This is a genomic window from Nonomuraea sp. NPDC049784 (assembly GCF_040659615.1).
Classification (GTDB): domain Bacteria; phylum Actinomycetota; class Actinomycetes; order Streptosporangiales; family Streptosporangiaceae; genus Nonomuraea.
Genome location: NZ_JBFAMX010000030.1, coordinates 1 through 42623 on the forward strand (window position 1 = coordinate 1; position 42623 = coordinate 42623).

Annotated in this window: 40 protein-coding genes, 1 pseudogene and 1 riboswitch; of the genes and pseudogenes, 20 read left to right on the plus strand and 21 right to left on the minus strand. The window is 68.2% G+C overall.

Annotated features, from left to right (window positions below; translation table 11 throughout):
* Nucleotides 1–221: 221 nt before the first annotated feature.
* From AB0J09_RS10335 to AB0J09_RS10350, 4 genes are all read right to left on the minus strand, one after another.
* Nucleotides 222–422, minus strand: coding sequence for a cold-shock protein (locus AB0J09_RS10335; protein WP_238503559.1), 201 nt, complete (start codon nucleotides 420–422; stop codon nucleotides 222–224).
* Between the two features lie 244 nt (nucleotides 423–666).
* Nucleotides 667–942: a MoaD/ThiS family protein gene (locus tag AB0J09_RS10340; RefSeq protein ID WP_360688258.1), complete on the minus strand. Its 276-nt coding sequence runs from the start codon at nucleotides 940–942 to the stop codon at nucleotides 667–669.
* Between the two features lie 24 nt (nucleotides 943–966).
* Complete coding sequence (gene thrC, locus AB0J09_RS10345) at nucleotides 967–2199, minus strand: threonine synthase (RefSeq protein WP_360688261.1); 1233 nt, start codon at nucleotides 2197–2199, stop codon at nucleotides 967–969.
* A gap of 13 nt (nucleotides 2200–2212) precedes the next feature.
* A riboswitch (SAM riboswitch) is annotated at nucleotides 2213–2354 on the minus strand.
* Nucleotides 2355–2433: 79 nt separating this feature from the next.
* Nucleotides 2434–2988 carry an RNA polymerase sigma factor gene (locus tag AB0J09_RS10350; RefSeq protein WP_360688264.1) on the minus strand — a complete coding sequence of 185 codons (555 nt, stop codon included), beginning with the start codon at nucleotides 2986–2988 and terminating at the stop codon, nucleotides 2434–2436.
* 31 nt (nucleotides 2989–3019) lie between these two features.
* Between AB0J09_RS10350 and AB0J09_RS10355 the strand changes: the two genes are divergently transcribed.
* Complete coding sequence (locus tag AB0J09_RS10355) at nucleotides 3020–4450, plus strand: trehalose-6-phosphate synthase (RefSeq protein WP_360688267.1); 1431 nt, start codon at nucleotides 3020–3022, stop codon at nucleotides 4448–4450.
* 8 nt (nucleotides 4451–4458) lie between these two features.
* Here the strand turns inward: AB0J09_RS10355 and AB0J09_RS10360 are convergent, their stop codons facing one another.
* Genes AB0J09_RS10360 through AB0J09_RS10370 form a run of 3 tightly spaced genes read right to left on the minus strand, consistent with a single transcriptional unit; the run spans nucleotide 4459 to nucleotide 6176 of the window.
* On the minus strand, nucleotides 4459–5031 hold the full coding sequence (locus AB0J09_RS10360; RefSeq protein WP_360688270.1) for a hypothetical protein: 573 nt from the start codon (nucleotides 5029–5031) through the stop codon (nucleotides 4459–4461).
* Nucleotides 5032–5066: 35 nt separating this feature from the next.
* Entirely contained in the window at nucleotides 5067–5837 is a 771-nt protein-coding gene (otsB, locus tag AB0J09_RS10365; protein ID WP_360688273.1) for a trehalose-phosphatase, read from the minus strand.
* Nucleotides 5838–5876: 39 nt separating this feature from the next.
* Nucleotides 5877–6176, minus strand: coding sequence for a DUF3263 domain-containing protein (locus AB0J09_RS10370; RefSeq protein ID WP_360688276.1), 300 nt, complete (start codon nucleotides 6174–6176; stop codon nucleotides 5877–5879).
* Between the two features lie 110 nt (nucleotides 6177–6286).
* On the opposite strand from AB0J09_RS10370, the gene AB0J09_RS10375 reads away from it, so the two are divergent.
* The 5 genes from AB0J09_RS10375 to AB0J09_RS10395 all read left to right on the plus strand — a co-directional run bounded on the left by AB0J09_RS10375 (nucleotide 6287) and on the right by AB0J09_RS10395 (nucleotide 10558).
* Complete coding sequence (locus tag AB0J09_RS10375; protein WP_360688279.1) at nucleotides 6287–7093, plus strand: SAM-dependent chlorinase/fluorinase; 807 nt, start codon at nucleotides 6287–6289, stop codon at nucleotides 7091–7093.
* Nucleotides 7094–7285: 192 nt separating this feature from the next.
* Nucleotides 7286–7783: a hypothetical protein gene (locus AB0J09_RS10380; protein ID WP_360688282.1), complete on the plus strand. Its 498-nt coding sequence runs from the start codon at nucleotides 7286–7288 to the stop codon at nucleotides 7781–7783.
* Nucleotides 7780–8919 (plus strand): S8 family serine peptidase, encoded by a 1140-nt coding sequence (locus AB0J09_RS10385; RefSeq protein ID WP_360688285.1) that lies wholly within the window; start codon nucleotides 7780–7782, stop codon nucleotides 8917–8919. Before AB0J09_RS10380 ends, AB0J09_RS10385 begins: the two co-directional genes overlap by 4 nt.
* 53 nt (nucleotides 8920–8972) lie before the next feature.
* Nucleotides 8973–9377 carry an OB-fold domain-containing protein gene (locus tag AB0J09_RS10390; RefSeq protein ID WP_360688288.1) on the plus strand — a complete coding sequence of 135 codons (405 nt, stop codon included), beginning with the start codon at nucleotides 8973–8975 and terminating at the stop codon, nucleotides 9375–9377.
* Nucleotides 9374–10558: a lipid-transfer protein gene (locus AB0J09_RS10395; RefSeq protein WP_360688291.1), complete on the plus strand. Its 1185-nt coding sequence runs from the start codon at nucleotides 9374–9376 to the stop codon at nucleotides 10556–10558. Before AB0J09_RS10390 ends, AB0J09_RS10395 begins: the two co-directional genes overlap by 4 nt.
* 51 nt (nucleotides 10559–10609) lie before the next feature.
* Here the strand turns inward: AB0J09_RS10395 and AB0J09_RS10400 are convergent, their stop codons facing one another.
* The 5 genes from AB0J09_RS10400 to AB0J09_RS10420 form a co-directional block, all read right to left on the minus strand.
* Nucleotides 10610–11623: a dipeptide ABC transporter ATP-binding protein gene (locus AB0J09_RS10400; RefSeq protein WP_360688294.1), complete on the minus strand. Its 1014-nt coding sequence runs from the start codon at nucleotides 11621–11623 to the stop codon at nucleotides 10610–10612.
* Nucleotides 11610–12644, minus strand: a complete 1035-nt coding sequence (locus AB0J09_RS10405; protein ID WP_360688297.1) for an ABC transporter ATP-binding protein — start codon at nucleotides 12642–12644, stop codon at nucleotides 11610–11612. Before AB0J09_RS10405 ends, AB0J09_RS10400 begins: the two co-directional genes overlap by 14 nt.
* A gap of 13 nt (nucleotides 12645–12657) precedes the next feature.
* A complete protein-coding gene (locus AB0J09_RS10410) occupies nucleotides 12658–13632 on the minus strand; it encodes an ABC transporter permease (RefSeq protein ID WP_360688300.1) in 975 nt (324 codons plus the stop codon).
* Nucleotides 13625–14569, minus strand: a complete 945-nt coding sequence (locus tag AB0J09_RS10415) for an ABC transporter permease (protein WP_360688303.1) — start codon at nucleotides 14567–14569, stop codon at nucleotides 13625–13627. The genes AB0J09_RS10410 and AB0J09_RS10415 overlap by 8 nt, the downstream gene beginning before the upstream one ends.
* Nucleotides 14570–14696: 127 nt before the next feature.
* On the minus strand, nucleotides 14697–16334 hold the full coding sequence (locus AB0J09_RS10420) for an ABC transporter substrate-binding protein (protein WP_360688306.1): 1638 nt from the start codon (nucleotides 16332–16334) through the stop codon (nucleotides 14697–14699).
* 472 nt (nucleotides 16335–16806) lie between these two features.
* Here AB0J09_RS10420 and AB0J09_RS10425 point away from each other — a divergent pair, with 472 nt between their 5' ends.
* The 3 genes from AB0J09_RS10425 to AB0J09_RS10435 all read left to right on the plus strand — a co-directional run bounded on the left by AB0J09_RS10425 (nucleotide 16807) and on the right by AB0J09_RS10435 (nucleotide 19237).
* Nucleotides 16807–17742, plus strand: coding sequence for an ABC transporter permease (locus AB0J09_RS10425; protein WP_360688309.1), 936 nt, complete (start codon nucleotides 16807–16809; stop codon nucleotides 17740–17742).
* Nucleotides 17735–18601, plus strand: a complete 867-nt coding sequence (locus AB0J09_RS10430) for an ABC transporter ATP-binding protein (RefSeq protein WP_360688311.1) — start codon at nucleotides 17735–17737, stop codon at nucleotides 18599–18601. The genes AB0J09_RS10425 and AB0J09_RS10430 overlap by 8 nt, the downstream gene beginning before the upstream one ends.
* 480 nt (nucleotides 18602–19081) lie before the next feature.
* Nucleotides 19082–19237 (plus strand): hypothetical protein, encoded by a 156-nt coding sequence (locus AB0J09_RS10435; RefSeq protein ID WP_360688314.1) that lies wholly within the window; start codon nucleotides 19082–19084, stop codon nucleotides 19235–19237.
* 983 nt (nucleotides 19238–20220) lie between these two features.
* On the opposite strand, the gene AB0J09_RS10440 is transcribed toward AB0J09_RS10435, so the two are convergent.
* Complete coding sequence (locus AB0J09_RS10440; protein ID WP_360688317.1) at nucleotides 20221–21249, minus strand: hypothetical protein; 1029 nt, start codon at nucleotides 21247–21249, stop codon at nucleotides 20221–20223.
* 438 nt (nucleotides 21250–21687) lie between these two features.
* Nucleotides 21688–23004 carry a lysine 2,3-aminomutase gene (locus AB0J09_RS10445; RefSeq protein WP_360688320.1) on the minus strand — a complete coding sequence of 439 codons (1317 nt, stop codon included), beginning with the start codon at nucleotides 23002–23004 and terminating at the stop codon, nucleotides 21688–21690.
* Between the two features lie 178 nt (nucleotides 23005–23182).
* Between AB0J09_RS10445 and AB0J09_RS10450 the strand changes: the two genes are divergently transcribed.
* The 5 genes from AB0J09_RS10450 to AB0J09_RS10470 all read left to right on the plus strand — a co-directional run bounded on the left by AB0J09_RS10450 (nucleotide 23183) and on the right by AB0J09_RS10470 (nucleotide 30453).
* The gene (locus AB0J09_RS10450) at nucleotides 23183–23740 is read left to right on the plus strand and encodes a DUF1707 domain-containing protein (RefSeq protein ID WP_360688323.1); all 558 of its coding nucleotides are present in this window, start codon (nucleotides 23183–23185) and stop codon (nucleotides 23738–23740) included.
* Between the two features lie 189 nt (nucleotides 23741–23929).
* Complete coding sequence (gene plsX / locus AB0J09_RS10455) at nucleotides 23930–24949, plus strand: phosphate acyltransferase PlsX (RefSeq protein WP_360688326.1); 1020 nt, start codon at nucleotides 23930–23932, stop codon at nucleotides 24947–24949.
* A 49-nt stretch (nucleotides 24950–24998) separates the two neighbouring features.
* Entirely contained in the window at nucleotides 24999–27284 is a 2286-nt protein-coding gene (locus AB0J09_RS10460; protein ID WP_360688366.1) for an HAD-IC family P-type ATPase, read from the plus strand.
* Nucleotides 27281–29008, plus strand: a complete 1728-nt coding sequence (gene argS / locus AB0J09_RS10465) for an arginine--tRNA ligase (RefSeq protein ID WP_360688329.1) — start codon at nucleotides 27281–27283, stop codon at nucleotides 29006–29008. Before AB0J09_RS10460 ends, argS begins: the two co-directional genes overlap by 4 nt.
* Nucleotides 29009–29121: 113 nt before the next feature.
* Nucleotides 29122–30453, plus strand: a complete 1332-nt coding sequence (locus AB0J09_RS10470) for a hypothetical protein (RefSeq protein WP_360688332.1) — start codon at nucleotides 29122–29124, stop codon at nucleotides 30451–30453.
* A gap of 27 nt (nucleotides 30454–30480) precedes the next feature.
* On the opposite strand, the gene AB0J09_RS10475 is transcribed toward AB0J09_RS10470, so the two are convergent.
* Nucleotides 30481–30864 (minus strand): cell division protein SepF, encoded by a 384-nt coding sequence (locus tag AB0J09_RS10475; protein ID WP_360688335.1) that lies wholly within the window; start codon nucleotides 30862–30864, stop codon nucleotides 30481–30483.
* A 183-nt stretch (nucleotides 30865–31047) separates the two neighbouring features.
* Between AB0J09_RS10475 and AB0J09_RS10480 the strand changes: the two are divergent.
* The 5 genes and pseudogenes from AB0J09_RS10480 to AB0J09_RS10500 form a co-directional block, all read left to right on the plus strand.
* Nucleotides 31048–31179 (plus strand): annotated as a pseudogene (locus AB0J09_RS10480) (PhzF family phenazine biosynthesis protein); the annotation flags it as partial.
* Between the two features lie 43 nt (nucleotides 31180–31222).
* A complete protein-coding gene (locus AB0J09_RS10485; RefSeq protein WP_360688369.1) occupies nucleotides 31223–31429 on the plus strand; it encodes a hypothetical protein in 207 nt (68 codons plus the stop codon).
* A 535-nt stretch (nucleotides 31430–31964) separates the two neighbouring features.
* Entirely contained in the window at nucleotides 31965–32450 is a 486-nt protein-coding gene (locus AB0J09_RS10490) for a hypothetical protein (RefSeq protein WP_360688337.1), read from the plus strand.
* Nucleotides 32440–34212 carry a DUF4012 domain-containing protein gene (locus AB0J09_RS10495; protein ID WP_360688340.1) on the plus strand — a complete coding sequence of 591 codons (1773 nt, stop codon included), beginning with the start codon at nucleotides 32440–32442 and terminating at the stop codon, nucleotides 34210–34212. Before AB0J09_RS10490 ends, AB0J09_RS10495 begins: the two co-directional genes overlap by 11 nt.
* 62 nt (nucleotides 34213–34274) lie before the next feature.
* Entirely contained in the window at nucleotides 34275–34847 is a 573-nt protein-coding gene (locus AB0J09_RS10500) for a hypothetical protein (RefSeq protein WP_360688342.1), read from the plus strand.
* On the opposite strand, the gene AB0J09_RS10505 is transcribed toward AB0J09_RS10500, so the two are convergent.
* From AB0J09_RS10505 to AB0J09_RS10525, 5 genes are read right to left on the minus strand one after another with little or no spacing between them, the layout of a single operon-like run.
* Entirely contained in the window at nucleotides 34828–36204 is a 1377-nt protein-coding gene (locus tag AB0J09_RS10505; protein ID WP_360688345.1) for a polysaccharide biosynthesis tyrosine autokinase, read from the minus strand. The two genes, AB0J09_RS10500 and AB0J09_RS10505, sit on opposite strands and share 20 nt — an antisense overlap.
* A 4-nt stretch (nucleotides 36205–36208) precedes the next feature.
* Nucleotides 36209–37237 carry an MraY family glycosyltransferase gene (locus AB0J09_RS10510; RefSeq protein WP_360688348.1) on the minus strand — a complete coding sequence of 343 codons (1029 nt, stop codon included), beginning with the start codon at nucleotides 37235–37237 and terminating at the stop codon, nucleotides 36209–36211.
* 8 nt (nucleotides 37238–37245) lie between these two features.
* Nucleotides 37246–38235, minus strand: coding sequence for a GDP-mannose 4,6-dehydratase (locus AB0J09_RS10515; protein WP_360688351.1), 990 nt, complete (start codon nucleotides 38233–38235; stop codon nucleotides 37246–37248).
* Nucleotides 38236–38281: 46 nt separating this feature from the next.
* The gene (locus AB0J09_RS10520; protein WP_360688354.1) at nucleotides 38282–39235 is read right to left on the minus strand and encodes an NAD-dependent epimerase/dehydratase family protein; all 954 of its coding nucleotides are present in this window, start codon (nucleotides 39233–39235) and stop codon (nucleotides 38282–38284) included.
* Nucleotides 39232–40389 (minus strand): glycosyltransferase, encoded by a 1158-nt coding sequence (locus tag AB0J09_RS10525; protein ID WP_360688357.1) that lies wholly within the window; start codon nucleotides 40387–40389, stop codon nucleotides 39232–39234. The genes AB0J09_RS10520 and AB0J09_RS10525 overlap by 4 nt, the downstream gene beginning before the upstream one ends.
* A gap of 347 nt (nucleotides 40390–40736) precedes the next feature.
* Here AB0J09_RS10525 and AB0J09_RS10530 point away from each other — a divergent pair, with 347 nt between their 5' ends.
* Nucleotides 40737–41987 (plus strand): hypothetical protein, encoded by a 1251-nt coding sequence (locus AB0J09_RS10530; protein WP_360688360.1) that lies wholly within the window; start codon nucleotides 40737–40739, stop codon nucleotides 41985–41987.
* A gap of 43 nt (nucleotides 41988–42030) precedes the next feature.
* On the opposite strand, the gene AB0J09_RS10535 is transcribed toward AB0J09_RS10530, so the two are convergent.
* A complete protein-coding gene (locus AB0J09_RS10535) occupies nucleotides 42031–42189 on the minus strand; it encodes a hypothetical protein (protein ID WP_360688363.1) in 159 nt (52 codons plus the stop codon).
* Nucleotides 42190–42623: the final 434 nt, after the last annotated feature.

Here is a 42623-nt window from a genome sequence, read left to right on the forward strand (position 1 = left end):
GCCATGGACACGTGAGGGAGCGCCGACGCCTGGACTGAGGAGCGGCGGGAGCGAAGCGACCAGAGCGACGAGGGAAGGCGGCGGCGAACATGCAGTCCACATGACGGTGCGGCGAGCCACCCCATGCGGCTCGCCGCACCCGAGTCGACGAAAGAAAGGTGGCAGGTTCGCACGGACTGCGCTGCCGCGCGATCCTGCCGGTGCATACCAGCGGGGGCGTATCAGACCGCGCGAACGGCCTCTGCTTGGGGACCCTTCTGGCCCTGCGTGATCTCGAACTCGACTCTCTGCCCCTGTTCGAGAGCTCTGTACCCGTCCATCAGGATCGCTGAGTAATGGACGAATACATCCTTACCACCGTCTACCGCGATGAAGCCGTAGCCCTTGTCCGCGTTGAACCACTTGACGGTGCCCTGCGCCACTTCCGACTCCTCTTACTGGGCCCACAGATCTCGCCCATTCCTCCGCGAGACCCGTAATCACCTGACTTAACGGAAAATCAGCCAGACGATCGCCCTCGACCATACCTGTGGCACGGGGTTTGGCAACAGAGTCAATCCACAAACCTCGCATTTCTTCGCATCGAAGGTCGTTGAAAGGTTCATTTGGCCTGGAAAAGCAGAAGGCGCCCACTAGGGGCGCCTTCAACACTGTGATCTATGGCACTCAGCCGCCGGCGACTGCCGGGATGATAGAGATCTGAGTGCCCTCAGGTGCTGGAGTGTCGAGCCCGTCGACGAAACGGACATCCTCTTCCCCAACGTAAACGTTGACGAAACGCCGAATCTTGCCCGATTCATCCAGAATTCTCGCGCCGATCCCCGGGTAGTCGGAGTCGAGCTTGGCGAGGACGTCACGAAGAGTCGCGCCCTCGCCACTGACTTCCGCGTTGCCCCCGGTGTACGTGCGCAGAATGGTGGGAATCCGCACAGTAACGCTCATGGTTAAACTCGCCTTTCCTGGTTGTCAGACAGCCGCGCGGAACGCGTCGAGGGAGGGCCGGATCACGGCCGTGGGCTTGGCGTCGTCGCTGATCGCGTCGAGCGTCTTGAGTCCGTCGCCCGTGTTGAGCACCACGGTCTCGGCCTCGGGATCGAGCCGCCCACTCTCGGCCAGCTTCTTCAGCACACCCACGGTAACCCCGCCCGCGGTCTCGGCGAAGACGCCCTCGGTCGAGGCCAGGAGCTTGATCGCGGCCACGATCTCGGCGTCGGTGACGTCCTCGACGGCACCTCCGGTGCGCCGGGCGATGTCCAGCACGTAAGGCCCGTCAGCCGGGTTGCCGATGGCCAGCGACTTGGCGATGGTGTCGGGCTTGACCGGCTGCACGACGTCATGCCCGGCCTTGTACGCGGTGGAGACCGGCGAGCATCCGGCCGCCTGGGCTCCGAAGATCTTGTACGGCGTGTCCTCGACCAGGCCCAGCTGGACCAGCTCCCGGAAGCCCTTGTCAATCTTGGTGAGCTGCGAGCCCGAGGCGATGGGGATGACGATCTGCTCCGGCAGCCGCCACCCGAGCTGCTCGGCGATCTCGTACGCGAGCGTCTTGGAGCCCTCGGCGTAGTAGGGCCGCAGGTTGACGTTGACGAATCCCCACTTGTCGCCCAGCGGGTCGCCGATCAGTTCGGAGCAGAACCTGTTGACCTCGTCGTACGTGCCGTCAATGCCGATCAGCTTGCCGCCGAACACCCGGGCCATGGCGATCTTCGCCGTCTCGAGATTGGCCGGGATGAACACGCACGCCTCGAGCCCGGCCCGCGCCGCCGCGGCGGTGACCGCACCCGCGAGATTGCCGGTGGAGGAGCAGGAAAGCGTGTGGAAGCCGAAGTTACGCGCCGCCTCGACGGCGATCGCCACCACGCGGTCCTTGAATGAATGAGTGGGGTTGCCCGAGTCGTCCTTGACGTACAGGGACTTGAGGCCGAGTGCGCGCCCAAGGTTTCCGGCCTTGACCAGTTTGGTCCATCCCGGGTTCATGTTGGGTTTACTGGCGACGTCGACAGGAACGGGGAGCAACGACCGGTAACGCCAGATGTTGGCGGGACCCGACTCGATGTCCGCCCGGGTCACGGTGCCGAAGGAATAGGCCGCTTCGAGCGGCCCGAAACACTCCAGACACGCGAAGCTGGGACCGAGGGGGTAACGCGTACCGCATTCGCGGCAGGACAGACCGACAGCAGGACCAAAGTCAAGCGACATGAAGCGAGGCCTTCCCTCATCTTCGCCTGCGGCCACCTTGACCGCAGACCGGAATTGGCACCTTGTCCCGGTCGGCCTCGCCAGGTCGCGAGCCTCAAGCCGGGAGGGTTGCCGGGGCTTCGTAGGGCCGGTCCCTCCACCCCTCTGGATGAGCAATATTCAGTTGTTGAAATGGACTCTACCTGCCCAGGGGGCCGAAATGGCCACTCGTCTCAGAACGTGAGACGTGCCGTCTCAACGGTAGTCCTCACCCAGCACTCCCTGCACGTATTTGCGCGCCTGGTGAATGCGCGACTTGGCGGTGCCGAGCGGGATGCCGAGCTGCTCGGCCACCTCGCTGTAGTCGAGCTGGACGATGTCGCGCAGCACCAACGCCTGTGCCAGGTCGGGCTTGTCGGCCTCCAGCGCCTCCATGGCGTCGAGCAGGTCGAGCCGCGAGCCGGCGATCACGCTCACCCGCCGCACGTCGGGCTTCTGCATGGGCAGCTCGTCGGAGCTCTGCTCGGCCGCCCTGCGCTTGAGCGACCTGTACGTGGTGCGCGCGCAGTTGGCCGTCACGATGTGGAGCCAGGTGCTGAATCTCGCCCGGCCCTCGAACCGCCCGATGTTGCGCGCCACGGCCAGCAACGTGTCCTGCGAGGCCTCCTCGGCGTCCTGGTGGTAGGGCAGGATCCGGGCGCAGTGACGCATCACATCGGGCTCGATTCGCGCCAGAAGCTCGCCAAGTGCGCGATGATCTCCTGCAGCGGCGGAGCGGGCGAGTTCCTCGGTTAGCTCATCAAGCGCCATAGCTGGGATCCTATGGGCGAAGGGAGCGTAGATGAACAGCGTCCTGGTGGCCTCCAACAGAGGACCGGTCTCGTTCACCGTGTCCGACGACGGTGAGCTGACCATGAAGCGCGGTGGCGGCGGCCTGGTGTCAGGGCTGTCCGGGGTGGCCAAGAAAGAGGGCGTCCTGTGGGTGTGCGCGGCGCTGTCCGACGGCGACCGCAGTGCCGTTCGCCTGGCGCCCGGCGGCAGGATCGACCACGCCGGCTACGACACCGGCCCGCTGCGCATGCTCGACATCCCGCCCGCCGTCTTCCACCGGGCCTACAACGCCGTGGCCAACTCGACCCTGTGGTTCGTCAACCACCTGCTCTACGACATCCCCAACGCGCCCAACTTCGGCACGAGGTTCGAGCGCGAGTGGGAGTCCTACCGCGACTACAACGGAGCCTTCGCGCTGGCGCTGGCCGAGGAGGCCGGCCACGGCGCCCGCGTGATGGTGCAGGACTACCACCTGACGCTTACCCCGGCGATGCTCCGCGCCGAGCGGCCCGACCTGCGCATCGCCCACTTCAGCCACACCCCGTGGGCGCCGCCCGAATACTTCTCGCTGCTGCCCGACGAAGTGGTCGGAGAGGTCCTGGAGGGCATCCTGGGCGCCGATCACGCCGGGTTCCTCACCGACCGGTGGGCGCAGGCGTTCATGGACTGCTGTGAGGCGCTGCTGGGCGCGGAGGCCGACCGCGCCGGCCGCAGCGTCACCTACGAGGGCAGGACCACCCGCATCGGCGTCCACAGCCTGGGCGTGGACGGCGAGGCGCTGTGGGAGCGGGCCTGCGAGCCCGACGTCGAGTCGCACATGGCCGCGCTCAGGGAGCAGGTGGGCGACCGGCGGCTGATCGTCCGCATCGACCGCACCGAGCTGTCGAAGAACATCGTGCGCGGCCTGGTGGCCTACCGCGAGTTCCTCGACGCGCACCCCGAGTGGCACGGGAAGGTGGTGCATCTGGCCTTCGCGTACCCGAGCCGGCACGACCTGCCCGAATATCGCGAGTACACCGCGTCGGTGCAGCGCTGCGCCCAGGAGATCGAGGACGAGTACGCCACCGAGGACTGGGACCCACTGATCCTCAACGTCAACGACGACTACCCGCGCTCTCTGGCCGCGTACCGGATGGCCGACGTGCTGCTGGTCAACCCCATCCGCGACGGGATGAACCTGGTCGCCAAGGAGGGCCCGGTCCTGTCGCCGCGCTGCGCGCTGGTGCTCTCACGCGAGGCGGGTGCGGCGGCCGAGCTGGGCCCGCACGCCCTCGTGGTGAACCCGTACGACATCAGCGGCACGGCCGCCGCGCTGCACCAGGCGCTCGTCATGCCCGAGGACGAGCGCCGGATGCGCCGCGACAAGCTGCACGCGGCGGCCACCGCCCTGCCGCCGCAGAAGTGGCTCGCGGCCCAGCTCGACGCCCTCGCCGAGATCTAGGGCGGTTCTCAGCTCCAGTCGGCGTTCTCGAGCGTGTCCGCCAGCCCCGGCGTGTTCCACTGGTCGACGACCAGGATCTTGCTCTTCGGCAGGTACCACTCGCGCTGCGTGAAGCGGGCCAGCACCTTCGTGCTGGAGTAGCTGGCGCAGGTGGACTGCCACGCGTTGTAGGCGGCCTTGTGCCCCGCCCCGACCTGGCGCAGGCCCCTCGTGACCTTGGGGCCGATCCTTTCGCCCCACTTCTTGTTGACCGGGCAGGGCTGTACGTCGCTCGCCGTGTAGAACGGGTCCTTGCCGGTGTAGGGGCTGAACCACTCGCGGCCGTGCTTGATGTACTTGGGGCCGAAGACGTAGAAGGCGTCGCACTCGGGCGTGCCCCACCCCTGCGGCTTCGCGCACTTGCCGGTCACGATCTGGACCGCGTCGGTGCCCATGCCGTAGACCCGCCACTTGATGGGGATGTAGAGGGTCAGGCCGTTACGCAGCTTGAGAGCCTGACCGGGCGCGGCGTTCGCGGGCATGGAGACGGCGAGGAGGGTGGCAGCGGCCACGGCCGCGGCGGCGAGGTATCGCTTGGACATGCGCTCGACCCTAGGCAGCGAGACTTGCAAACCAATCACGAACGGCTGAAAGCCGACGCAAGTTCTTGCAGCAGCGCCACGACTCCGTCGGGCCCGTCCACCACGATGTCGGCCTGCTCCGCCAGGGCGGTGACCTCGGCGGAGCCGCTGCACACGGTCACGCCGGGCAGCCCGGAGGCGCGTACGGCCCCGAACGCGGCCAGGTCGCCCAGATCGTCGCCGACGAACATGACGGACCTGGCGGCCCGCTCGGCCAGGAACAGGCTGAGCGCCTGCCCCTTGTCCATGCCGGGCGGCCGCAGCTCCAGCACGAAACGCCCGGGCTCGACCACCAGGCCGTGCTTCTCGGCCAGCTTGGCCAGCGGCTCGCGCAGCCTGGCCAGCGCGCCCTCGGGGTCGGGACTGCGCCTGGTGTGCACGGCCACGGCCCGGCCCTTGTCCTCGACGACCACGCCCTCCAGGCCGAGCGCGTCGAGCAGCAGCGGCAGCTCCGCCTCGGCCCGGAGCACGCCCGGAGGGGGCGGGGGCCCGGAGATCCGGCCGTTCTCCCAGCGCTCGAAGCCGTAGTGCCCGAGCACGACCAGCCCGGGCACGTCGGCCAGGCCGGGCCCGAGCTCCAGAGCGGTGGCCGGCGGCCTGCCGGTCACAATGGCCACCGCCAGGACGTGGGCGCCCAGTTCGGCGAGCACCTCGGGGGCCTTCGGGTGGATCACGGCCTTGGCGGGGTCGGGCACGATCGGCGACAGGGTCCCGTCGAAATCGAGTCCGATCACGGCGCCGGCCGGATCCTTCAAGATCGCTTCCATTCCAGGGATGTTCCTCACGCGGCTGCCGTACCCAGCCGGTCAGGGACGCATGCCGAGCCTTCTGGCCGCACGGTCACGCTGGCGGGTGGATCGTAACCTGCGCAGCCTCTTGACCAGCATGGGATCGTGCTCGAGTGCCTCCGGCCTGTCGATCAACTCACCGAGCAACTGGTAATAGCGCGTGGCGGAGAACCCGAAGCTCTCCTTGATGGCGTGCTCCTTCGCACCCGCGTAGCGCCACCACTGGCGCTCGAAGGCGAGGAGTTCGATATCGCGTTCTGAGAGTGGTTGGCCGGACGGTTCCTGGGCAGCATTGTCACCGCTGAGCGGTGCTCCCATGGTGTCCTCCTCGAAAGGGCGTGGGCCGATGCGCGCAGGCGGCCCGTCCTCATCGTAATGTGCCGAGTGCGGCTGTTCACGGCGGATTGAGAGACGTACAGTCACGAAATGTGACCTCAGTCATCACACTCCTCACCGACTATGGGCTCGAAGACGGCTATGTGGCGGCGTGTCATGGAGTGATCGCCGGGATCGCCCCTGAGGCGCGGGTGATCGACGTGTGTCACCTGGTCCCCGCGGGAGACGTACGGCGTGGTGCGGCGATTCTCGCCCAGACCATCCCCTACCTCCCCCAGGGCATCCACATCGGCGCGGTCGATCCCAGCGCGGGCGGCGCCAGGCGCGCGGTGGCCGTCGAGGCGGGCGGCCGGGTGTTCATCGGCCCCGACAACGGGCTGCTGTCGTGGGCGGTGCGCGCCAGCGGCGGCGCCGAGGCCGCGTACGAGATCAGCAACGACGCGCACTTCCTGCGTCCGGTCTCCCCCACCTTCCACGGGCGCGACGTGTTCTCGCCGGTCGCGGGGCGGCTGTCCGCCGGGCTGCGAACTTCCGACCTGGGGCCCGAGGTGCCGGTCGGCCGGCTGGTCTCGTTGCCCGAGCCGACCTCGCTGCTGCGCGACGGCTCGGTGGAGGGCGAGGTGGTCTCGGTCGACCGCTACGGCAACACCCAGCTCTCGATCGCGGCCGGCGACCTGCAGGCGCTCGGCGTGCGGGTGGGCGACACGCTCGGGGTATGGCTGGGCCGGCGGCAGCTCGCGCTGCCGTACCGGGAGACGTTCGCGGCGGTGCCGCCCGGGGAGCTGGTGGCGTTCGCGGACTCGGCGGGACTGGTCGCGATCGCGGTCAATTCCGGTGACGCGGCGCAGCGGCTGGGGCTCCCACCTGGAGCGCATGTCCGACTTTCCCCTACCCCTTAGGTCGAACTTCGCAGATCGGAATTACTCCGCGTATCGGTCTGTTCACCAAATGACCTCCAGTCACGTGTCAGAATGCACGCGCGGGCATCCTCCCCTCCCGCTCGAGATCTCCCGCTCGAGGTCGACGTGTTCCAACTGTCCGTTGTGCTGCTCTCCATACTTTCCGTGATCTGGCCACTACCGGAGCCGCCCGTGTCAGAGCGCTGGCGCGCGTGGCCGGTGGCGCAGATCTTCCCCGAGACCGTGCCCGGCGTGAGCCCGTCGGGGGCACGGATCACGTACGTGCTTGCCGGGGTCGCGCCCGAAGCCCCCTGCCGGACGGCGTTCCAGCCCGCCGCCGTATTACGCGGCTGCCGCGTGGCCCTGCGCGCCACGTACGCCGACAGCACGCAGACGTTCGTCGCCACCGTGGGCATCGCCGTGCTCGACAGGGCCTGGTCAGGCTCTTCCCGCACGGGGCGGCCCGCGACCGTGCGGCCGGTGGCCTTTCCCGAGGGGCCCGCGGAGCGGTTCGGCGAGCGGCAGTACTTCACCGGGATGGTCGTCGGGTCCTACGAGCACTACATGGTGGCGACGGCCGCGGGATACGCCGACGGCAGACCGTACCAGCCGGGTGACCGCCTCGTGCCGCGGCTGCGCGACGCCGCGCGGCAGATCGCGACGGCGCTGCTCCGGGCGTTGACCCGATGAGCCGGCTCATCGTCCCCGCCCTGGTGGCCGCCCTGGTGGTCGGGGTGGCCCCGGCGAGCGCCTCCGACGACGTCGGCTTCGACCACGTGGGAGAGATGGCGCGGGCCGGGCAGTGGCAGCTCGCCGCGATGCGGCTGCCCGAGGCGTGGCGGTCGAGCAAGGGCGAGGGCGTGGTCGTGGCCGTGCTCGACACCGGCGTGAACGGCCGCCACCCCGACCTGCAGGGGGCCGTGATCCAGGGCCCCGACCTGACCGGCGCCGCCAAAGGGCTCTGGGGGCGGCACGGGACCGCCATGGCCAGCCTGATCGCCGGGCGCGGTCACGGCGACGAGCGCAGGGGCGGCGTCATCGGGGTGGCCCCCGCGGCCAAGGTGCTGTCCATCAGGGTCACGCTGGAGAACGGCGACCCGCTGCGTGTGCAGCAGCGCTCCGGCGGGCGCGACGCGCTGGCCAAGGGCATCCGGTACGCGGTCGACCACGGCGCCGACGTGATCAGCATGTCGCTGGGCGGCGGCAGCGGCGCCTGGGAGGGCTCAGCATCGGAGGAGGAGGCCGTCCAGTACGCGATCGCCAAGGGGGCGGTGCTGGTGGCCTCGTCGGGCAACGACGGCGAAACGGCCAACAGGATGAACTTCCCCGCCGCCTACCCCGGGGTGATCGCCGTGGGGGCGGTGGACCGATCGCTGCGCGTGGCGGGGTTCTCCAACCGCCAGGACTACCTCTCGGTGGTAGCCCCCGGTACGGAGATCGTCACGGCCGACGGGGACGACTCGTACGTGGTGAGCGACGGCACCAGCTCGGCGGCGGCCATGGTGGCGGGCATCGCGGCCCTGATCAAGGCGGCACATCCGGACATGTCGCCATACCACGTGCGGATGGCCATCGAGCTCGGCACCCGGAAACGGCCCGCGGACGGCCACAGCCCGGCCTACGGGCACGGGGTGGCCGACGCGCTGCTCGCCCTGCGGCAGGCCGACCGCCTGGACGTGCCCGCACCGCCCCCCGCCCGGCCGGGGCCGTACTTCGGCGATGGGCCACCGCCTGTTTCCAGGTGGCCGGTGGTGGCGGGCATGGTGATGCTGGTGGCGGCGATGTCGGCGCGCGTGATGGTGCGCCACCGCAAGCGCCGCAAGTGATCCACGAAGACGACCTTCCCAACCTAGCAAGCGCTTGTGCGATACTGCGGACTATGACGTTTGCGATCGAGGGCTGGTTCGCCATCGACGAAGACGGCGTCTTCCTCCTGGGCGCCAGGTGCGCCACCTGCGGGACGGTCTGCTTCCCACCCCGTAGCGGCCTCTGCCCCAATCCGCGCTGCGAGGAGACGTCGATGGAGGAGATCCGGCTTCCACGTCGCGGGAGGGTGTGGTCGTACACGAACGCCTGTTACCCGCCCCCGGCGCCCTACGTCGCGGCGGAGCCGTACGTGCCGGTGACGCTGGCCGCGGTGGAGCTCGACCAGGTGGGGATCGTGGTGCTCGGGCAGGTCAAGGGCCTCACGGCGGCGGAGCTCGAGGTGGGCATGGAGCTGGAGCTCACCTCGGGACCGCTGGCCGACGGGCCGCTGGTGTGGATGTGGGAGCGGGCCTCATGAGCGTGGTGGTGCTGGGCGTCGGGATGCATCCGTGGGGGAAGTGGGGCCGGCCCTTCCTGGAGTACGGGGTGGCGGCGGCCCGCGCGGCCCTGCGCGACGCGGGGGTGGCGTGGACCGATGTGGAGTTCGTGGTCGGGGCGGACACGATCAGGAACGGCTACCCGGGCTTCATCGCGGGAGCCTCGTACGCCCAGGCGCTGGGCTGGTCGGGTGCCAGGGTCGCGTCCTGCTACGCGGCCTGCGCCTCGGGCGCCCAGGCCGTGGACATCGCCCGCACGCGCATCCTGGCGGGCCTGTGCGACGTGGCGCTCGTGGTGGGAGCGGACTCGACTCCGAAGGGCTTCTTCAAGCCGGTCGGCGGGGACCGTCCGGACGACCCGGACTGGCAACGCTTCCGGCTGCTGGGCGCCACGAACCCCGCCTATTTCGCCCTTTACGCCCGCAGGCGCATGGCCCTGTACGGCTCGACCCCGGCCGACTTCGCCGCCGTCAAGGTCAAGAACTCGCTGGCCGGATCGCTCAACCCCATGGCCCGCTACCGCAAGCCCGTCACCGCCGAGGAGGTGCTGGCCTCCCCCATGGTCGCCGACCCGCTGCACCTCATGGACATCTGCGCCACCTCGGACGGAGGCGCGGCGGTGGTCCTGGCCTCCGAGTCCTACGCCCGGCGGCGGGGCCTGTCCGCCTCGGTACGCGTGGCCGCCGTGTCCACCGTCACCCCGACCTTCCCCAACACGATCCTGGAGCTGCCGAACTTCGCCAGCGACTCCAGCGCCGCCGTACCCGCCCCTGAGAGGCCCTTCAGAGCGGCGATCGCGCACGCGGCGTACGAAGAGGCGGGGGTCGGGCCGGAGGACGTCTCTCTGGCGGAGGTGTACGACCTTTCCACGGCACTGGAGCTGGACTGGATGGAGGACGTCGGTCTGTGCCCGCGCGGCGAGTCGGCCAAGCTCCTGCACGACGGGGAGACGGGCCTGGGCGGCCGGATCCCGGTCAACCCCTCGGGCGGATTGGCCTCCTTCGGCGAGGCGATCCCCGCCCAGGCGATCGCCCAGCTCTGCGAGCTCACCCTCCAGCTGCGGGGCGGGGCGGGGCCGCGCCAGATTGCGGACGCCCGCGTCGGCCTCGCCGTCAACCAGGGCCTCTTCGGCCACGGCTCCGCCCTGATCGCCACCGCGTGACGCGAAGGCCCTCCGAGGAGAGCTCCTCGGAGGGCCTTGGTACGCAGGGCGTCAGCCCACGTGCACCACGTCGTGCGTCTCCGCGAAGTGGCAGGCGCTCTCGTGCCCGGTGCCCGGCCGCACCTGCAGCAGCGGCTCCTCCTCGGCGCAGATCCCCTGCGCCTTCCAGCACCGAGTACGGAAGCGGCACCCCGACGGCGGGTTGGCCGGGGACGGCGGGTCGCCCTGGAGGATGATCCGCTCCCGCTGCTCCCGCCCCTCCGGGTCCGGCACCGGCACCGCCGACAGCAGTGCCTGCGTGTACGGATGCGCCGGCCGGTCGTAGATCTCCGTGTCCTTACCGAGCTCCACGAACTTGCCGAGGTACATCACGCCCACCCGGTCGGAGATGTGCCGCACCACCGACAGGTCATGGGCGATGAAGATGTACGCCAGGTTGAACTCGTTCTGCAGCCGCTCGAGCAGGTTGATCACCTGCGCCTGGATGGACACGTCCAGGGCGGACACCGGCTCGTCACAGACGATGATCTCCGGCTGGAGCGCCAGCCCTCGGGCGATGCCGATGCGCTGCCGCTGCCCTCCGGAGAACTGGTGCGGGTAGCGGTTGATGTGGTCGGGGTTGAGCCCCACCACCTCCAGCAGCTCCTGCACCTTCTTGCGACGGCCGCCCCGGGGCGCCACCTCGGTGTGGATCTCGTACGGCTCGCCGATGATGTCGCCGACGGTCATCCGGGGGTTCAGCGAGGTGTACGGGTCCTGCATCACCATCTGGATGTTGCGGCGCATCCGCTTGAGCTCGCCGCCCTTGGCCTTGCCGATGTCGCGGCCGTTGATCTTCACCGAGCCGGAGGTGGGCCGCTCCAGCGCCATCAGCACCTTGGCGAGCGTGGACTTGCCGCAGCCCGACTCGCCCACGATGCCCAGCGTCTCGCCCCTGTGCAGGTCGAACGACACGCCGTCGACGGCCTTGATCGCACCGATCTGCCGCTTGAAGACGATGCCCTGGGTCAGCGGGAAGTGCTTGACCAGGTCCCGAACCTCGAGGATGCGCTCACCGATCGCCATCGAGGACCTCCCTCCAGTAGTGGCACGCGCTGCCTCTGGTGCCGCTGATCTCGTGGAGCGGGGGGACGTCGGTCACGCAGTCGTCCTGCCGGTACGGGCACCGGGGATGAAACGCGCAACCGGTCGGCAGGTCGAGCAGGTTGGGCGGCAGGCCCTTGATCGCGTACAGGTCCTGGCCCTTGTGGTCGACCCGGGGGATCGACTCGAGAAGGCCCTTCGTGTACGGGTGGGCGGGCCCCTTGTAGATGTCGTGCACGGGGGCGTTCTCCACGATGCGCCCCGCGTACATGACGGCGATCTTGTCGGCCACGTCGGCCACGACGCCGAGGTCGTGCGTGATCAGGATCAGGCCCATCTGGCTCTCGCGCTGCAGCTCGGCCAGCAGCTCCATGATCTGCGCCTGGACGGTCACGTCGAGCGCCGTGGTCGGCTCGTCCGCGATCAGCACCTCGGGGTCCAGCGCGATCGACATCGCGATCATGATGCGCTGCCGCATGCCCCCGGAGAACTGGTGCGGATAGTCGTTCACGCGCTGCCTGGCCGCCGGGATGCGCACCCGGTCCATCAGCTCGACGGCCTTCTTCATGGCGTCGCCCTTGGACATGCCCCGGTGCACCCGGAACATCTCGCTGATCTGCCAGCCCACGGTGAACACCGGGTTGAGCGCGGAGAGCGCGTCCTGGAAGATCATCGCGATGCGCTGGCCGCGCACCTGCGTGCGCGCCTCCTCCGAGAGCTTGAGCAGGTCGGTGCCCCTGAAGCGGATCTCCCCCTTGGGGATGACCGCCGGCGGCATGTCCAGGATGCCCATGATCGCCTGCGCGGTCACGGACTTGCCCGAACCCGACTCGCCCAGCACGGCGAGCGTCTCGCCGGGGGCGACCGAGTAGCTCACGCCGTTGACCGCGCGCACGATCCCCGCACGCGTGTGGAACTCCACGTGCAGGTTGTCGACCGCGAGCAGCGGCTCGTCGCCCAGCCCTCCCTCGGCGGGCAACACATCCGTTGACGTCTTCTTCACTTGATCCCCCCTTCTACCTGAGCTTCGGGTCGAGGGCGTCGCGTACGGCGTCGCCCATCATGATGAACGCGAGCACCGTGACGCAGAGGAACACGGCCGGGAACACCAGCGGCAGTGGCGCCTCCAGGAACCTGCTTCGCGCGTCGGCGATCATGAGGCCCCAGGAGATTTGCGGCGACTGCACGCCGACGCCCAGGAACGACAATGCCGCCTCGGCCGCGATGAAGCCGCCGAGGTTGATCGTGGCCACGACGATGACCGGGGCCAGCGAGTTGGGCAGCAGGTGGCGGAACATGATCCGGCCCGAGCCCGCGCCCAGCGCCCTGGCCGCGACCACGAAGTCCTGGTTCTTCGCGGTGATCACGGCCGCTCTCATGATGCGGAACGTCATCGGCCAGCCGAGCACCGCCAGCGCGATGATGACCAGCAGGATGCTGTTGAACTTGCCGCGGAACGTGGCCGCGATGAGCAGCGCGCCGAGGATCGGGGGGATGGCGAAGAAGATCTCGGTGACCCGCGACGACACCGTGTCGACCACGCCGCTGCGGTAGCCCGCCACGATGCCGAGCAGGCCGCCGATGATCGTGGTGATGATCGTGGTGAACACGCCGATCAAGATCGAGTTGCGCGCACCGTAGATCGTCCTGGCGTAGACGTCGCAGCCCAGGTTGTCCTTGCCGAACAGGTGGCCGGCGCCGGGCACGTGCCTGGCCGTGGACAGATCACAGGTCCTGGCGCTGTACGGGTCGATCGAGGTGAACAGCGACGGCAAGAACGACATGACCAGCAGGATCAGGATGATGATCACCGAGATGATGAACATCGGCCGCCGCCTGAGGTCATACCAGGCGTCGCTCCACAGGCTGGCCGGCTTGCCCTCCTTGGCCTTCTTGGCATGTCGTGCCGGTGCCGGGGCGGTCACCGTGTCGGTGACCATGGTCTGCGTCTCCGGGAGTCCGGGCCCCACCGGCGGGGTTGGGTTACTCATAGCGGATCCTCGGGTCGAGCACGGCGTACAACAAGTCGACGACCAGGTTGGCCAGGATGTAAATCAGCACCAGGATCGTCACGATACCCACGACAACTGGTTGTTCTCGCAAGTAGACGCTGGTGTAGAGCTGATTCCCGATCCCCGGCAGGTTGAAGATCGTCTCGGTGATCACCGCGCCGCCCATCAGGTTGCCGAGGTCGGCGCCCAGATAGGTGACCAGCGGGATCAGTGCGTTACGCAACCCATGTCTGCCGATGACGCGGCGTCTCGGCAGGCCCTTGGCCGTGGCCGTGCGGATGTAGTCCGCTCTCAGCGTCTCCGCCAGGCTGGTTCTGGTGAGCCTGGTCAGGTAAGCGATCGACGTTCCCGCGAGCACGAAGCCGGGCAGCAGGTAGCTGCGCCAGCCCGCGAACGTGCCCGCGACGGGGAAGATGTCCGCCCCGGTCCACTGCTTGAGCTTCACGCCGAGAATGAGCTGCAGCACGAAGCCGGTCACCAGCGTGGGCACCGAGATGAGCAGCAGCGTGGAGGCGAGGATCATGGTGTCGGTGGCCTTGCCGCGGCGCAGCGCCGCCCACAGTCCGAGGCCGACGCCGATGATCGCCTCCATGACGAGGGCGGTCAGGGCGAGGTTCAGGGTGACCTGGAACTTGCCGGCCATGATCTGGGACACTGGCACGTCGGCGAAGTTCACACCGAAGTCGCCGCGGAAGAGCACGCCGCTGATGTAGTACCAGTACTGCAGCAGCAGCGGATCGTTGAGGTGATACTGCTCGCGCAGGACCTCGGCCACCGCGGGGTCCGGACGCTTGTCTCCGAAGAGCGCCGCGATGGGATCCCCAGGCAGCGCGAAGACGATCATGAAGATGAGTAGGGTGGCGCCGAGCAGGACGGGTATCGCCTGGATCAGACGCCTGATGACATAACGGCCCATTGAAGCCCTCCGGTACATAGCTTGGAGGCAGCCCCCCGGAGCCCGTGGTTCACCCGGCTCGGGTGGCTGCCTCCAAGCTCAGCCCTCCGGCGAGTGGGCGGCAAGAGCCGCCCACTCGCGAATGACGTCAGGCCTTCTCTATGTCCGCCCATTGAACCTGGTTGAGCAGGTTGAGCTTGACATTCTTGACCTTGGTGGAGTGCCCGAAGTTGCTCCGGTAGAAGTAAACCGGGATGTACGGAAGGTCCTTGACCAGGATGTCGTCCGCCTGCTGGTAGAACTTCAGTCCCTCGGCGGGGTCGGCGGCCTGGTCACCCTTGGCCACCAGGTCGTCGAACTCCTTGTTGGAGTAGCCACCGTAGTTGGAGCCGGTGCCGATGGAGCCGGTGCCGAAGATCGGGGTCAGGTAGTTCTCGGCCGACGGGTAGTCGATGGACCAGCCCATACGGAACAGGCCCTTGTACTCCTTGGCGTCCAAGGCGTCCAGGATGCCCTGGAACTTCTCGAACGGCTTCGGCGTGACCTCGATGCCCAGGTTGGCGCGGAGGTTGTTGGCGACCGCCTCGATCCACTCCTTGTGGCCACCGTCGGCGTTGTAGCCCAGCTCGATGGTCTTGGGGCCCTTGGCCGCGTCGTACAGCTTCTTGGCCTCGGCCGGGTTGTACGTGCACGCGGCGCAGGCACCCTGGCGGTAGCCGGGGATGGCCGGGTTGATGAAGTCGTCGGCGGGCGCGCGGGTACCGGAGAAGACCGTCTCGGTGATGGTCTTCCTGTCGATGGCCAGCGAGATGGCCTTGCGGACGTCCGGGTTCTTGAAGTCCGGGTTGTACTTCAGCGGCACGCCGATGTAGCCGACCGCGGCGTCGGGCTCGTCGAAGTAGCGGTCGCCCAGCGCGGCCTTGGCGCTGGCGATCGCCGAGGCCGGCAGCGAGTCGTCGACATCGAGGTTCTCGGCCTGAAGGTCGTTGTACGCGGTCTCGGCGCTGGTGTAGATCTTGAACTGGAGCTTCTTCCAGTTCTTCGGTTTCGGACCCGGGAACTTGTCGTAGACCGTCATGTCGATGGTCTGGTCGGTGCCCTTCTTGTAGGGCTTGTCCACCTTGAACGCGCCCTGGCCGACCGGCTGCTCGCCGTAGGCCTGGGTCACCTTGCCGTCGGGGCCGAAGGCCGACTTCGGCAGCGGGTAGAAGGCGGTGTAACCGAGCATCGTCTTGAACTGCGAGAACGGCGCCGTGAGCGTGACCTCGAGCGTGAGGTCGTCGACGACCTTGAGGCCCTTCATCTCCTTGGCCGTCGGCGTCTTGCCCTCACCCGGGTGCACGTCGGCGTAGCCGTCGACGCGGCCGAAGAAGTAGGACGAGGCCATGGCGTTGTCCTGGTAGGCGGCGTAGTTCCACGCGCGGGCGTAGTCCGCGGCGGTCACCGGCGTGCCGTCGTGCCACGTGTAGCCGGACTTGAGCTTGATCGTCCAGACCTTGCTGTCCGACGTGCTGATCGACTCGGCAGCCTCCTCGACTGGCTGCTTGTTCTCGTCGTAGCGCACAAGCGGCGAGAACACCGCGGCGAGGACCTCGGACCCCTCGGTCTCCGTCGTGTTCTGGGGGTTCAGGAGCTCCTGGGGCTCACCGATTTCCATGCGGACCGGCGTTTCGCCGCCGCCCGCGGCAGTGCCGCCACTGTCAGAGGCACCGCCGCCACACGCGGCAACCGCGAGGGCGAGCAGCGCGGTACCGGCGACGATCTGTGCGCCCTTAGTAACACGCATGGTGAAAGAATTCCTCCCTCTACAGGTGGGCGTAAGCGCTGAGCTGCGGTGATCGTGAGCAGCCTGACGGGGGGTCCTGGTATCCCCCCGGGTTTGGCTGACATGGTCAAACCAGCCGACGCCCTGCCAGTCGTTCGCGACTATCCCTTACTACTTGCCACCAGGGAGTCTCTGGCGCGTTGCAGTTCGGTCACACGTGCGCCAATCCAGCGTCACAGACATTCATCGCAAGAAGCATTAAACCGTACAAACACCCTGTAACTGGCCCGGCCTGGACGTGAACAGTCGATGAAAATTACCCCCTACAGGAGAGTGGTCGCGCCCTTCCCACCACACCCCGGCCCGCTGGGCTACGGTTGAGCAGGTCTTGACGGCACCTTGGGAACCCGGCGTCGTAAGACTCCGTCCAACTGACTGTCGCCAACCCGTGTGACAGGCACCCCACTGACCTGGATCCAATAGAGTCCTTGCCATGAGCCAGCCGGAATCCGCTGTCGCGGACGCCCAGGCGGGCGGCCGAAGCGGGCAGGAGCCGCTGGCCAAGCTCGCCCAGAGATACGGGCTTCGCCGTGCCATCGCGCGGCCGAGGTTCGGTGTCTACCTGCGCCTGCTGTGGGAGCGGCGACACTTCATCCTCACGTACGCGACGTCGCGCAACGTCTCGAAGTACTCCAGCTCGGCCCTCGGCCAGCTGTGGCAGGTGCTGACCCCCCTGCTGAACGCGGCGATCTACTACGTGATGTTCGGCGTCATCCTGGGCGGCAAGAACGGCATCCAGAACTACCCGGCCTTCCTGCTGACCGGGATGTTCGTCTTCACCTACACGCAGCGGACCGTCACCACCGGCGCCAAGTCGATCTCGGGCAACCTCTCGATGATCCGGGCCCTGCACTTCCCCAGGGCGTCCCTGCCGCTTGCCTACGCGATCCAGGAGCTGCAGCAGCTCGCCATCTCCATGGGCGTGCTCCTCGTCATCGTCACGATCACCGGTGAATGGCCCACCTGGTTCTGGCTCATGGTCCCGGTGGTGCTGCTGCTCCAGACGATGTTCAACGTGGGTGTCGGCCTGGTCGTCGCCCGGCTCGGCGCCCAGATGCGCGATCTCAACCAGTTGCTGCCGTTCATCACCCGCTTCTGGCTCTACGCCTCAGGCGTCTTCTTCTCCATCCAGGACAAGGTGGTGTCCTCCGCCAAGCTGCCCCAGTGGGTCGCCGACGTGATGTATCTCAACCCCACCGCTTCCTTCATCGAATGGATGCGGGAGATCCTCATCTCGAGCCACAATACGAAGCTCGGCCACCACCCCCCGACGATGGTGTTGGTGTCTTGCGTATTCTGGGCCGTGTTCGCGCTTGGCTTCGGCTTCTGGTACTTCTGGCGGTCCGAGGAGAGGTACGGGCGTGGCTGAACTGACCAAGGAGCTGTCACAGGTGAAGGGCGAGAAGCCCGCCGTCCCCGGCAAGGATGTGAGAGTGCATCCCAATCCGGAGCCCCAGGGCAAGTCGCCGCTCGACGTCCCCACGGGCACTCCGACCGTCATCGTCGACGACCTCCACATCGTCTACCGCGTCTACGGCGCGGCCTCGGACGCCGAGAAGGGCAACGCGGTCAACGCCCTCACGCGCCTCCTCAAGCGCCAGGGCCGGCCGCAGATGAAAGAGGTCCACGCGGTCAAGGGCGTCACGTTCGTGGCCTACCACGGCGACGCCATCGGCATCGTGGGCCGCAACGGCTCGGGCAAGTCCACGCTGCTGCGGGCCATCGCGGGCCTCCTCCCCCCGCACGAGGGCGCCGTCTACACCGACGGCCAGCCCTCGCTGCTCGGCGTCAACGCGGCTCTAATGCGCGAGCTGACCGGCGAGCGCAACATCATCCTCGGCTGTTACGCCATGGGCATGACGCCTGCCGAGGTTCGCGAGAAGTACCAGGAGATCGTCGACTTCTCCGGCATTGACGAGTTCGTCCAGCTGCCCATGTCCACCTACTCCTCCGGCATGGGCGCCCGCCTCCGCTTCGCCATCTCCTCGGCCAAGACCCACGACGTCCTCCTCATCGACGAGGCCCTGGCGACGGGCGACCGCGAGTTCCGCAAGAAGAGCGAGGAGCGCATCCGCCAGATCCGCGAGTCCGCCGGCACGGTCTTCCTCGTGGCCCACGACCTCAAGGTCATCGAGGAGACCTGCAACCGCGTCATCTGGCTGCACAAGGGCAAGATCAAGATGGACGGCGACCCGAAGGAAGTCATCGCCGCCTACAACAAGGGCTGACCCCGGCCCCTCCGGCGTCCTCCACCAGCGCCCTTCCCGGGGCGTCGTCACCTCGGCACGCACGAGCCAGAGCCCGGCAGCCACGCCCGACGCGCCGGGAAACCTGCACCCAGCCACCCACACACCGCTCCGACGCCCCCGGTACGTGTGCGCCACACCTCGCACCCGGTCCGACTCCGCCGGGTAGGTGACTGCCACGACCCCGCGCCCAGTCCGACGCCGCCCGGTACGCGAGAACCACCACCCCGCACCACGTCCCACGCCACCAAGGGGGCCGGACGCCTCTGCCTCACTCACCCGACGCCGCCGAGGACCTGAACTCCCAGGGGCCTCAGCCGAAGTACGATCTCCCGGCAGTTCGATCTCTTGTGCGAAACACAGGGCGACCACTGTGACAAATGACTGACAGGGAGCCTGGCGTTCCGATAGGATTCGAACGTCAATTCGATCCGAGGGTCGCTGATGGAGTGGGAGCGCGCGATGGTGGAGCTTTCGACCGCGATCGACCACCTGGCCACCGAGGACGTGTCCGAGATCCCCCGGACGCAGCTCGCCGAGCAACTACTGGAGCTGCACTGGCAGATGGCCAGACTGCAGGCCCAGATAGCCCGCCGCACCGGCGTCCGCCTGCCGTAGCCGGATTGAGGGAGCGGGTCGTCAAGAAGGCGGCGTGACGGCGACCGGCCATGTGCGGGTCAGCGAGCGTCACCCTGGAGGCCCTCAGCCACGTGCGGCGGGTGGCGCCCACCGTGCGCAGCCGTACAAGATGGGGGTTTTGAAAGCGGCGGCGAGCACGCACGGCGCTGCACCACACTCGACAAGCTCAGCAAAAAGGCCGCCGACCCCAACAAGACCGGGGCCGGCGGCGGGGCTCGTGCGGCGCCGCCGCCCTGCAGTAAGCGGCGCAGTGCACGAGCCAGGGCGCGGGCGCGTCCGCCCAGGCCCGTCATGGAGACCATCCGCTTTCGCGGGGTCTCGCAACCCACGCGCGTCAGTGCCTCGGGCGTCCGGCACCTGTGAGCGCCCGTCGGCCTGCCGCGTCAGTGCGACGACATCTCCCAATCGGCCCCGCCGACCTGCCGCACCGGAACGGCGGCACCGGGCTTCCAGCACCAGGACGAACGGCACACGGACCGCCGCGTCCCGGCAACGGCACAGACCTGCCGCACCGGACCTTCGGCACTCGGACCGCCACGCCCCACATCGGCACAGACCTGCCGCGTCAAGCCTGCCTCACCAGGATGGACGCGCGCAGACTGGCACCAACGGACACGCGCGGACCACCGTGCAGATGGCCCTGGACAGATCACCGTGCCGGCCACCGTGCAGATGACCCCGGACAGATCACCGTGCCGGCCACCGTGCAGATGACCCCGGACAGGCCGTTCCGACCGCCGTGCACGGACGCACATCGCCGTGCGGACCGCCATACAGCCGGACGCCGACGTCGGCGCTGGATCCCGGGAAAGGGAAAAGATGTCGTCAGGGAACAGCTGGGGCGCGTGAACGGGGCCGCGTCGTAGCCGGCCCGGCCGGTCCCCGGGTGTCGGCACCTAGGACACCCGCGAACCGTCACACCGGCTCTCAGCGAGCCGCCGCTCTGGCGCCTGCATCGCGTTCTAGTCGCGAATCCAGGAGTCCCGCACCGAGCTCGTCAGCGCGTCGGTGGTCCATCCAAGCGCCACCAGCACATCGCTGTACGTGCTGGTGGCCTTGGTTCCGTTGGTGGATACGAAGCCGGTGGCGTCCTCGACGAGCGGGTTGACCCCGTCCATGGAGGCGGCCTGTGTGGCGCCGGGCAGCGCCTCGACGACCGGCGCCACCTCGGCGGGCGCGACCTGCCCGAGCATCGGCGACAGGCGGCCGCTCCTGACGTGTGGCAGCGCGCGCTTGGCCGCGTCGCTGAGGCCGGTCACGACGCTCTCGGCCGACAGGGAGGCGACGCCCTTGGTGGCGCTGTTCATGGTCTTGGCGGCGGTACGGCTGAGGTCCGTGACGCTGGAGCCCGCGCCCGGCAGCAAAGCGGTGCTGCCGGGCTTGTTCATCACATCCCCGGTGAGAGCGGTGCTGCCGACCTTGTTCGTCACGTCCCCGGTGGACGTGCGGAGCAGGCCCGTCAGCGCGTCGTAGGCGCCGCGCCGGCTCGTGCCCCCGGTCACGGCCTGACCCTTGCCGCGCTTGCCGGCCTTGACTGAGGGCGCGGCGGGCTGCGCCAGCCGTGCCGCGCCCGGCAGGGCCGGTACGGGCAGGGACTCGGTCAGGCCCCCTCCGCCGAGCGGGAGCCCGCTCGTGATCGGCGACAGCTCGGGCAGCGGACCGCCGTGGAGTGTGATGTCCTCGGCCGCGTTCGGCGCGGTGACGCGCTGCTGCCGGTTCGCCTGTGCGGCGTCCAGCTCGGCCTCCGACATCCGGCCCGCGGGGCGAGCACCGGACCTGACCTGGGCGGCGTCGCCCAGCAGGCCGTTCAGCAGGCTCCCGCCGACGACGCCGCCCAGCAGGCCGTCGACCGGGATTCCCGCAGTGGTGCCCCCGCCCGAGCCCTCGTGCCTGGCGGTGTCGTATTGAACTTCCGCTTGAGCTGGCACGGCCAAAGCCGCCGCCAAGCCGAATGCTGTGACGGCGGCCGCCGTCTTGACTAGTCGATTCATGGTTGCCTTCCCGGCTCGTGATCGATCGCGCTCTAATGAGGTGGAAATGCGAATCGATAACCTCCGAATGCCGCGGCGGGCGCGCTATGGGCACCACATGATGCGTGCCGTCACGGCTGAGCTACGCGAGCAGTTCTATCACTGGCTGTGATCGGCCGCAGGCGCATGAATGCCCATGTAACTGGGGTTTGCAGGCCGGTTACCGAGTGGAGGGGGAGCGTTGAGCGGGAGACAAAACGGGAAATAGGAGGGTCTTGTTTCTGATATTGCACGCGCTCGGGTTCGGCACCGCGGGCGCGCGAGCTCGGACCCGTACATGCGACCTTGAGCCGGAAAATTCATGTGCCCCGCGGCCCGTGAACAAGGGATGACGAAAACAAATGTCACGGGCCGGGGGCACGGATTTCTCGGTCGCGGTCGCGGTGGACGCGGGAGCGGTCAGGCGGGCAGCAGGGCGCCCGCCGGCTCGAACGGAAAACGGTCGGCGAAGGCCGGGCGCAGGTCCGTCAGCCACACCGCCGACGGGTCGTAGCGCGCGAAGAACGGCCGCCCGACCAGCGACGGGTCGCGCGCCTGGATGAAGTGGAGCATGAACACCTGCTCCCCCGCGATCTCGGTCACACCGTCGACGCACACCTTGCCCGGCGTGGCCGACATCGACGGACCGCGGACCGTGCGGCAGAGCCCGGAGACACTCGAGTACGCGTCCCTGAAGATCTCGTACGCGCGCGCCAGCGGCACCGCGAAGTAGTCCTGAGGCCCGGTGTCACGCTCGACGAACATGTAATAAGGGATCAACCCCATCCGCAGCTGCCGCCGCCACATGTGGGACCACACGGCGGGGTCGTCGTTGATGGACCTGATCAGCGGCGCCTGGGTCCTGATCGTGGCCCCGCTGCCGAGGATGCGCTTGACCGCCGACTCGACCAGTGGCGACTCCAGCTCGCGCGGGTGCGTGAAGTGGGCCATGAACGCGAGGTTCTTGCCCGCGTTCACCACCTCCTCGAACAGCCCGAGCGTGGCGTCGGCGTCAGGGTCGGTGGTGAAGCGCTGCGGCCAGTAGGCCAGCGCCTTGGTGCCGATCCTGATCGACTCCAGTTGCTCCAGATCCAGCAATGGCTCGATATATCGTCTGATGACGGGCTCGCCCATGATCATCGCGTCACCGCCGGTGATCAGGACGCTCGTGACCTCAGGATGCCGGCGAATGTAGGCCACCATCTGGTCGATGTCGTCGGAGGCGAACTTCAGGTCCGCGTCACCGACGAACTGCGCCCACCGGAAGCAGTACGTGCAGTACGCGTGACAGGTCTGCCCCTGTTTGGGGAAGATCAGCACGGTCTCTGGATATTTGTGCTGCATGCCAGGCACCGGCTCGTCACCGATCTTCGGGACGTTGAGCTCCTTCTGGCCTGCGGGGTGCGGGTTGAGCTGCGCTCGTACTCGGTTCGCCTCGGCCTGGATCTCGGCGTTCGGCGCCTCGGCCTTGAGCAGGTCTGCCAACCTGGCGACGTCCGCAGCGGGCAGCATGTCCTCCTGCGGGAAGACAAGCCGGTAGATGGGGTCGTCGGGCGCGGCCGACCAATCTATGAGTTCATCGACGACGTAGGCGTTGGTCCGGAACGGCAGCACTGTGGCGACGGCGCGGACCTTCAGCCGGTCCTCGTCGCCGAGCCCCGCACGCTTCAGGAGCTCGTCAAGGTGCTTGGACGTGTACGCCTTGAAGCGTCGCGTGCCTGCTTGGTTCAAGATCACTAGGCCTTTCCCATCTTTTTTGTTCGATCGGGTGTAAACCTCACGACCCTGTCGTGCGTCTACGGTTCTTAATACCCGGACGCGGCCAGCGGCATCACCGGTTCCACTGGTCTCCAAGTTTTCCTTCAGGTTTGCGGGCACTCGCGACATATCGCGATTCGGCATACACTGATTTTTCGTGACCCACGATCCGGACTTGCGCGCCTCAGACGCCGACCGAGACCGCGTGGCCGCGGTCCTGGCCGAGGCGCTCGCGACAGGAAGACTCACCAGCGTCGAGCACGCCGACCGCCTGGACGTCGCCTACACGGCGAAGACCATGAGCGAGCTCGTCCCCCTCACCCGGGATCTGCCCGAGGTGTCCGCTTCTAACGTGCCCACCGCCATCGAACAGCAGGTCATCGACTCGAAGTTCAGCAAGATCGTCCGCAAGGGGCGGTGGGTGGCGTCCCGCAACACCCGGCTGTCCGCCCGGTTCGGTGCCCTCATCATCGACCTGTCGGACGCGGTGCTGCCCGGACGCGAGATCACCATCGAGACGAACGCGTGGTTCAGCAAGATGATCGTGCGCGTTCCCGGCAACGCCCATGTGATCGACGAGGGCAGCTCGATGTTCGGCAAGCGCAACGTGACGGGCGGGTCGGGAGCGGACGGGCCGTTGATCCGGGTCACAGGGTCGTCCAAGTTCTCCAAGGTGATCGTGTCGCGCGGGATGGACGACTGGAACCTCCACTGACCTCGAAGCCGCCGGCGCGACGAATCGGGCGGTGTGCCGCATAGTGGGAGTGGAAGGGGCGTGCGGGGAACCAACAGGGCCTACCCGCCGGTTAACCTGGCTACTGCCTTGCCTACGATGCGGACATACCCCCGAGCCCGCGTCCCGGCCATGCCGTGGCGGCGGGCTCGATGCCGTACGAGGTGATCATTGTCCGACAGCAGGCCCATCGCGCTCGATGCCATGGGCGGCGACCACGCACCACACGCGATCGTGGCGGGAGCGGTGCATGCCGTGCGGGAGCGCGGCCTCAAAGTCGTGCTCGTCGGCTCCCCTCGCGTGCTCTACGAGGCGCTCGCCGACCACGACGCCACCAAGGAAGTCCCGATCGTACGGGCCGAGGAGGCCCTGGCCATGGACGAGGGCGCGCTGGCCAGCCTGCGCCGGCCCCGCTCCAGCATCGCCGTCGCCTGCCACCTCGTACGCCGCGGCGACGCCGCCGCCGTCGTGTCAGCGGGCTCCACGGCGGGGATCGTGGCCACCGGCAGGCTCCGCCTCAAAGGCCAGCAAGGCGTGCTCAGACCGGCCATAGCGGTCGCCATCCCCACCCTCCCCAAGCCCACCCTGCTCATCGACGCGGGCGCGAACGCCGAGGCCAAGCCGGAGATGCTGGTGCAGTTCGCCCATCTGGGGACGGCCTTCGCCGAGCTGGCGTACGGCATCGAGACGCCCAGGGTCGGCCTGCTCACGATCGGCAGTGAGGCCGAGAAGGGCAACAAGCTCGTCAAACGCGCCCACGAGCTCCTCCTGGCCTCCCCCGGCATTCACTTCACGGGCAACGTCGAGGGCCATGACCTGCTGACCGGCAAGGCCGACGTGATCACGACCGACGGGTTCACCGGGAACGTGGCGCTGAAGACCATGGAAGGCGCGGTCCGCTTCGCGTTCTCCGAGCTCAGGGAGGTCGTCAGCGAGAGCAGGCTGGCCAGGCTGGGCGCCGCCATGCAGCGCTCCCGCATCCGCGAGCTGCGCCGCCGCCTCGACCCCGAGGCGTACGGGGGCGCGGTGCTGCTCGGCCTGAACGGCACCGTCGTCATCGCCCACGGCTCGTCCAGGGCCGAAGGGATCAGCGCGGCCTGCAAGCTCGCGGCCGACCTGTCCGCGGCCGGAATCGTCTCCCGCATCGGCGACAAGCTGGGCGCCACACACCGCTCCCACAGGCTCTGGTGAGCCCGTAAGGTGGCACCGATCCACAGAAACAGGGGGCTATGTGGAGTCAATGGTGCACGGGCTCACCTCGGCACAGGCGGCGGGGGCGAAGGCCAACCATGTTCCGCGGCGGTCGAGCCGGTCGCTGAGCGCGATCGTCAGGGCGAACGTCTTCACCCTGTTCAACCTGGTCATCGGCGTGCTCTGGGCGCTGGTCCTGATCTTCGGTGAGTGGCAGGACAGCCTGTTCGGGCTGGTCATCGTGGCCAACGTGCTGATCGGGATCGTTCAGGAGTTACGGGCCAAGCGCACGCTCGACAAGCTCGCGGTGATCAACGAGGCTCCGGTCAGGGTACGGCGCGACGGCCGGGAGCAACAGGTCCAGCCGCGCCAGGTGGTGCTGGGCGACCTGGTCTTACTGGGCCCGGGCGACCGCCTGCTGGTCGATGGCGAGGTGGTCGAGTCCGACGGGCTGGAGGTGGACGAGTCGCTGCTGACCGGCGAGGCCGACCCCGTGCACAAGCGGCCGGGCGACCAGGTGCTGTCGGGCAGCTTCGCGGTGGCGGGCGCGGGCTCGTTCGTGGCCACGAGGGTCGGCACCGACGCGTACGCCGTGAAACTGGCGGAAGAGGCGAGCAGGTTTCACCTCGCCCATTCCGAGCTGCGCGAGGGCGTGGCGAACTTCATCAAGTACATCACCTGGCTGGTCATCCCGATCGGCGCCCTGCTGATCTACAGCCAGCTCAAGAACTCCGCCGACTTCGGCACCGCGATCACCGGCGCGGTCGCGGGCATCGTCACCATGATCCCCGAGGGGCTGGTGCTGATGACCTCGATCGCGTTCGCCGTCGGCGTCATACGACTCGGCCGGCACAAGTGCCTCGTCCAGGAGCTGCCCGCGATCGAGGGGCTGGCCAGGGTGGACGTGCTGTGCCTGGACAAGACGGGCACGCTCACCGCCGGCGGCATGGAGCTCGACCAGGTGCTGCCCCTGCGCGACGGCCAGCCGGTCGAGGACGCGCTGGCCGCCCTGGCACACCTCGACAGCCGGCCGAACGCCACCGCCGAGGCCGTCCGGGCCCGCTACCCGGCCCCGGGAAACGGGTGGGCGGCAGGGGAGATGGTGCCGTTCTCCTCGGCGCGCAAGTGGAGCGGAGCCGACTTCGGTGAGCAGGGCGCGTGGGTGCTCGGGGCTCCGGACGTGCTGCTCGACGGCGGGGACGGCTACGACCAGGCCGCCGAGCTGGCCGCCACCGGCACCCGGGTGCTCGCGCTGTGCCGCGCCGAGTCCTTCCCGGCAGCGGAGGGCCTGGAGCCGGTGGCGCTCGTCACGTTCAAGCAGCGCATCAGGCCCGACGCCCAGGAGACCCTCCGCTACTTCGCCAGGCAGGGCGTCACGGTCAAGGTCATCTCCGGCGACAACCCGATCGCCGTCTCCGCCATCGCCGCCGACCTGGAGATCCCGGACGCCCACCGTTCCATGGACGCGCGGGCCCTCCCCCACGAAGACCAGGACAAGCTGGGCGAGCTGCTCGACTCCCACGCCGTCTTCGGCCGCGTCAGCCCCCAGCAGAAGCGCCAGTTCGTCCGGGCGCTCCAGGCCCGGGGCCACACCGTGGCCATGACCGGCGACGGCGTCAACGACGTGCTCGCGCTGAAGGACGCCGACCTGGGCATCGCGATGGGCGCGGGCAGCCCGGCCACCAAGGCCGTGGCGCAGGTGGTGCTGCTCGACGACAAGTTCGCCACGCTGCCGCACGTCGTGGGCGAGGGCAGGCGGGTGCTGGCCAACATCGAACGGGTCTCCAACCTGTTCCTCACCAAGACGTTCTACGCGATCGTGCTGTCGTTGCTGGTCGGCGTGGCCGGGGTGATGTTCCCGTTCGCGCCTCGCCACTCCACCCTGACGAACGCCCTGACCATCGGCGTCCCCGCGCTCTTCCTCGCGCTCGCGCCCACGCGCGAACGTTCCAAGCCCGGCTTCGTCCCCAGGGTGCTGCGCTTCGCCGTACCCGCTGGGGTGTTGTGTGCGGCGGCGGTGCTGCTGTCGTTCTGGGCCGCGCACAGCGGCACCTCCACCCTCGTCGAGGACCAGTCGTCGGCGGTGATCACGCTCTTCCTCACCACCTGGTGGGTGCTCGTGCTGATCGCCAGGCCGCTCAACTGGTGGCGGATCGCCCTGGTCGGAGCCATGGCGGCGGCGTTCGCGATCGGGCTGACGATCCCCTTCGTCAGGCAGTTCTTCGCGCTCGAACCCGGCGACGTCAGCAACGATCTGACCGCCGTCGGCATCTCGATCGTGGCGGCCGTAATGATAAGCGTCGCTGTCAAGGTCGCCGGTACCCTTAGAACATGACCGACCCGCAGATAATGCTCACCGAGCGCGTCCAGCAGGCGCTGGCCGGCGCGTTCGGCTCCGAGCACGCCGACGCAGACCCGCTGATCCGGCCGTCCCAGTTCGCCGACTTCCAGGCGAACGTCGCGATGAGCCTGGCGAAGCGACTGCGACGGGCGCCGCGGGAGGTCGCCGAGGCGATCAAGGCGGAGCTGCCCGACTTTCCCGGCACGGTCGAGGTCAGCGGCCCCGGTTTCCTCAACATCACGCTCGACGAGGCCTGGATCGAGTCCGAGGCCACGCGGATGCTGGCCGACCCCCGGCTCGGGGTCGGCACGATCACGCCGTCGCAGACCGTGGTGGTCGACTACTCCGCGCCCAACGCGGCCAAGGAGATGCACGTCGGCCACCTGCGCACCACGATCGTGGGCGACTCGCTGGCCCGCCTGCACGAGCACCTCGGCAACACCGTGATCAGGCAGAACCACCTGGGCGACTGGGGCACGCCGTTCGGCATGCTCATCGAGCACCTGCTCGACATAGGCGAGGAGGCCGCGGTCGCGCAGTTGGAGGCCGGTCAGGGCACGGAGTTCTACCAGGCGGCGCGGGCCAAGTTCGACAGCGACGACGCGTTCAGGCAGCGTGCCCGGGTGCGGGTGACCACGCTGCAGTCGGGCGACCCAGGCACGCTGCGGCTCTGGCACGTGTTCATGGATGCGACCGTCCGCTACTTCAACAAGATCTACAGCCTGCTCGGCGTGACGCTGACCGACGCCGACATCGCCGGCGAGAGCATGTACAACCCCATGCTGCAGAAGACGTGTGACGATCTGGAGACGTCCGGGACTGCGGTGATCAGCGAGGGCGCGCTCTGCGTGTTCCCGCCCGGCTTCACCGGCTCCGACGACAAGCCGCTGCCGCTCATCATCAGGAAGAGCGACGGCGGCTACGGGTACGCCACCACCGACATGGCGGCGATCCGCTACCGCGTCCACGACCTGAAGGCCGAGCGCATGCTCTACGTCGTGGGCGCCGATCAGGCGCTGCACTTCCGGATGGTGTTCGCCGCGGCGCGGCTGGCGGGCTGGCTGCCCGACACGGCCTCGCCCGAGCACGTCCAGATCGGCATGATGCTGGGCAAGGACGGGCGCAGGTTCAAGACCCGCTCCGGCGAGTCCGTCAAGCTGATGGACCTGCTCCAGGAGGCCATCGACCGGGCCACGGCCGCCATCGCCGAGCGGGGCTACGACGAGGCCACTACCAAGGAGATCGCGCACGCCGTCGGCATGGGCGCGGTGAAATATGCCGATTTGTCGGTCAGTCACGACAGCGAATACGTCTTCGACTTCGACCGGATGCTCGGCTTCACCGGCAACACCGGCCCCTACATGCAGTACGCGACGGCCAGGATCCGCTCGATCTTCCGTAAGGCGGGGGTGGACCCGGCCGACGCGGCGGGGCCCATCGTGCTGGCCGAGCCCGCCGAGCGCGCGCTGGGCCTCCACATGCTCGGCTTCGCCGAGCTGGTCTCCCAGGTCACCGCCGAGTCCGAGCCGCACCGGCTGTGCAACTTCCTCTTCCAGACCGCCAGCCTGTTCAGCACGTTCTACGACGAGTGCCCAGTGATCAAGGAGGGCGTCGATCCGGAGACCAGAGAGCGGCGCCTGGCCCTCTGCTCGCTGACCCTGCGTGTGCTGGAGACCGGGCTCGACCTTCTGGGCGTCCCAGTCCCCGAGCGCATGTAACCACTCAAAGTCCCCAGATCCGTTGTGGGCGCGCCTCCACCTGGTTGGCGCGCCCGAACGGCTAGGCTTCTGTGCGGTCATGAATAGAGGCCGAAATGGGGGAGTTCTCTGCCTTGAGCACGGACCTGACTGCGAGTCCCCCAGCAGCCGCGGAGTTGCATCGCTACGCCGAGGCGCTGCTGGCGCACCTCGCCGCCAAGGGCGCCGCGCCTCCGGCCGCACCGCGTTTTCGCGACATACCCGGTTATTGGCTGCCTCCGGCCGTCGAAGCGCTGGTCGCCATCCTCGCGGGCGAGGACCCGCTGGAGCCCCTGAGCAGGGCTGCCGGCCGCAACCAGCAGCAGACCGCGCTCTTCCTCTGCCTCGCACTCGCGGTGTCCGGGCAGGGCAGCCGCATCCATGCCTCCTGGCTCGGCACCGCCTTCGGCGACCTCTCACTCGACCGGCCGGTCTCCCACGGCCAGCGCTCGCTCTGGCTGGCCGCCGCCAGGGGCGCGTACGGCCCCGCCGGCAAGATCTTCGTGCTGCGCAAGCTCGACGCCCTGACCGTGCAGGAGCACACCGATCCTGACCAGTGGGTGCAGGCGCTGGCGCCGGGCGAGCCGTCGGTCGTCGTCCCGCCCTCGCTGGTCGACTTCCCGGAGATGGCGGAGATCCCCGAGCTGGCCAGGCCCGCGGTGGCGGCCGCCCGGCTGGCCAGGCTGCGCGGGCGGTGCGCGGAGGTCACCTCCACGAGGCAGACCGAACGCGACGCCTCCGCCCCGCTCGACAACAGCACCGGCAGCCCGGCCGCGACCTGGTCCGAGGACGAGCCGCTCGCCGTCCTGCGCTCCCTGATCGGCTCAGGCGGCCCGGCGGGGCCGATGGCCTCGCTCAGCACGTACCTGCTCGACGACCTTCGCCCGGGCGCCGACCCGCACCTCGCCGCCATCGCTCTGCACGTGGCGGCGCCGATCCTGCGCGGCGTGGCCGAGGAGCTCGAGGCTGACAGCCGCCTCGCGCCGCCCGACACGCTCACCGTGGCGCTGCTCGGCCACCGCATCCAGCTGCTCCCCGAGGGTCCCGAGCCGTCGTCGCTCGCCGCCGCCGAGAGCGCGATCATCGCGGACGGCTTCGTGCCCCGCGCCCGTCCGTGGGCGGCCATGGTGCTGCTCGTGGCGGGGGTCGTCTGCCTCATCGGCGCGGTGTTCGCCAGCAATCTGCTCGCCGCCGCCGGCGTGGCCATGATCGGCCTGGCCGGCTGGCAGCTCTGGCAGCGCCGCAAGCTCGTCGAGACCGACGCACGATACGCGGCGGCGCAGGTCAACGAGCTGAGAGAGTTGGCCGAGGGCGCGGTGTGGGCCCTGCACGCCTATGCGCGGGAGGCGGACACGCGCGCGAAACAGGCCGCGGAGGACGCAACCGAGCTGACCCGGCTGATCCGTCGCGGCCCGCGCGCTGCATAGCCAGCCGACCTGAGGCCGGCGCCTCGCTCAGGTGGTCTCGATCTCCACGTGAGCGGGCGCGAGCAGGAAGACGCGGTCAGCGATGCGCTCGATCCGCCCCTCGCACCCGTAGGCCAGCCCGGCGGCGAAGTCGACCATCCTCGTCGCCTCAGGCATCGGCATGCCCGAGACGTCCATGATCACCGTCTGGCCGTCACGGAAGTGCTGACCGATCAACGGCGCGTCGTTGTACTTGAGCGGCTGGATCATCACAATGCGCGACGAGTCGACGTTCGCGCGCCACCGCTTGGCGGCCCGCTCCGTCGCGGGGACGTACTCGTCCTCGTAGTGCTCGTCGTCGTCGTAGCCTTCGTCGTAGTGATCGACCCCGCTCAGGCCAAGGTAGCTCACCACCTTGCGCACTGCCCCCATCGGCTTGTCCTTTCTTCAGGAACTCACCGTAATCGGCACGTCCCTACTCATTGGACGGTAACCGACGATTCCGCATTCGCCACGCGACACGCCCAGCCCTAATTCCATTTTGTACGGCTTGCAGCCCGCTTGCAGCTGGATATCCGACCCCCTGGATGCCATGAGTCCCCCGCGCCTCTCAGTGTGAGCGCCATCACAGAGACAGCTTTCCACGGTAATACCGTCGGTGTCTGCCCACTGGCCTCTCCGGTTACTGAGCGTTGGACGCGGAGCATGGCCACCGAGCCGAACCTCTCCGGGACCGCCGCCCTGCTCGGCGATCCGGCGTCGAGGCATCTGTCACGCTCCAACCGCTCATGTGCTTTATTCGGTGAACCCGGCTACGGGTCAGCTCGAATTCCGGATGGCAGGCGGTTCGCTTACCGTGAATCGCCTGGTGAACGGCAGGATCGCCATCGATTTTCCGGCCAAGGCGGTGAGCCCCGCCGACCTGGAGAAAGCGCTCGGCGCCACTGCGGCGGGGGGCGGAAATAGCCGCCTCGACCTGCTGGTGGAGCTCGAGTAAGACGAAAAGGTCCACCCGAGGGACTCGGCGCGCTGCGCCATGGCCGCCTAACGGACGGAGCGGCTCAGCGGCACGGAGATGGCCGGGGCGCGACTCTCAGCCACATGGCCTGCCCCCAGCCACCTCACCCATGCGGGTGAGGCACGCGACCGAAGGGGCGTGAGATAGACCCATTTGGGGGACATTTTCGCTCTTTTCAGAGGTTGATAGGATCTCGCCGCATTCGCGACATAAAGGGTCGCAAGGACACACGGGCTGACACCAGAAAGCGCACGTCACCTCGTGAAGACCCATCGCGCGCGCCACCGCGTCACATCGGCGTTTCCCCTGGTCGGAGCCGTCATCGAAGGCAACCGAACGCAAGATCCGAACCGATCGTCAAAGTACGGAGAACCTTCAGTGACCATTTGGCAAGAAACGTACGGGGAGAGGAGCATCCATCGACTGACCACATATAACGGTTCCGTAGCGAACATGTCGCCAAGATTCCGGGCGAAATGTTCGCTTGGCCGAGGAACCGCTACGGGAGACCGAAATGGCAGAGAAGATCAAGAAACCTGTTTGGCTCGCGGCAGTGCTCGGGAGCGGACTCGCATTGGGGGGCGCCGTACTGGCGTTCGGGACTGCGGGGCCGACTGTCGCGTACGGCCAGGCTCAGCCCACAGTCACCGTCACCACCACCACGGCGTATCCGCCCACGCCCACCGCCACCGCCTCACGGGTGGAAGTGGACGAAGACGAGTTCGACGACGACTTCCGGCACGACCGTGACAACAGCGACTCGTTCATAGCCAACCAGAGCGAAGTGGACGTCGAGGTCGACGATCGGGCCCCGCGTCGTTTCTTCAACAACTTCCACGGTCCCGAGGAGCAGGTGAGCGAGGAGCATGTGGGCAAGGAACTGCCGTTCACCGGCGCCCCCGTGGCGACCCTGGCCGCGGCGGGCGGGGGCCTGCTGATCATAGGGGCCGCAGGCACGATCATCGCCGTACGGCGCCGCCGATCTGCCAGTGCCAAGTAAGAAGCGCCGGCGCGTCGTCGCAGGTCTGCTCTGCTCATCGGCAGGCCTCGCGCTGGCCGCGGGCTGGTCGGCGCACCTTGGTCTGAGCGTGCGGGATCACCTGCAGGCGACCAGGGACGTACTGGTCCGGCTCCGCATGAGCGACCCGGTGGGGGCTGCCGGGGCGCTCGCAGACGCGAAACGGCATGCCGCAGAGGCACGCCGGCTCACCAGCGGCCTGGACTGGTCGTTGCTCGCCCATACTCCCGTGGTGGGAGAGGGGGCGACGACCGTCCGCGGGCTGGCCGATGCCGCGGCGGAGCTGACGAGTGCCCTGACGGACCTCCAGCAGGCCGGCGCGGGACTGATGACGGCCAAAGGGCTCTCCATGGACGACATGGGGACCCTGCTGGCCGGGCTTGAATCCGCCGCGCCGGTCCTGCGTTCCGCCTCCGACCGCATCGATCTGACGCGGTCCCGCCTGGCGGCCACCCCCGGCGACACCGGCATGGAGGAGATCGACCAGGCCCGCGCCACTGCTCTGGACCAAGTCGAACGACTGGGCGGCTGGCTCGGCGCCGCCGAAGACGCCGCAGCCCTGCTGCCCCCGATGCTGGGCCACCATGGCCCGCGCCGCTATTTCCTGGCCTTCCAGACCAATGCCGAAGCACGCGGAACGGGAGGGCTGGTCGGAGCGTTCGGCATTCTGAAGGCCGGCCACGGCCACATCGGCATCCAGCGGCTCTCCCCCAACAACGGCTTGGAGTCCGGCTCGGCCCAGGTAGCCGATCACGGCCCGGACTTCCTCGCACGTTACGGGTCCAGCGCGGTCTCCCTGCTGTCCAATTCCAATCTCTCTCCCCACTTCCCTTACGCCGCGACGACCTGGACCGGGCTGTGGCGACGCCAGACCGGCCGGCAACTGGACGGCGCGATCGCGACCGATCCGGTCGGCCTGTCCTATCTGCTGAAGCTGATCGGCCCCGTCAAGCTCCCCAGCGGCGAGACGGTGACCACGGAGAACGTGGTCGATCTCACCGAGCGGGCGGCCTACGCGCGGTACTCCGATCCGGTCGAGCGCAAGAGGTTCCTCATCACGGTCGCGGCTACGGTGAGCGAGGCGATGACCAGGACACGCCTCGATCCCGCGACAGCGTTCCCTATTTTGTCGAAGCTGATGAACGAGCGAAGGATGCAGATCTGGAGCCGCAGGGACGCCGAACAGCAACGCCTCGCGGCCACCCCGTTCGGCGGCGTACTGCCGGAGCAGCCCGGGCCGTTCGCCGGGCTCGTGATCAACAACTCCGCCGGCACCAAGCTCGACTACTACCTGGACCGCTCGCTCCACTACGAGCTGGGCACCTGCCGCAGTGACGGGCAGCAGCCCACGAGAGTGCGGATCCGGCTCGACAACGACGTGCCGCGCGTGAAGCTGCCCTCGTACGTCACCGACCGGCTCGACGCCTGGAAACACCGCCCCGCTGTCGGGTCCAACCTGGTGTGGGTGTCGTTCTACGCCGCGGTCGGCGCCAAGCTCAACGCCGTGCGCATCGACGGGAAGCCCGCACCGATCATCCAGGAAGTCGAACGATCCCATCCCGTCTACTCCACTGTGCTCAAGTTCGCCCCCAGGCGGACCCGGACGCTGGAGTTCGACATGCTGGAACCCGCCTCAGCCACTCCCCCGGTAATCCCCGTGCAGCCGCTGGTTCGCCCGCAGCAGACCAGGCTCACCCTGTACGGCGGGAGCTGCACCCCGGCGGATCGTGACATCGAGCGTTAGAAGAGGTAAAGCTCGGTGCGCCGTGACGGGCCACCGAGCTGGTTCCCCCTATCGTCACGCCCATGACGTCAGGGGAGGCCCGCTTCCACATCCTGTTCGTGTGCACGGGCAACATGTGCCGCTCTCCGCTGGCCGAGCGGCTGACCCGGTCGGCTCTGGGCCCGCAGTTCCTGGTGACGAGCGCGGGCACCCACGCCGAGCCCGGCGTGGAGATGGCCGAGAGGGCTCAGCAGGTTCTGACCAGCCTCGGCGGTGACCCGGCCGGGTTCGTCTCCCAGCCGCTGACCGCGGAGTTGCTGGCCGGCGCCGATCTGGTGCTGACCGCCACCAGGGCGCACCGGGCGGAGTCGGTGACCAGGCACCTGCAGGCCGCGCCCCGCGTCTTCACGATCGTCGAGTTCGGCGCCCTCGCCGCGGCGGCGGAACGCGAGGAGATCACGCGTCATCGCGACGCGGTACGGCGCGCCCGCGTGCTGGTCGAGCAGGCGCAGGGGCTGCGTGGCGTGGTCACGGTGGACCAGCCGGACATCCCCGACCCTATGGGGCGCTGGATGTGGGCCTACCGGGCGGCGGGACGGAGCATCGCAAAGGCGCTCTCCGTCCCACTGGAGCTGCTCAAACCGCCGTCGTCGTGACGGTCTCCTTGGCCGTCTCCGACTCGTAGTGGCCGTAGCCGTATCCGTCGTACCTGCTGGCCTTGGTCGGGACGAAGTTGAGCACGGTGCCGACGATCCTGGCGTTGATGGACGACAGTTGCTCCACGGCACGCTCGATGTGCTCCTGCCTCGTCTTGCCGTACCTGGCGACGAGCATCACGCCGTCGCAGACCGCCGCGAGAGTCGCGGCGTCGGTGACGGGCAGCAGCGGCGGCGCATCGATGATCACGATGTCGTACCTGTCGGTGAGCTGGTCGAGCAGCTCACGCATGATGCGCGAGCCGAGCAGTTCGCTTGGGTTCGGCGGGATCTGGCCGCTGGGCAGCACGAAGAGCTTCGGCTCGCCCCACGTCTGGATCACCTCGTCCAGCCGCGCCTTGCCGATGAGCACATCCGTCAGACCGACCGCGCCCTCGATCCCGAAGTAGTCGGGAAGGCGCGGACGGCGCAGGTCACTGTCCACGAGCAGAACCCGCCAGCCCGCCTGCGCGAGTGTGATGGCGAGATTGGAACAGGTCGAGGACTTGCCCTCGTTCGGCAGGCAACTGGTGATCACCAACGACTTGGGCTGCCTGTCGACCCCGATGAACTGCAGGTTGGTGCGCAGCGAGCGGAACGCCTCGGCCCTGCTGGAGCGCCCCTGCGTTCGTACGATGAGCGGGTTGCGGCGGGCCGCCCGCTCGTAGCCGATGATACCCAGCGTGGAGCTCTTCGAGTTGTGCTGCAGCTCGTGTGGACTCTTGACGGTGGTGTCCAGCCGGTCACGCAGAATCAGCGAACTGAACGCGACAACCATCGCGATCAGTATGCCGACCAGGACATTTACCACGGGCATGGGACTGACGGGCTCCTTGGGGACCTCTGCCTGGTCGACGACGGTGACCTTGACCGTCGGCCGGCTGGTGGGCGTCGGCCGCTCCATCTGGTCGATGAGGAGCGCGAACTTGGCTCCCAGGGCGTTGGCCAGCGAGGCGGCCCGCACGGGATCCTGATCACTGACCATCGCGCGCAGCAGCACCGTTCCTGGCACGACCTCCGCGGTGATGTTCTGCTGCAGGCGCGGAACGTCCTCGGCCGTCGTGATCCGGCTGACCATGCTCCGGCTCGTCAGCAGGTTGGCATAGGACTGCGCGCCCTGCGACAAGGTGCCGACCTGGTAGGCAGCCGAGAAGGCGCCGTGCTTGTCGTGGCTGGAGAACAGCATGGTGATCGTGGCCACGTACTTGGGCGGCATGTTGGCGGTCACCACCAGCGCCGCGCCCAGCGAGATGATCAGCGAAGCCAGGATGAGCACCCAGTTCTTGCGTGCCAGTCGTATGAAATAGAGCAGGTCCAACTGGTCATCGCCGCCTTTCGCGGACTCGTGGAGGATTCTCGAGAGAACGGTGTGGCGGGTAGACGTTCACGCCTTGCAGGAGGCAGACGCATGCGATCGCGGTCGCTCCCGCGACCAGCGCAGCCGTGAGCGGCGGTACTCGGCCGAACATCATCGCCATGCACAGTGCGCAGGCCAGCGCGGCGACGAGGCCCATCACGACCGCGGCGAGGCGCGCGTCGAGACCCAGTTTGCGCAGCCGGTGCGACACGTGATCGGTGCCGCCCGCCAGCGGCGACCGGCCCGCCCGCATCCGGGCCAGGACGACGACCCCGGTGTCCACCGTCGCTACGAAGGTGGACAGGAGCAGCCCTCCCGCCACCGCATCAGGGCCCTGCCCCGTGACCAGGACGACCGCGGAGCACGTGAGCGTGAAGCCGATGAACAACGATCCCGAGTCGCCCATGAACATCCGCGCGGGCGGCCAATTGTGCACGAGGAAACCGAGCGCGGCGCCCGCGAGCACCACCAGGAAGATTCCCAGGGCCGGCCGCGCCTGCAGAAACGCCATGGCGGACAGGAAGGCGGCGGTGACGGTGCTGACCGCTCCGAGCGAACCGTCCATGTTGTCCAGAAGATTGAATGAGTTGGTGACCAGGACGATCCAGATCACCGTGATCGGGATGTCCGGCCATCCACCTGTCACGGTGAGCCTGATTCCGGCGAGCACGACGGCGGCGGTCACCACCGTCTCAACGACCAGCCTGGTGACGGCCGGCAACGACCCGACGTCGTCGATGAGACCGAGCATGGCCACCGCCGAACCGGCCAGCAGCATGGCGGTGAGCCTCCAGTCGGCGAGGCCCGTTGCGGCGGCCGTGGTCAGGACCGTGGCCAGCAGGATCGCGATCCCACCCAAGTAGGGAGTGGGGCGGGCATGTGACTTGTGCCCGCCGGGTCTGTCCGTGAGGCCCCATCGCAATGCGAGGCGCTTCAGCGGGATGGCCACCGAGGCGCTGAGCAGGCAGGCCGCCGCGCCGGCGGCCAACGTCACCGTTCCGCTCACCGCATGGCCGCCGCGAGCTCTTCGCGGGCCTCCTGGACGATCTCGCTGAGGATCTCGTCGAGCGTGTGTCGTGGAGCCCAGCCGGTGAGCTCGCGGATCTTGGTGGTGTCCGGGACCCTGCGGGTCATGTCCTCGAAGCCCTGCCGGTACGCCTCGTGATAAGGAATCAGGTCGACCCCCGATGTGGAGCCGGTGTGTTCGACGATCAGCTTGGCCAGCTCCAGAATGCTCACCTCGTCGCCCGATCCGATGTTGAAGGTGTGACCGACCGCCGACTCGTTGTCGAGGAGCCGGACCAGGCCGTCGACCACATCCGCGACATGCGCGAAGCAGCGGGTCTGGGTGCCGTCGCCGAAGACGGTGAGCGGGTCACCGGCCAGGGCCTGCCGTACCAGACGGGGGATCACCATGCCGTAGGCGGGGCTCTGCCGCGGCCCCACGGTGTTGAAGAGCCTGACGACGATCGCCGGCAGGCCGCGCTCCTTGTGATAGGCGTTGGCCAGGATCTCGTCCACGGTTTTGGCGGTGCTGTAGGCCCAGCGGACGACCGCGGTACTGCCGAGGATGCGGTCGGCGTCCTCTTGGAGCGGTCCAGAGGAGTTCTTGCCGTAGACCTCGCTCGTGCTGGCGACGAGGATCTTCTTGCGATACCGGTGCGCGGCCTCGATGATGATCTCCGAGCCCCGGATGTTGGTCGTCAGGGATCGCAGCGGCTGCTCGACGATCAACTTGACTCCGACGGCCGCGGCCAGGTGGACGACGACGTCGCATTGGTGGACGAGCTCGTCGACGATCAATTCGTCCAGGATCGAGCCCTGGACGAAGCGCATGTTCGGGTGTGGCCGCAGGTTGGCGAGCCTGCCGGTCGAGAGGTTGTCGAGAATGACGACGGAGTCACCGCGGGCGAGCAGGACGTCGGCCAGGTGCGATCCGACGAATCCGCTGCCACCCGTTATGAGATATGTGGACTGCGATGCTTTTGTCACAGGTCTTCCCTCGCTGGTGCATTCTGTGGCCAGAGATGGCGGCAGCTCAGGCGGGTACGCCGGCACTCGCGGCCATCGCCTTCTGAAACCAGGCCACCGTCCTGCGGAGCCCGTCCTCGACCGAAATCGGCTGCACGCCGGGAAACAGCTCCCTGAGCAGGTGAGGCGACGCCTGGGACTCACGGATGTCGCCCGCCCGGGGCGGGAGGAATTCGGCCTCGATGGGCTCGCCGAGCACCGAGGCGAGGATGTCCTTCAACTCCAGCAGGGAGGTGCGGGTGCCGAACGCGAGATTGACCGGTTTTCTGCTCGTTACCCGGCGAACGACCGCATCGCAGACGGCCTCCGTGACCGACCCCACGTAGGTGAAGTCCCGCGCCTGGAGCCCGTCACCGTAGATCGGCACCGGGCTGCCTTCCAACGCCTTGGACACGAACGCCGGGACGGCCGCCGCATAGGCGTGATTGGCGGCCTGGAGCGGTCCGTACACGTTGAAGAAGCGGAACGGCAGGACAGGCAGGCCGAAGCTGGCGGCGTACGCGAGCGCGTATGCCTCCGTGGCCAGCTTGCTCACGCCGTACGGGCTGAGTGGCCTGGTCGGCAGGTCCTCGTGCTTGGCCGACTCGGCGCAGTTGCCGTAGACGGAGGACGACGACGCGAGAATCACATGCGGCATCGTGGCCCTGCATGCTTCGAGGACGCGCAGTGTTCCCGTCGCGTTGATGTCATGCGTGGCCAGCGGATCCGCGAGCGACCTGGGTACCGAAGGGCGCGCCGCGAGGTGCACGACGGTCGCGGCGTCCGGGACGAGATCAGCCAGCAGATCGGCGTCCAGGATGCTGCCGTGGACGAAGCGCACGCCGAGGCCCTCTAGGTTGGCGAGGTCTCCGCTGCTCAGATCGTCCAGCACCGTGACGTTCTCGATCTCGGGCCGTGCGCCGAGCGCTTGGCACAGGTTCGCGCCGATGAATCCGGCCCCGCCGGTTACGAGTACATTCACCTGTTGATCCCTCCTGTGGTGGCATGACGATCCCGGCGCGGCTCGCCCAGTGATCGGTATAGGGCCTCGGTGTCCGCGACCAGGCGATCCACGTCAAACGAGGCGGTTGACCAGCGGCGCGCGTCCTCGCCCAACCGGCGCGCGAGCAGGGGGTCCGAGAGGATTCGTACGGTGTGTTCCGCCAGTTCGGCGGGGTCGATCGAGGAGAGCAGTCCGGTGCGTCCGTCCTGGACCACCTCGGCGACGCTGCCCACGCAAGTGGAGACCACGGGCGTGCCCGCCATCTGCGCCTCGATGAGCGTGAGCGGGGTGCCTTCGTTGTCGGAGGTCAGCAGGACCACGTCGGCCGCGGCGTAGACGGTCTCCACGTCCTTGCGCCATCCCACCAGGTGGAAGGCGTGCTGTACCGGCGCGATGTCCTGCTGCACGTGGGCGAGGAGGTCGCCGCCGCCACAGATGACGAAACGGCAGTCCGGCATCCGCGCGAGGATCCTCTTCGCCGCGGCGACGAACCGATCGGGCCGCTTGACCTGAGTGAGTCGGCCGACGTACGCGACCACGGGCGCGCCCAGCGGAAGGTCAAGAGCCAGGCGGGCGGACGCGCGATCCGGCACCTCGCCCAGCCGGACGCCGGGAGGGATCACGACATACTGCTCGGGACGCCCGATCCCGACATGGAGTAGGTCGTCGCGGACCTTGGCCCCCACGGTCACCAGGCGATCCGACATGGCCGCTAGGAGGCGCTCGGAGCGCACATAAATCGCGCGTTTCGCACCGGTGAAATAGCCGTTGAGCAGGTGGCCGTGAAAGACGTGAACCCTGGCGGCCCCGACGCCCGCCAGCTTCGCCGCCACCCGCCCGAGTGCGCCCGCCTTGGCGGTGCGCGTGTGCACGACATGCGGGCGGAAGGCCCGCATCGCGGACACCAGTTGGAAGAGGGCACGGGCATCGTCGGTGGGTCTGATGGATCGGCCGAGGCCGTGAATCCGGTGCACGCGCGCACCCGGGCCTTTCAGGCCCAGATGATCGCCCTCCTCGTCGCCGACGTGCCCGGTGTAGAGCCGATGGTCGAACTCCTTCGTGTTCAGCCGTTCCGAGAGCCCGAGCACCTGAGTAGCGGGACCACCGACGTTCATCCGCGCGATCACTTCCATGATGCGAATTCGACTGTCCGGCTTCATGCGGCTCCTCGACGACGGGCCTGGCTCACTTCGGTGAAGCTAGCTAGGGATTCGGTCAGTTCGGCTCACGCCGTCGCGGTCAGTGGTGAAATGTTTTCTCGCTCCCTACCTAGACGTGATCGTTGGGCAGTCGGCGGTTACTTTCCCTAAGTCCTGTGGCGCGGCCCTCGACACTGGCTCCACCGAGAAAGGCGGCTTGTCGAAAAGACTTCCTAAAGTGGGGTAATCAGCGGTCCATGCCGGTCTGGCGGAAAGCGCTGCCGAGCGGTCCCCGGCGCTAGCGTCATCGTCGCCTGTCACCTTTCCAGAAGGTCGCTCTCATGGAATTCGTCATCATCGCCGCCGCAGTCGTGACCCTCGTTCTGCTGGTCAACGCGAATCTGGAGGCGGCGGTGGCGCGGCGGGTGCTGACGGTTCTGCTCCTCGCCTTCACGACGCGGCTGATCGTCCATGCTCTGGTCATGCGCACAGGCGTCATCGAGTACGGCGGCGACAACCTCGAGTACGAGCGACACGCCCTGGAGATCGCGAACTACTGGCGTTTCGACGGTGTCTCGTTCGTCACGGCCGACGAGATGAGCTCGCTCTATACCGTCGCTGTGCCGTGCAACGTCTTCGCGCTGATCATCTACCTGTGCGGCGGGCCCGCGCCGCTGGCCTGCACGGCTGTCGTGGCGCTGCTGGCCTGCGCGCTCTGCGTCATCGTCTACAGGCTCGCGAGGCTGGTCGGGGCTGACGCGCGCGCGGCGTTCCAGCTCCTCGTGGTCACGGCCTTCATGCCTGCGTTCCTTCTGCACACGTCCGACACCTACAAGGACGGGTTCAACGCCTTCCTCACTATCTCCTGCGTCGGCATCGGCGTGTCCTTGGCCAGGCGCTTCAGGACGAGCAGGCTGCTGCTGGCGGCGCCGTTGCTGTGGTGCCTGTGGCATGTGCGCCCCTACATGGTCTTCATGTGCGCCATCCCGCTGGTCTTCGGTGTGGTGGCCTCCCGGTCCAACTTCTCCGTTCGCAAGCTGGTGGCCTTCGGCGCGCTGCTCACTGTAGGCATGCTGTTCGCCAGCGGCGTCGTCGACAACGCGCCCATAGAGCAGGTGCAGCAGCAACTCGACAGGGGCCAGTCGGATGTCGTCCGTCGCTCCAACATGGGCGGCGGCTCGGGGGTCGTCTTCGACGACAGCGGCAACGCCTGGGGAGACCTCGGGCCGAAGCTGGTGTACACGATCCTGGCGCCGTTCCCATGGACGCAGGGCAGCCTCGCCTTTCAGCTCGGCAAGATCGACGTGCTGGTCTGGTACTTCCTCCTCTACTGCGCAGTCCGCGGCGCCTGCCGGCTCTGGCGCCATGACCGCAGGATGCTCCTCGTGCTGCTGCTGTTCATCGTGCCCGGCACGATCGCCTACGCCACGACCATGGCGAACATCGGGCTGATCTTCCGCCAGCGCATCCCCATCGTCATCGTCACCAGCCTGCTCGCCGCGGCAGCCTGGACCCGCATCCGGCGCGACCAGGCCCTCCCCGCGGAGCAGGCGGATGCAGCCCCCCTTGAGAGGTCCACCGCGCGTTCCTGACCCCCGCGTCACACTTCCGGACTCGCCAGGACGTGCTCGGCGCCTACGCCATGGTCATGACGGCCGGTTCCCCCCGTTCACTACGCAGGGAGATGTGACGCAGGATCCGCTCGAACGTGTCGCCCACCGGCAACGTGTGCGCGGCGCCCACCGCGCCCCATCGCGGGATCGTCCCTGGAGCGAGCGCGATCAGCGGCGCCACGCTGCCGGTGAACGACGGCCGTGCACCAGCGGGACCAGCCAGAGCGAGACGCCGGCCAGGCCGGCGACCAACCGTGGATTTCGCCGGTGTGATCCGCGGGTTGCTCGAAGCCGAGGAGGTGCCCCAGGTCGGACCAGGAACTGGGGGTGCGGGGCGTCGATTGGTGATTGCACCGCGATTCATGCCTTCGGCAAAACCTGTCCCGGCTTTCGGCGGTACATGCCAAATCGATGTGGCGGCATGCCCGTCTACGGCCCTGCTTGAGCCAGGCTGTGCACCAACTGTCGGCGCTCGATCTAAGAGTGCGTTCCGCGAGCTGATGTCCCTTTCGTCGTTGGGGTTGGGTTAGGCCTGCTGGTCGGAGACCCGCCGTTCGGACTATGGGCGCGGCTGGGTGAACAATCCCGGCTCGGTCTCGACGAGGATGCCGCGGC

Coding starts and splice junctions, on each gene's coding strand:
- AB0J09_RS10340 (WP_360688258.1), bottom strand. CDS start 942: ATGAGCGTTACTGTGCGGATTCCCACCATTCTGCGCACGTACACCGGG.
- thrC (WP_360688261.1), bottom strand. CDS start 2,199: ATGTCGCTTGACTTTGGTCCTGCTGTCGGTCTGTCCTGCCGCGAATGC.
- AB0J09_RS10350 (WP_360688264.1), bottom strand. CDS start 2,988: ATGGCGCTTGATGAGCTAACCGAGGAACTCGCCCGCTCCGCCGCTGCA.
- AB0J09_RS10355 (WP_360688267.1), top strand. CDS start 3,020: ATGAACAGCGTCCTGGTGGCCTCCAACAGAGGACCGGTCTCGTTCACC.
- AB0J09_RS10360 (WP_360688270.1), bottom strand. CDS start 5,031: ATGTCCAAGCGATACCTCGCCGCCGCGGCCGTGGCCGCTGCCACCCTC.
- otsB (WP_360688273.1), bottom strand. CDS start 5,837: ATGGAAGCGATCTTGAAGGATCCGGCCGGCGCCGTGATCGGACTCGAT.
- AB0J09_RS10370 (WP_360688276.1), bottom strand. CDS start 6,176: ATGGGAGCACCGCTCAGCGGTGACAATGCTGCCCAGGAACCGTCCGGC.
- AB0J09_RS10385 (WP_360688285.1), top strand. CDS start 7,780: ATGAGCCGGCTCATCGTCCCCGCCCTGGTGGCCGCCCTGGTGGTCGGG.
- AB0J09_RS10390 (WP_360688288.1), top strand. CDS start 8,973: ATGACGTTTGCGATCGAGGGCTGGTTCGCCATCGACGAAGACGGCGTC.
- AB0J09_RS10395 (WP_360688291.1), top strand. CDS start 9,374: ATGAGCGTGGTGGTGCTGGGCGTCGGGATGCATCCGTGGGGGAAGTGG.
- AB0J09_RS10400 (WP_360688294.1), bottom strand. CDS start 11,623: ATGGCGATCGGTGAGCGCATCCTCGAGGTTCGGGACCTGGTCAAGCAC.
- AB0J09_RS10410 (WP_360688300.1), bottom strand. CDS start 13,632: ATGAGTAACCCAACCCCGCCGGTGGGGCCCGGACTCCCGGAGACGCAG.
- AB0J09_RS10415 (WP_360688303.1), bottom strand. CDS start 14,569: ATGGGCCGTTATGTCATCAGGCGTCTGATCCAGGCGATACCCGTCCTG.
- AB0J09_RS10420 (WP_360688306.1), bottom strand. CDS start 16,334: ATGCGTGTTACTAAGGGCGCACAGATCGTCGCCGGTACCGCGCTGCTC.
- AB0J09_RS10425 (WP_360688309.1), top strand. CDS start 16,807: ATGAGCCAGCCGGAATCCGCTGTCGCGGACGCCCAGGCGGGCGGCCGA.
- AB0J09_RS10435 (WP_360688314.1), top strand. CDS start 19,082: ATGGTGGAGCTTTCGACCGCGATCGACCACCTGGCCACCGAGGACGTG.
- AB0J09_RS10440 (WP_360688317.1), bottom strand. CDS start 21,249: ATGAATCGACTAGTCAAGACGGCGGCCGCCGTCACAGCATTCGGCTTG.
- AB0J09_RS10460 (WP_360688366.1), top strand. CDS start 24,999: ATGGTGCACGGGCTCACCTCGGCACAGGCGGCGGGGGCGAAGGCCAAC.
- argS (WP_360688329.1), top strand. CDS start 27,281: ATGACCGACCCGCAGATAATGCTCACCGAGCGCGTCCAGCAGGCGCTG.
- AB0J09_RS10475 (WP_360688335.1), bottom strand. CDS start 30,864: ATGGGGGCAGTGCGCAAGGTGGTGAGCTACCTTGGCCTGAGCGGGGTC.
- AB0J09_RS10490 (WP_360688337.1), top strand. CDS start 31,965: ATGGCAGAGAAGATCAAGAAACCTGTTTGGCTCGCGGCAGTGCTCGGG.
- AB0J09_RS10500 (WP_360688342.1), top strand. CDS start 34,275: ATGACGTCAGGGGAGGCCCGCTTCCACATCCTGTTCGTGTGCACGGGC.
- AB0J09_RS10525 (WP_360688357.1), bottom strand. CDS start 40,389: ATGGAAGTGATCGCGCGGATGAACGTCGGTGGTCCCGCTACTCAGGTG.
- AB0J09_RS10530 (WP_360688360.1), top strand. CDS start 40,737: ATGGAATTCGTCATCATCGCCGCCGCAGTCGTGACCCTCGTTCTGCTG.